Origin of the sequence: Streptomyces ruber (assembly GCF_014648075.1) — a bacterium.
Lineage (GTDB): Bacteria > Actinomycetota > Actinomycetes > Streptomycetales > Streptomycetaceae > Streptomyces > Streptomyces ruber.
Window position 1 is genome coordinate 113,456 of the sequence record NZ_BMQK01000017.1, and the last position, 52,575, is coordinate 166,030.

General features: G+C 72.3%; 54 protein-coding genes (1 of these 54 running past the window's edge). 30 read left to right on the top strand and 24 right to left on the bottom strand.

Annotated elements, in window-relative coordinates:
• Positions 1-295: the start of an inorganic phosphate transporter gene (locus IEZ04_RS28230; RefSeq protein ID WP_189219806.1), read on the bottom strand. 968 nt of this gene lie to the left of the window's left edge; only the first 295 of its 1,263 coding nucleotides appear in the window; the start codon lies at positions 293-295; its stop codon lies off the left edge, out of view.
• Positions 296-719: 424 nt separating this feature from the next.
• Positions 720-1,463, bottom strand: coding sequence for a lysozyme (locus IEZ04_RS28235; protein WP_189219807.1), 744 nt, complete (start codon positions 1,461-1,463; stop codon positions 720-722).
• 196 nt (positions 1,464-1,659) lie between these two features.
• Between IEZ04_RS28235 and IEZ04_RS28240 the strand changes: the two genes are divergently transcribed.
• From IEZ04_RS28240 to IEZ04_RS28250, 3 genes are all read left to right on the top strand, one after another.
• On the top strand, positions 1,660-2,391 hold the full coding sequence (locus IEZ04_RS28240; RefSeq protein ID WP_189219808.1) for a class II aldolase/adducin family protein: 732 nt from the start codon (positions 1,660-1,662) through the stop codon (positions 2,389-2,391).
• Between the two features lie 154 nt (positions 2,392-2,545).
• Positions 2,546-3,676 carry an alpha/beta hydrolase gene (locus IEZ04_RS28245; RefSeq protein WP_189219809.1) on the top strand — a complete coding sequence of 377 codons (1,131 nt, stop codon included), beginning with the start codon at positions 2,546-2,548 and terminating at the stop codon, positions 3,674-3,676.
• 340 nt (positions 3,677-4,016) lie between these two features.
• Positions 4,017-5,468: a hypothetical protein gene (locus IEZ04_RS28250; protein ID WP_189219810.1), complete on the top strand. Its 1,452-nt coding sequence runs from the start codon at positions 4,017-4,019 to the stop codon at positions 5,466-5,468.
• 52 nt (positions 5,469-5,520) lie between these two features.
• On the opposite strand, the gene IEZ04_RS28255 is transcribed toward IEZ04_RS28250, so the two are convergent.
• Entirely contained in the window at positions 5,521-5,934 is a 414-nt protein-coding gene (locus tag IEZ04_RS28255; protein WP_189219811.1) for a VOC family protein, read from the bottom strand.
• A 285-nt stretch (positions 5,935-6,219) separates the two neighbouring features.
• Here IEZ04_RS28255 and IEZ04_RS28260 point away from each other — a divergent pair, with 285 nt between their 5' ends.
• The 3 genes from IEZ04_RS28260 to IEZ04_RS28270 all read left to right on the top strand — a co-directional run bounded on the left by IEZ04_RS28260 (position 6,220) and on the right by IEZ04_RS28270 (position 9,382).
• Positions 6,220-7,818: an ABC-F family ATP-binding cassette domain-containing protein gene (locus IEZ04_RS28260; protein WP_189219812.1), complete on the top strand. Its 1,599-nt coding sequence runs from the start codon at positions 6,220-6,222 to the stop codon at positions 7,816-7,818.
• A gap of 367 nt (positions 7,819-8,185) precedes the next feature.
• Positions 8,186-8,407, top strand: a complete 222-nt coding sequence (locus IEZ04_RS28265) for a helix-turn-helix domain-containing protein (protein WP_030578326.1) — start codon at positions 8,186-8,188, stop codon at positions 8,405-8,407.
• A 171-nt stretch (positions 8,408-8,578) separates the two neighbouring features.
• The gene (locus IEZ04_RS28270) at positions 8,579-9,382 is read left to right on the top strand and encodes an enoyl-CoA hydratase/isomerase family protein (RefSeq protein WP_189219813.1); all 804 of its coding nucleotides are present in this window, start codon (positions 8,579-8,581) and stop codon (positions 9,380-9,382) included.
• Positions 9,383-9,418: 36 nt separating this feature from the next.
• Here IEZ04_RS28270 and IEZ04_RS28275 read toward each other — a convergent pair whose 3' ends face one another.
• Positions 9,419-10,297 carry a nucleopolyhedrovirus P10 family protein gene (locus IEZ04_RS28275; protein WP_189219814.1) on the bottom strand — a complete coding sequence of 293 codons (879 nt, stop codon included), beginning with the start codon at positions 10,295-10,297 and terminating at the stop codon, positions 9,419-9,421.
• Positions 10,298-10,446: 149 nt separating this feature from the next.
• Here IEZ04_RS28275 and IEZ04_RS28280 point away from each other — a divergent pair, with 149 nt between their 5' ends.
• From IEZ04_RS28280 to amaP, 5 genes are read left to right on the top strand one after another with little or no spacing between them, the layout of a single operon-like run.
• Positions 10,447-10,938: an Asp23/Gls24 family envelope stress response protein gene (locus IEZ04_RS28280; protein ID WP_189219815.1), complete on the top strand. Its 492-nt coding sequence runs from the start codon at positions 10,447-10,449 to the stop codon at positions 10,936-10,938.
• A 60-nt stretch (positions 10,939-10,998) separates the two neighbouring features.
• The gene (locus tag IEZ04_RS28285; protein WP_189219816.1) at positions 10,999-11,184 is read left to right on the top strand and encodes a hypothetical protein; all 186 of its coding nucleotides are present in this window, start codon (positions 10,999-11,001) and stop codon (positions 11,182-11,184) included.
• Between the two features lie 5 nt (positions 11,185-11,189).
• Positions 11,190-11,645: an Asp23/Gls24 family envelope stress response protein gene (locus IEZ04_RS28290; protein ID WP_189219817.1), complete on the top strand. Its 456-nt coding sequence runs from the start codon at positions 11,190-11,192 to the stop codon at positions 11,643-11,645.
• Complete coding sequence (locus tag IEZ04_RS28295) at positions 11,642-12,409, top strand: DUF6286 domain-containing protein (RefSeq protein ID WP_189219818.1); 768 nt, start codon at positions 11,642-11,644, stop codon at positions 12,407-12,409. Before IEZ04_RS28290 ends, IEZ04_RS28295 begins: the two co-directional genes overlap by 4 nt.
• Positions 12,406-12,993 carry an alkaline shock response membrane anchor protein AmaP gene (amaP, locus tag IEZ04_RS28300; RefSeq protein WP_189219819.1) on the top strand — a complete coding sequence of 196 codons (588 nt, stop codon included), beginning with the start codon at positions 12,406-12,408 and terminating at the stop codon, positions 12,991-12,993. Before IEZ04_RS28295 ends, amaP begins: the two co-directional genes overlap by 4 nt.
• A gap of 51 nt (positions 12,994-13,044) precedes the next feature.
• On the opposite strand, the gene IEZ04_RS28305 is transcribed toward amaP, so the two are convergent.
• From IEZ04_RS28305 to IEZ04_RS28335, 7 genes are all read right to left on the bottom strand, one after another.
• Positions 13,045-13,800 (bottom strand): SDR family oxidoreductase, encoded by a 756-nt coding sequence (locus tag IEZ04_RS28305; RefSeq protein WP_189219820.1) that lies wholly within the window; start codon positions 13,798-13,800, stop codon positions 13,045-13,047.
• 4 nt (positions 13,801-13,804) lie between these two features.
• Positions 13,805-15,661 carry a glycoside hydrolase family 15 protein gene (locus IEZ04_RS28310; RefSeq protein WP_268245691.1) on the bottom strand — a complete coding sequence of 619 codons (1,857 nt, stop codon included), beginning with the start codon at positions 15,659-15,661 and terminating at the stop codon, positions 13,805-13,807.
• Positions 15,662-15,737: 76 nt separating this feature from the next.
• Positions 15,738-16,529, bottom strand: a complete 792-nt coding sequence (locus tag IEZ04_RS28315) for an SURF1 family cytochrome oxidase biogenesis protein (RefSeq protein ID WP_189219821.1) — start codon at positions 16,527-16,529, stop codon at positions 15,738-15,740.
• Between the two features lie 87 nt (positions 16,530-16,616).
• Entirely contained in the window at positions 16,617-16,853 is a 237-nt protein-coding gene (locus tag IEZ04_RS28320; protein WP_189219822.1) for a metallothionein, read from the bottom strand.
• A 122-nt stretch (positions 16,854-16,975) separates the two neighbouring features.
• Positions 16,976-17,953: a DEDDh family exonuclease gene (locus IEZ04_RS28325; protein WP_189219823.1), complete on the bottom strand. Its 978-nt coding sequence runs from the start codon at positions 17,951-17,953 to the stop codon at positions 16,976-16,978.
• 260 nt (positions 17,954-18,213) lie between these two features.
• The gene (locus IEZ04_RS28330) at positions 18,214-19,323 is read right to left on the bottom strand and encodes a CopD family protein (protein ID WP_373296372.1); all 1,110 of its coding nucleotides are present in this window, start codon (positions 19,321-19,323) and stop codon (positions 18,214-18,216) included.
• Positions 19,324-19,490: 167 nt separating this feature from the next.
• Complete coding sequence (locus tag IEZ04_RS28335) at positions 19,491-21,029, bottom strand: S8 family serine peptidase (RefSeq protein WP_189219824.1); 1,539 nt, start codon at positions 21,027-21,029, stop codon at positions 19,491-19,493.
• A 344-nt stretch (positions 21,030-21,373) separates the two neighbouring features.
• Here IEZ04_RS28335 and IEZ04_RS28340 point away from each other — a divergent pair, with 344 nt between their 5' ends.
• The 3 genes from IEZ04_RS28340 to moaA all read left to right on the top strand — a co-directional run bounded on the left by IEZ04_RS28340 (position 21,374) and on the right by moaA (position 24,546).
• Positions 21,374-21,730 carry a DUF485 domain-containing protein gene (locus IEZ04_RS28340; RefSeq protein ID WP_189219825.1) on the top strand — a complete coding sequence of 119 codons (357 nt, stop codon included), beginning with the start codon at positions 21,374-21,376 and terminating at the stop codon, positions 21,728-21,730.
• Positions 21,727-23,361 (top strand): monocarboxylic acid transporter, encoded by a 1,635-nt coding sequence (locus tag IEZ04_RS28345; RefSeq protein WP_189219826.1) that lies wholly within the window; start codon positions 21,727-21,729, stop codon positions 23,359-23,361. Before IEZ04_RS28340 ends, IEZ04_RS28345 begins: the two co-directional genes overlap by 4 nt.
• Before the next feature lie 195 nt (positions 23,362-23,556).
• Positions 23,557-24,546 carry a GTP 3',8-cyclase MoaA gene (moaA, locus tag IEZ04_RS28350; protein WP_189219827.1) on the top strand — a complete coding sequence of 330 codons (990 nt, stop codon included), beginning with the start codon at positions 23,557-23,559 and terminating at the stop codon, positions 24,544-24,546.
• 1 nt (position 24,547) lies between these two features.
• On the opposite strand, the gene IEZ04_RS28355 is transcribed toward moaA, so the two are convergent.
• The gene (locus IEZ04_RS28355; protein WP_189219828.1) at positions 24,548-24,796 is read right to left on the bottom strand and encodes a hypothetical protein; all 249 of its coding nucleotides are present in this window, start codon (positions 24,794-24,796) and stop codon (positions 24,548-24,550) included.
• Between the two features lie 246 nt (positions 24,797-25,042).
• Positions 25,043-25,423, bottom strand: coding sequence for a DUF3099 domain-containing protein (locus tag IEZ04_RS28360; RefSeq protein ID WP_189219829.1), 381 nt, complete (start codon positions 25,421-25,423; stop codon positions 25,043-25,045).
• Positions 25,424-25,725: 302 nt separating this feature from the next.
• On the opposite strand from IEZ04_RS28360, the gene IEZ04_RS28365 reads away from it, so the two are divergent.
• Positions 25,726-26,001 carry a GlsB/YeaQ/YmgE family stress response membrane protein gene (locus tag IEZ04_RS28365; protein WP_189219864.1) on the top strand — a complete coding sequence of 92 codons (276 nt, stop codon included), beginning with the start codon at positions 25,726-25,728 and terminating at the stop codon, positions 25,999-26,001.
• A 69-nt stretch (positions 26,002-26,070) separates the two neighbouring features.
• Here the strand turns inward: IEZ04_RS28365 and tyrS are convergent, their stop codons facing one another.
• The 3 genes from tyrS to IEZ04_RS28380 form a co-directional block, all read right to left on the bottom strand.
• Positions 26,071-27,339 carry a tyrosine--tRNA ligase gene (tyrS, locus tag IEZ04_RS28370; protein WP_189219830.1) on the bottom strand — a complete coding sequence of 423 codons (1,269 nt, stop codon included), beginning with the start codon at positions 27,337-27,339 and terminating at the stop codon, positions 26,071-26,073.
• 108 nt (positions 27,340-27,447) lie between these two features.
• On the bottom strand, positions 27,448-28,842 hold the full coding sequence (locus IEZ04_RS28375) for a metallopeptidase TldD-related protein (protein WP_189219831.1): 1,395 nt from the start codon (positions 28,840-28,842) through the stop codon (positions 27,448-27,450).
• Positions 28,839-30,362, bottom strand: coding sequence for a TldD/PmbA family protein (locus tag IEZ04_RS28380; protein ID WP_189219832.1), 1,524 nt, complete (start codon positions 30,360-30,362; stop codon positions 28,839-28,841). Before IEZ04_RS28380 ends, IEZ04_RS28375 begins: the two co-directional genes overlap by 4 nt.
• 319 nt (positions 30,363-30,681) lie before the next feature.
• On the opposite strand from IEZ04_RS28380, the gene fabG reads away from it, so the two are divergent.
• The 3 genes from fabG (at position 30,682) to IEZ04_RS28395 (ending at position 32,656) form a co-directional block, all read left to right on the top strand.
• Positions 30,682-31,386 (top strand): 3-oxoacyl-[acyl-carrier-protein] reductase, encoded by a 705-nt coding sequence (fabG, locus tag IEZ04_RS28385; RefSeq protein WP_189219833.1) that lies wholly within the window; start codon positions 30,682-30,684, stop codon positions 31,384-31,386.
• A 4-nt stretch (positions 31,387-31,390) separates the two neighbouring features.
• Complete coding sequence (gene fabI / locus IEZ04_RS28390) at positions 31,391-32,158, top strand: enoyl-ACP reductase FabI (RefSeq protein ID WP_189219834.1); 768 nt, start codon at positions 31,391-31,393, stop codon at positions 32,156-32,158.
• 150 nt (positions 32,159-32,308) lie between these two features.
• Positions 32,309-32,656, top strand: a complete 348-nt coding sequence (locus IEZ04_RS28395; RefSeq protein WP_189219835.1) for a hypothetical protein — start codon at positions 32,309-32,311, stop codon at positions 32,654-32,656.
• Here the strand turns inward: IEZ04_RS28395 and IEZ04_RS28400 are convergent.
• Entirely contained in the window at positions 32,640-33,326 is a 687-nt protein-coding gene (locus IEZ04_RS28400) for a FadR/GntR family transcriptional regulator (RefSeq protein WP_189219836.1), read from the bottom strand. The genes IEZ04_RS28395 and IEZ04_RS28400 overlap by 17 nt on opposite strands.
• Positions 33,327-33,396: 70 nt before the next feature.
• On the opposite strand from IEZ04_RS28400, the gene IEZ04_RS28405 reads away from it, so the two are divergent.
• The 4 genes from IEZ04_RS28405 to IEZ04_RS28415 all read left to right on the top strand — a co-directional run bounded on the left by IEZ04_RS28405 (position 33,397) and on the right by IEZ04_RS28415 (position 36,002).
• Complete coding sequence (locus tag IEZ04_RS28405; protein WP_189219837.1) at positions 33,397-34,701, top strand: CynX/NimT family MFS transporter; 1,305 nt, start codon at positions 33,397-33,399, stop codon at positions 34,699-34,701.
• 96 nt (positions 34,702-34,797) lie between these two features.
• A complete protein-coding gene (locus tag IEZ04_RS35650) occupies positions 34,798-34,914 on the top strand; it encodes an SGM_5486 family transporter-associated protein (RefSeq protein ID WP_268245692.1) in 117 nt (38 codons plus the stop codon).
• Positions 34,915-35,123: 209 nt separating this feature from the next.
• A complete protein-coding gene (locus IEZ04_RS28410) occupies positions 35,124-35,345 on the top strand; it encodes a hypothetical protein (protein WP_189219838.1) in 222 nt (73 codons plus the stop codon).
• Positions 35,346-35,483: 138 nt separating this feature from the next.
• Positions 35,484-36,002, top strand: a complete 519-nt coding sequence (locus tag IEZ04_RS28415) for a SixA phosphatase family protein (RefSeq protein WP_189219839.1) — start codon at positions 35,484-35,486, stop codon at positions 36,000-36,002.
• A gap of 122 nt (positions 36,003-36,124) precedes the next feature.
• Here IEZ04_RS28415 and serB read toward each other — a convergent pair whose 3' ends face one another.
• On the bottom strand, positions 36,125-37,333 hold the full coding sequence (serB, locus tag IEZ04_RS28420; RefSeq protein ID WP_189219840.1) for a phosphoserine phosphatase SerB: 1,209 nt from the start codon (positions 37,331-37,333) through the stop codon (positions 36,125-36,127).
• A gap of 152 nt (positions 37,334-37,485) precedes the next feature.
• Positions 37,486-39,474, bottom strand: a complete 1,989-nt coding sequence (locus tag IEZ04_RS28425) for a streptophobe family protein (protein WP_189219841.1) — start codon at positions 39,472-39,474, stop codon at positions 37,486-37,488.
• Positions 39,475-39,750: 276 nt separating this feature from the next.
• On the opposite strand from IEZ04_RS28425, the gene IEZ04_RS28430 reads away from it, so the two are divergent.
• Positions 39,751-42,366, top strand: coding sequence for an FHA domain-containing protein (locus IEZ04_RS28430; RefSeq protein ID WP_189219842.1), 2,616 nt, complete (start codon positions 39,751-39,753; stop codon positions 42,364-42,366).
• Positions 42,367-42,441: 75 nt separating this feature from the next.
• On the opposite strand, the gene IEZ04_RS28435 is transcribed toward IEZ04_RS28430, so the two are convergent.
• Positions 42,442-43,152 carry a transglycosylase SLT domain-containing protein gene (locus IEZ04_RS28435; RefSeq protein ID WP_189219843.1) on the bottom strand — a complete coding sequence of 237 codons (711 nt, stop codon included), beginning with the start codon at positions 43,150-43,152 and terminating at the stop codon, positions 42,442-42,444.
• Positions 43,153-43,580: 428 nt separating this feature from the next.
• Here IEZ04_RS28435 and IEZ04_RS28440 point away from each other — a divergent pair, with 428 nt between their 5' ends.
• From IEZ04_RS28440 to IEZ04_RS28450, 3 genes are all read left to right on the top strand, one after another.
• Entirely contained in the window at positions 43,581-44,726 is a 1,146-nt protein-coding gene (locus IEZ04_RS28440) for a GAF domain-containing sensor histidine kinase (RefSeq protein WP_189219844.1), read from the top strand.
• Positions 44,719-45,360 (top strand): response regulator, encoded by a 642-nt coding sequence (locus tag IEZ04_RS28445; RefSeq protein WP_189219845.1) that lies wholly within the window; start codon positions 44,719-44,721, stop codon positions 45,358-45,360. Before IEZ04_RS28440 ends, IEZ04_RS28445 begins: the two co-directional genes overlap by 8 nt.
• Positions 45,361-45,529: 169 nt before the next feature.
• Positions 45,530-45,769 (top strand): chaplin, encoded by a 240-nt coding sequence (locus IEZ04_RS28450; RefSeq protein WP_189219846.1) that lies wholly within the window; start codon positions 45,530-45,532, stop codon positions 45,767-45,769.
• Positions 45,770-45,859: 90 nt separating this feature from the next.
• Here IEZ04_RS28450 and IEZ04_RS28455 read toward each other — a convergent pair whose 3' ends face one another.
• Positions 45,860-46,651, bottom strand: a complete 792-nt coding sequence (locus tag IEZ04_RS28455; RefSeq protein ID WP_189219847.1) for an Rv1486c family protein — start codon at positions 46,649-46,651, stop codon at positions 45,860-45,862.
• A 150-nt stretch (positions 46,652-46,801) separates the two neighbouring features.
• On the opposite strand from IEZ04_RS28455, the gene IEZ04_RS28460 reads away from it, so the two are divergent.
• The 3 genes from IEZ04_RS28460 to IEZ04_RS28470 all read left to right on the top strand — a co-directional run bounded on the left by IEZ04_RS28460 (position 46,802) and on the right by IEZ04_RS28470 (position 49,235).
• On the top strand, positions 46,802-47,599 hold the full coding sequence (locus IEZ04_RS28460) for an ABC transporter ATP-binding protein (protein WP_189219848.1): 798 nt from the start codon (positions 46,802-46,804) through the stop codon (positions 47,597-47,599).
• Between the two features lie 122 nt (positions 47,600-47,721).
• Positions 47,722-48,153: an NfeD family protein gene (locus IEZ04_RS28465; protein ID WP_189219849.1), complete on the top strand. Its 432-nt coding sequence runs from the start codon at positions 47,722-47,724 to the stop codon at positions 48,151-48,153.
• A 131-nt stretch (positions 48,154-48,284) separates the two neighbouring features.
• The gene (locus tag IEZ04_RS28470; RefSeq protein ID WP_189219850.1) at positions 48,285-49,235 is read left to right on the top strand and encodes an SPFH domain-containing protein; all 951 of its coding nucleotides are present in this window, start codon (positions 48,285-48,287) and stop codon (positions 49,233-49,235) included.
• Positions 49,236-49,324: 89 nt separating this feature from the next.
• On the opposite strand, the gene IEZ04_RS28475 is transcribed toward IEZ04_RS28470, so the two are convergent.
• The 3 genes from IEZ04_RS28475 to IEZ04_RS28485 form a co-directional block, all read right to left on the bottom strand.
• Positions 49,325-49,831, bottom strand: a complete 507-nt coding sequence (locus IEZ04_RS28475) for an HNH endonuclease (RefSeq protein WP_189219851.1) — start codon at positions 49,829-49,831, stop codon at positions 49,325-49,327.
• Positions 49,832-49,997: 166 nt separating this feature from the next.
• A complete protein-coding gene (locus tag IEZ04_RS28480) occupies positions 49,998-50,537 on the bottom strand; it encodes a YbhB/YbcL family Raf kinase inhibitor-like protein (protein WP_189219852.1) in 540 nt (179 codons plus the stop codon).
• 86 nt (positions 50,538-50,623) lie between these two features.
• Positions 50,624-51,406, bottom strand: a complete 783-nt coding sequence (locus IEZ04_RS28485; protein ID WP_189219853.1) for a sporulation protein — start codon at positions 51,404-51,406, stop codon at positions 50,624-50,626.
• A gap of 185 nt (positions 51,407-51,591) precedes the next feature.
• Here IEZ04_RS28485 and IEZ04_RS28490 point away from each other — a divergent pair, with 185 nt between their 5' ends.
• Positions 51,592-52,233, top strand: a complete 642-nt coding sequence (locus IEZ04_RS28490; protein WP_189219854.1) for a DNA-3-methyladenine glycosylase — start codon at positions 51,592-51,594, stop codon at positions 52,231-52,233.
• Positions 52,234-52,575 lie beyond the last annotated feature (342 nt).

Consider the following 52,575-nt stretch of genomic DNA (forward strand, 5'->3'; position numbering starts at 1 on the left):
CGAGCCAGGTGAGCAGGTTCCAGAGGATGGCGCCCACGAGCGCCGCGAATATCACCTCGGGCTGTATGCCGCTCTCGTCGACGAGGCCCTTGGAGATCGTGTTGGCGACCTCGATGGAGAGGAACGCGCCGACAAGGTTGAGAACGGCGGACATGGCCACCGCGACCTTGGGCTTCATCGCACCGGTCGAGATGGTGGTGGCCATCGCGTTGGCGGTGTCGTGGAAACCGTTCGTGAAATCGAACGCGAGCGCGGTGATGACCACGATCGCGAGGATCAGCGAGAAGCTTTCCATTTACCTGAGCTTCTGTTGGACGTCAGTGGCAAGTGGAAAGTAAGCAACCCGAGTGAACGGAAGATGAACTGGGGCGGGCCAGGGGGTGTAGTGAGGTGGGGTGTGTCTGTGTTCTCCGTGTCGGAAGCGCGGGCCAGGGCCGGGACCGAGGGCTCGGGGCGCCTCGAACGGAGGCGGAATATCGTCCTCCGTATCCGCGTCCCCCGTGCTGTCGGCGGTACCGGCCCCTCGTCCTACGGGTGACGCGCATCACCGTCTCCGCCACCCGGGCGCCGGCTCCTCCTCCCCGTGTCCACCCCTCCGGCCCCGGCCGCGCCCGGCGGGGCGCCGGCGCGCTCCCTGCCCGGTTCCGGCCGGTCCCCGCTCCGGCGGACCGCCCCGCCCCGCTCCCTCGCACGGCGGGACGAGGCGCGCATCGGGCCGGCTAACCCCTTGCGAAGCGTTTCAGCTGCTTCATCGAGCCGTTGAAGAGATTCTGGTCGCCCGGCAGCCGGCCGCTGTTGTCGTACTGCCAGAACGTCCAGTACTGCCATCCGCCCGGCAGCCTCCCCGCGCCGGAGGAGTTGTAGTGGGCCACCCACAGGGCGTGGTCGGCGGCGAACGCCTTGCTGCCGCCCGTGCACGCGTTCCACCAGTTGGCGTTCGTGTAGATCACCGGACGACGGCCGGTCAGGCGCTTGACCTCGTTACTGAAGGACTTGATCCAGCCGACCATCCTGGTCCGGCTCAGGCCGTAGCACTTCTTCTTGCTGTACGGGTTGTACTCGATGTCCAGCGCCGGCGGCAGTGTCCAGCCGTCGCCGCTCCAGCCTCCGCCGTTGCGCACGAAGAACGCGGCCTGCTTGGCGCCGGAGGACTTGTCCGGCACGGCGAAGTGGTACGCGCCGCGGATCAGCCCCGCGTCGCGGGAGCCGGTGTACTGCTGGGTGAAGTGCGGATTGCGGTAGGTGTGGGACTCCGTCGCCTTGACGTAGACGAACCTGGCGCCCCCGGACCTGGACCTGGACCAGTTGACGTCCTTCTGGTGCGAGGAGACGTCGTGCCCCTTGGGTTTGCCGGCGGCCGAGGCCGGAAGCTCGGCGAGCAGGGTCCCCCCGAGGGCGAGTGCTGTGATGGATGACGCGATGAGTCGGGAACGGTGACGGGACGGCTGGCGATCACGGGCCATGTTTCCCCCCGGAAATGGCGGCGTGCACGACAAATCGTCCAGAGATTACTGGAAGATCGTTGAATCTCGGTTGATCACCAGCCAATCCACACAAGAGGGTGACGTATACGCATATCCCACCTGCCGGAGGGCCGGGTTCCGCCCTACACTCCCCTCTTCCTCCGTACGCCCGGCCCCGGCCTGACAGGATCACGGCATGGCTGATGGGCGAGAGGCCGCGAGCGGCCCGTGGGGAACGAGTGCGGTCGACCAGGACGTGCGCGGGGGACCGGAGCGGAGCGCGCCCGGGGAAGTGGCCTCGGCGTGGGACGAACTCGTGGCCACGGCCCGCCGGACGGTGGCCGACGGTCTCGTCGTCGGTACGTCGGGCAACGTCTCCGTACGGGTGGGCGACACGGTCCTGGTCACTCCCACCGGAGTGCCGTACGAGCGGCTGACACCCGATGACGTGGTGGGCGTGGACCTCGGCGGACGCCAGGTCCTCGGCTCCCTCCGTCCGACGAGCGAGCTGCCCATGCACCTCGCGGTCTACGGCACCACCGGAGCGCGCGCGGTCGTCCATACGCACGCCGTCCACGCGACCGCCGTCTCCACGCTCGTACCGGAGCTCCCGCTGATCCACTACATGGCCGCCGCGCTCGGCGGGGCCGTGCGGGTCGCCCCTTATGCGGCTTATGGCACGCCGGAGTTGGCCGAGAACATGCTCCGCGCCCTGCACGGCCGTACCGCCTGTCTCCTGCGCAACCACGGCACGGTCGCCCACGGGTCCTCCCTCTCCGAGGCGTACGACCGCACCGCGCAGCTGGAGTGGATGTGCCGTGTCTGGCTCACGGCGTCCTCGGTCCCCGGCCTGACGCCCGCACTGCTGAGCCGGGAACAGGTGGCGGAGGTCGAGGAGCGGCTGCGGGGCTACGGGCAGCCGGAGTAACCCGGGACCGGTGGGGTAACCGGACGCCGGTGGGTGAGTGCCGGTACAGGGTCCGGGCGGTCCTCCGTACCGTCCGGACCCTGAACCGCGGCGCGGACCGACCCGGCCCGTTCTCCCGCTGGCCGCCCGTTCCGCCGGAAAGGAGACTGGGGGCGTGCGCACAGTCAAAGCCGCGGCCGCGGCCGCCACCGTCGCCCTCGCGGCCGGCGCGGCGAGTGTCGCCGCCGGCCGGTTCGCCAGCGACGCCGCGCTGAAGGCGTCGGCGGGCAGGCCGTTGCCCACGGAACCCCTGCTGACCGTCCACGCGGCGACGGGCGGGCAGATCACGCTCACCCGCGACCTCGCCTCGCTGCGGCCGGGCAGGTACGGGCTGGCGTCCGGGGACGGCTCCCACGCGGTGGTCGGCCCGGTCCTGGAGGCCGTCCAGACCTCCGTGGACACGGTCGCCCGCCGTCTGGAGCACGTCGTCCGCGGCACCTTCACGCCCGGTGACAGGGTGTGGCTGACGCCGAGCGCGTACGCCGGCGACCCGGGCTCAGCCCTGGGGCTCGACCACACCGATCTCGGGATACCCGGCGAACTCGGCACGCTGCCCGCCTGGTTCGTGCCCGCCGCCCGGACCACCTGGGTGATCGCCGCACACGGCCTGGGCGCCACCCGGGAACACGCCCTCAACCTCGTGGGATTCCTGCACCGGCACCAGTTCCCGGTGCTCGTCCCCGCCTACCGCGGCGACCCCGGCGCACCCCGCTCCCCGGACGGCCTCAACCACCTCGGCGAGGCGGAGTGGCCCGACCTGGACGCGGCCGTCCGCTACGCCGTGGACCACGGCGCCGAGGCGGTGGTCCTGCTCGGCTGGTCCACCGGCGCCACGATGGCCCTGCGCGTGGCGACCCGCTCCGCGCTCCGCGAGCGGATCTCGGGGCTCGTCCTGGACTCGCCCGTGCTCAGCTGGGAGCTCACGCTGCGCGCCCTCGCCGCCGCCCGCCGCGCCCCCCGCGCCCTGCTCCCGCTGGCCGTCCGCGCCGCCCGGGGGCGCACCGCCCTGCGGACCGACCGCGCCCTCCCGGCCGGCGGCACCGAGCGGCCCAGGATGCCGGTCCAGATCTTCCACGGCCCCGACGACGCCATCGCCCCGTGGGCCCTCTCCCGCCGCTTCGCCGAGCGCGACCCGAACCTGGTCTCCCTGCGCACGGTCCCGCACGCCCCGCACGGCGCCATGTGGAACGCCGACCCGGAGGCCTACGAGGAAGCGCTGCGCCGGTTTCTCATCCCGTTGATGTGAAGATCGTCCGTTGATGAACGGACCAGTCGACGCATGAATCAGTCGATGCACGCATCGGTTGATGCATGGGCCACGAGAGCCGGGGAAAGATCGTCCGAGTGGGCACCGGAGCACCAGGACACCGGAGCGCCGCCGCGCGCCGCGGCGGGCGCCGCGCGGTGTCGCGCGGCCGTGGCCGCAGCACGCCGTCCTGGCAGGGTGCGCACACATTCCGTTTGCGCTCCGACCGGGCCTGCTCGGGGCGTCCTGCCCCGTCGCCCGCCTGCTGTGCCGACCGTCCCGACGGTCTCCCTCGGCATTCCGTTTGGGTTTTCGGACCGTCAACCGGAAGACTGCACTTGTGACGTCCCGTAACCCGCGCGACTCCAGGCTCCGACTCGTCGGCCCCCGTACGCTGGCCGCCGCGCCGCGAACCGCGACCCAGCGCCGCCGCCCCGCCCCCCGGCCGCCGGAGGGCACGCCTCCGCCCGCGGAGCTGGCCCGCATGGCCCGCGCCCAGCTGGCGGGTGCCGCCCGGGTCGCCCGCTGGGCCGACACGGCGCTGCACCCCGGCCGCGGTGGCGCGCACGCCGACGGCGCGGCCTCCGACGCCACCGGCAACCTCTCCGACGCGAGCGCCGAACGGGCCGCGGCCGATCTCGGGCTGCACCCCGGCCAGGTGCGTGCCGACTGGGACACGGCACGCCTCGCCGGCCTCGTCGAGGTGCACGGCGGCAGCGCCCGCCCCGGCTGGCGGCTGCGGGCCTGGCACCGCGACGACAGCGCCGTGCTGCGCGGCTGGGTCGCCCTGTTCGACGCGTGGTCGCTGGCGCAGCCGGAGCCCGCCGGCCGTGAGCCCGCCGCCGTCGCCGAGGTCGTCTCCGCGATGCCCCAGGTGCTCTCCTTCCTCCAGCTCTCCGCGGGCCCGGTCCCGGTGGAGCAGCTCCTCGACCTGCTGCAGCAGCGGGTCACCGAGCTGCGCACCGAGCGCTGCGAGGTCCCGTACGGGCCGCAGCCCGCCCCCGCGCTCGTGCCCGCGCCCGAACCCGCCGCGGGCGGGGTGCCCGCCCCGGAGCCGGGCGGCGACGACACCCCGCTCGCCCCGCTCCTCGACTGGGCCCTGCACGCCCTCGCCTCCGTCGGCGCCCTCACCTACGGGGACCGGCAGGCCACGCTCACCCCGCTGGGCAGCTGGGCGGTGTGGGTGAAGCTGGAGCAGATCTGCGTCGCCGCGCAGAGCCCCGCCGGGAACATCGAGGTGTCCGCCGAGGACATGCTGCGCGGCTGCGCCCAGCTGCGCCCGAACGCCGCCCGCGCCGAGTACCGCGCCTGGCTCGCCGCCCGCCCCGTCGGCGGTGCCGTCACCGAACTCCTCGACGCCGCCCGCGGCGAGGACGCCCTGCTGCGCGGCCTCGCCTTCGAGGCGCTGCGCGTGGTGGGCGCCCCCGCCGAGCCCGAGGTGCGGGCCGTGGTCGACGAGACCCCGCTGCGCCCGTACGCCCTGCTGTGGCTCGCCGAGCACGACGGCGCCGACCCCGAGGAGGCGCACGAGGTGCTCACCCGCGAGGAGGCCACCTGGCTGTGGGTCGACACCGCGGCGGCCGTCGCCGACCACGGTGAGGCCCCGCTCCTCGTACGCCACCTGGAGTCCGCGGTGCAGCCCACGGTGCCCGCCCTGCTCGACGAGGTCCGCGCGGTCGGGCATCCGCGCACCGTGCAGGTCCTGGTGGCGCTCGCCGCCGCGCACCCCGACCCGGCCCTCGCGAAGGCCGTGCGCCGGGCCGCGTTCCAGGTCCACACCGGAGGCAGCTGACCGGACCCGGGCGACGGGCGGCCCGGATGCGTCGGCCCGGGTGCGGGGCGGCCTAGATGCTCACCTCGGGGGCGTACGTACCGAAGGTCCACACATTGCCCTCGACGTCCCGGACCAGGTAGTCCCGCGAGCCGTGGTCCTGGTCCGTCGGCGGCAGCAGGATCTCCGCGCCGTGCTCCACGGCGCGCTGGTGGTGCGCGTCGACGTCGTCCACCACGACGTACACCCCCACGGGACCCGCGCCCTCCGCGGCCGTGTCGAACAGGCTGCCGTTGCCTCTGGAGCCGAGCATCACCGCGCCGTTGCCCTGCGCCAGCTCGGCGTGCAGCACCGTGCCGTCCTCGCTCTCGTACACCGACAGCTCGGTGAAGCCCAGAGCCTCCGTGAGCTGTCTCAGCGCGGCCTTCGCGTCCGCGTACAGCAGCGTCGGACAGATGCTCGGTCGCCCGCCCTCCATGCCCGTCATGCCGATCTCCCTCCCGCCCGACGGCCGAGCCGGCGCCGGACATCACCGGAATACGACCTGCCGCCCAGTTTGGCACCCACCACCGACAACGCCGGGTCCCCGCTGTGCCCGCGACCGCGCCCCGCTCCGGTGACCGAGACCACGCACCCCCGCCCGGCAACGACGGAAAACCGCTTGCTACCCCCGGTTAGACTTGGCCCATGGCCGTTCTCCTCGCGCATTAGACGGCGTGTCCGCCCTCAGCCGCCCACCCCGCCGTCAACGACCCTGCCCGGGAGTCTGTCCGTGATCTCCGCCTCCGGTATCGAGCTGCGCGCCGGTGCCCGCATCCTCATCGAGAACGCCACCTTCCGCGTCGCCAAGGGCGACCGCATCGGCCTGGTCGGCCGCAACGGCGCCGGCAAGACGACCCTGACCAAGGTCCTCGCGGGCGAGGGCATCCCCGCCGCGGGCACCGTCACCCGCTCCGGCGAGGTCGGCTACCTGCCGCAGGACCCGCGCACCGGCGACCTCGACGTGCTCGCCCGCGACCGCATCCTCTCCGCGCGCGGCCTGGACACCCTGCTCCGCAAGATGCGCGAGAACGAGCAGCGCATCGCCAACGGCCAGGGCGCCACCCGCGAGAAGGCGCTGAAGCAGTACGAGCGCCAGGAGACCGAGTTCCTCACCAAGGGCGGGTACGCCGCCGAGGCCGAGGCCGCCACCATCGCCGCCGCGCTCAACCTGCCCGACCGGGTGCTCGGCCAGCCGCTGCACACCCTCTCCGGTGGTCAGCGCCGCCGCGTGGAGCTCGCCCGCATCCTGTTCTCCGACGCGGACACCCTGCTCCTCGACGAGCCGACGAACCACCTCGACGCCGACTCGATCGTCTGGCTGCGCGACTACCTGAAGACCTACCGCGGCGGCTTCATCGTCATCTCCCACGACGTCGACCTGGTCGAGACGGTCGTCAACAAGGTGTTCTACCTGGACGCCAACCGCTCCCGGATCGACGTCTACAACATGGGCTGGAAGCTCTACCAGCAGCAGCGCGAGGCCGACGAGAAGCGCCGCAAGCGCGAGCGGCAGAACGCCGAGAAGAAGGCCGCCGCGCTGAACGCGCAGGCCGACAAGATGCGCGCCAAGGCCACCAAGACGGTCGCCGCGCAGAACATGGCCCGCCGCGCCGAGCGCCTGCTCTCCGGCCTGGAGGAGGTCCGCCAGCAGGACAAGGTGGCCAAGCTGCGCTTCCCCGAGCCCGCGCCCTGCGGCAGGACGCCGCTGATGGCGGAGGGCCTGTCGAAGTCGTACGGCTCGCTGGAGATCTTCACCGATGTCGACCTGGCCGTCGACAAGGGCTCCCGCGTGGTCATCCTCGGCCTCAACGGCGCCGGCAAGACCACCCTGCTGCGGCTCCTCGGTGGCGTCGAGCAGCCCGACACCGGTGCCGTCGTCCCAGGTCACGGCCTCAAGCTCGGCTACTACGCGCAGGAGCACGAGACCCTCGACCCGGACCGCACGGTGCTGGAGAACATGCGCTCGGCCGCACCCGACATGGACCTGGTCGAGGTCCGCAAGGTGCTCGGCTCGTTCCTGTTCTCCGGCGACGACGTCGACAAGCCGGCCGGTGTCCTCTCCGGCGGCGAGAAGACCCGGCTCGCCCTCGCCACGCTCGTCGTGTCCTCGGCCAACGTCCTGCTCCTCGACGAGCCGACCAACAACCTCGACCCGGCCAGCCGCGAGGAGATCCTCGGCGCGCTGCGCACCTACAAGGGAGCGGTCGTCCTGGTCACGCACGACGAGGGCGCCGTCGAGGCACTCCAGCCGGAGCGGATCATCCTGCTCCCGGACGGCATCGAGGACCTCTGGGGCTCCGACTACGCGGATCTCGTCGCCCTCGCCTGAGCACCGTGATGAGCACCGTCATACGCGCTTGATCGAATGAATGATCCACTGTGTATGGATCATTCGGCCGATCCGTGATCCATCATCTGTGTGAGATCTCCTCGTACCGGGGTGTGTTCACCATCGATTTCACGGCCGGGCCCCCTCGCACCGGGGGCCCGGCCGTCGCGCGTCTCTGACCTGCTAATTCTCCGGGAAGTCCGTTCGGTCGTACGGATATCCTCGCGCGGAATCTCACGTTCCACTCGTGGGTATGCGCTCCCGTCGTCACAACCTTGTCTCACGGACCTTGCCGAATGGGTGGCCATCGGGCCCGGGAGGGGTGATCATGAGGAGACCAGAGCGCACTTCCCATGAGGAGGCACGGGTGGCCGAGACTCTGAAGAAGGGCAGCCGGGTGACCGGCGCCGCGCGCGACAAGCTCGCGGCAGACCTGAAGAAGAAGTACGACTCCGGTGCGAGCATCCGGGCACTGGCCGAGGAAACCGGCCGCTCGTATGGCTTCGTCCACCGGATGCTCAGTGAGTCGGGCGTCACGCTGCGGGGACGCGGCGGGGCGACGCGGGGCAAGAAGGCCCAGTCGGCCTGACACCGGGCGGCCCCTCGTTCTCGACGGTGGCCACCCGGTCGGCCTTCCCTCCGATCCCTTGAGGGACCCGGGGGACCAACGGGCCGACCGGGTGGTTACTGTGCAGTCACTTACGGACGTCGGCGCGTGTGACGTACGGCGTCCCTCGACCGCACCCACCGGAGGCGCCCCATGGCCACGCCCGACAAGGACCTCGCTCCCCTTCTCGACCGGAACGGCGTACGGCTCACCGTCGACGACGCGCTCGCCACGGTGACCCTGACCAACCCCGCCAAGCGCAACGCCCAGAGCCCCGCCCTGTGGCACACGCTCGTCGAGGCCGGCCGGGTGCTGCCGGGTTCCGTCCGGGTGGTCGTCCTGCGTGCCGAGGGCAAGTCGTTCTCGGCGGGGCTCGACCGGCAGATGCTCACACCGGAGGGCATCGAGGGCCAGACCTCGTTCGCCGACCTCGCGCGCGGCGGCGACGCCGAGGCCGACGCGGTCATCGCCGGGTTCCAGGAGGCGTTCACCTGGTGGCGGCGCAGCGACATAGTCTCCGTCGCGGCCGTGCAGGGGCATGCCATCGGCGCCGGCTTCCAGCTCGCGCTCGCCTGCGACCTGCGCGTCGTCGCGGACGACGTGCAGTTCGCCATGCGCGAGACCTCCCTCGGCCTCGTCCCCGACCTGACGGGTACGCACCCCCTGGTACGTCTCGTGGGGTACGCGCGAGCCCTGGAGATCTGCCTCACCGGGCGCTTCGTCCACGCGGAGGAGGCGGTGAGCTGCGGCCTAGCCAACCTCGCCGTGCCCGCCGACCGGCTCGACGACACCGTGCGGGACCTGACCGCCGCCGTGCTGGCCGCGCCGCGGAACGCCGTGATCGAGACCAAGGCCCTGCTGCTCGGCGCGCAGGAGCGGACGCACGAGGAGCAGCGTGCCGCGGAGCGGGCCGCGCAGACCCGGCGGCTGCGGGACCTGACGGGTCTCGGCGAGTAGCGGACCGCGCCCGCGACCCGGCGGCGGGGCGCGCGCTCAGCCTGCCGCCGGGTCCACCGCCGTCACCAGCACGGCCACCGACGGCCGGTCCGGCAGCGCCTCGCCCGCCGCCGTGCGCACCGCGCGTGCCACCTCCAGCGTCCGCCGGGCCGATGTGACCGCGAGCTCCACGCGGACGTGCCGGTGCGGCAGCGCGGGACCGGTCCCCGTCCCGGCGCCCGTACCGATGCGGATCGCGCGGGCGGGCATGCCCAGGACACCGGTCAGCCGGGTCACGCCCGGAACGCCCAGCACGGCGGCGGCCACACGGGCCTCCTCGTCGTCGCCGGGCACGCGCGGTGCGTTCCCCTGCGGTTCGGTCTCGTCGGCCGGAGCGGGCCCCTTCTCGGCGGAATCGGGCCCGTTCCCGGTCGACTCCGGTCCGCTTTCGACCGAATGGGGGATGCTTTCGGCCGACTGATACGCGTACCTGCTCCCGGACGGCTCGGTGCCGTCCGGATCGCCCTCGGGCACCGTGTCCAGCAGTCCTGTCACCCGCAGGTCCACCTCGGTCACCGTCAGGCCGAGGCGCTCCGCCGCGGCCTGTGCCAGCGCCGTCCGCAGCCGGGACGCCGCCGCCGGGAGCGGCTCGGCGGCCGGGGCCAGCGGGCCCGCCACCGCCCGGAACTCCGCGTCGACCCGCAGCGGCCCCGGTGGCAGCGCGCTCGGCGGCGGCGGTACGGCGGGGTCGTACGGCTGGTCCGGGCGGGCCGGCGAGAGCCGCAGCCGGCCGAGGCGCACCCCGCGCACCTGGGCGGCCGCGTCGCGCAGCACCGGGCCGGCCGCCTGCTCCGTGATCCACGCGCCGTCGCGGGGCCCGCCCAGCGGGAGCACCCTGCCCAGGGCGAGCCGGCGTCGTACCTCGTTCAGGTCCATGCGCGCCGCCCTGCCCGAATGCGCCGCGTCCCGTTCCGTCCCAGCCCGCTCGTCCGGCGTCATTCCTCCAGCCTGCCGCATACCCGGCGCGCCGACAGGCGTCCGCACTTAATGTGGGCGGAAGAGGACGACCGGAAGGGACGTGCGCCATGACGGACATGACGGAGCGGAACCGGACGGGGAAGGCCGAGGGCGATCAGACGGCGGAGCTCTCCACGGGCCGCCGGGGTGCCCGGCGGGGCGGCGGCGACCCCGGCACCCGGGGGCGCACCACCATCGCCGACGGGGTCGTCGAGAAGATCGCCGGGCTCGCCGCGCGGGACGTGGTCGGTGTGCACGCCATGGGCAGCGGGCTGTCACGGACCTTCGGCGCCGTGCGCGACCGGGTGCCCGGTGGTTCGAAGGCCGTCACACGCGGTGTGAAGGCCGAGGTCGGCGAGGTGCAGACCGCGCTCGACCTGGAGATCGTCGTCGAGTACGGCATGGCCATCGCGGACGTGGCCCGCGCCGTCCGGGAGAACGTCGTCGCCGCCGTCGAACGCATGACGGGACTGGAGGTCGTCGAGGTCAACATCGCCGTCAGCGACGTGAAGCTGCCCGACGAGGAGGAACAGGAGGAGCCGGAGCCCCGGCTGCAGTAGCCCGGTCGGGCCCTCGGACCGCCGGGACGAACGGAACCGAACCGCTGAGGAGCGCACAGCATGAACATGGCCGTGGTCGGCATGATCGCCGGAATGGTGCTGGGTTTCGCCGGGTACTTCGGCGGCTTCGGTGCCTTCCTGCTGGTGGCCGCGCTGGGCGCGGTCGGCTTCGGCGTCGGCCGGTACCTGGAGGGGGACCTGGACGTCGCCGACTTCTTCCGGACGCGTGACGACCGCCGGCGGTGACACCGATGAGCGGTGACCGCACCGACGGCGACCAGGGGGACCGTTCCGGGCTTGCCGCCGGGGACCGGCCGCAGCCGGTGCTCCCCGTCGTCGCTCCGGCCGAACGGGGTGCCACCCGGATCGCCGAGCGGGTCGTCGCGAAGATCGCCGCGCAGGCGGCGCGCGAGGCACTGGGCTCCCTGCCGCCGGAGGCCGCGCCGCCGCACGCCGGCGTGGACGTCCGCCCGCGCGCTCCCGCCCCCGCCGTCGCGGGGGAGGTCCCCTCCGCGGCCGTCCACGTCCGTGTCGGCCTCGAACTCGACTACCCCACCGACATCGGCGGCCGGTGCGCCGCCGTGCGTCGCAGGGTGACCGAGCGGGTCGAGGAGCTGGCGGGGATGACGGTGCCGGAGGTGGCCGTCCGGGTGGAGCGGCTGCACCCGGCGCACCCGACCGGCGCGGCGCACGGGAGGATCCGATGAGCGAGCCCCGGGGCCCCGAGGACACCGACGGCACACGGCCGCCACCGGTCCTGGAGAAGGAGAACGAGCGGGAGAAGGAGAACAAAGGGGAGAGGGAGGACGAAAGGGAGAGGCAGGAGACGCCGGTCGGGGGTCCCGGACGGCTCGGGCACACCGGCCGGCCGGACTCCGCCGCCGGCCAGGAGCCGCCGCCCGGCCCCGACGACGGAGGACGTCAGCGGCGCTTCTGGTCCGCGCGCCGCGTCCCCGCCGGAGCGCTCGCCCTGCTGCTCCTCGCCGGTACCGGTCTCCTGCTGTACGACGTCGTCGCCGTCCGGGCCGGCCGGCCCGCGATGTGGTGGCGCCGGTCCCTCGCCCGTGAGCTCGCCGAACGGCCTCTCGACGACATCTGGGTGCTGACCGGCGCCGGGATCGCCGTGGCGCTCGGGCTGTGGCTGCTGCTCCTCGCGCTGACGCCCGGCCTGCGGGACGTGCTGCCGATGCGCCGCGTCCACCCCGACGTCCGGGCGGGGCTGCACCGGGACGCCGCCGCCCTGAACCTGCGCGACCGGGCCATGGAGGTGCCGGGCGTGCGGTCCGTACGGGTCCGGGTGCGGCGCCGCAAGGTCGACGTGCGGGCGGTCGCGCACTTCCGGGAGCCCGACGAGGTACGCGCCGACCTCGGCACCGTGCTCACCGACGGCGTCGGCCGGCTCGGACTCTCCCGGCCGCCCGCACCGGCCGTACGGGTGCGGCGACCGGGACGGAGGAACGCGGAGGGATGAGACAGGTGATCCGGATCGTCAACCGGCTGCTGCTGGGACTCGGCGGGCTGCTGCTCGTGGCGGCCGGCGGGTCGGTGCTCGCCGTCGGCCTCGGGGTGCGGCCGCCCGCATGGTGGGTGTACGACGGACGGCACGACGTGCTGCTCGGCGACACCGCGCGGACGCGCTGGCGGGACACCGGCTGGTGGTGGCCCGCCGTCATCGCCGTGCTCGCCGCGCTGGTGCTGCTCGCGCTGTGGTGGCTGGCCGCCGTGCTGCGGCGGCGCCGGCCCGGCGAGGTCCTCGTGGACACCGGGGACGGCGCCGGCGCCCTGCTGCACGGCCGGGCCCTGGAGGACGCCCTCGCCGGCGGGGCGGAACGGACGCCCGGCGTCGACCGCGCCCACGTACGGCTGACCGGACGGCGCCGCGCTCCCGGCGCGCGGATGCGGCTCCTGCTGCGGCCGCACGCGGACCCCGGCCGGGCGCTGCGCCTGCTCGCCGGGCGGACGCTCACCCAGGCCCGGGACTCGGCCGGGCTGGCCGCCCTGCCCGCCGAGGTACGGTTCCGGACGGCCGGGCACCGGGCGGAACGGGTGAGCTGAGCACCGTACGGAAGTCGGGCCGGAAGGAGCCCGGAAGCCGGGCGGAGGGGCTCAGAACCCGCGCCGCGAGCCGCCGTCCACCGGCACCATGATGCCCGTCAGGTACGACGCGGCCGGCGACAGCAGGAAGGCGGAGGTGCGCCCGAACTCCTCCGGGGTGCCGTACCGCCGCAGGGGGATCCGGGCCTCGTTGGCCGCGCGGGCCGCCTCCGGGTCCGGGGAGAGCGCGTCCAGTTCCCGCACCCGGTCGGTGTCGATGCGCGCCGGCAGCAGGCCCACCACGCGGATGCCACGCGGACCCAGCTCGTCCGCCAGGGACTTGGCGAAGCCCGCGAGGCCGGGGCGCAGACCGTTGGAGATGGTCAGGCCGGGGATCGGCTCGTGCACGGAGCCGGAGAGCACGAACCCGATGACGCCGCCCTCGCCGAGCTCAGCGGCGGCGGCGCGCGCCAGGCGCACCGCCCCGAGGAACACCGACTCGAACGAGGTCGCCCACTGCTCGTCCGTGGTGTCCGACACGAAGCCGGGCGCGGGGCCGCCCACGCTGATCAGGATGCCGTCGAAGCCGCCGAAGTGCTCCTTCGCGGCGGCGATCAGCCGGGTGGCGGCCCCGGGGTCCGCGTTGTCCACGGCGACCCCCACGGCGTTCTCACCGAGCGCTTCCGCCGCTCTCGCCACGCCGGTCTCGTCGCGTCCCGTGACGACGACCTTCGCGCCGTCGGCGACGAGTTCCCGCGCGCTCGCGTGGCCCAGCCCGCGGCTCGCACCGGTGACGACGTACACCCGGTCCTTCAGTCCAAGATCCATGCGCTTATCCTGCCCCCTCGTCCCCGAACAGGGCGAGGGCGGTGCCCACGAGGCCGATGTGGCTGAACGCCTGCGGGAAGTTGCCGAGCTGGTGGCCGGCCGCGGGGTCGTACTCCTCCGCGAGCAGGCCCACGTCGTTGGCGAGCCCCACCAGCCGTTCGAACAGCTCGCGCGCCTCCTTCGTGCGCCCTATCAGGTGCAGGGCGTCCGCGAGCCAGAACGAGCAGACGAGGAACGTGCCCTCGTCGCCCGGCAGCCCGTCGACGGCCGACTCCTCGGCGCTGTAACGGCGCAGGAGACCGTGGTGGCCCAGCTCGTCACGGACCGCCTCTATCGTGCCGATCACGCGCGGGTCGTCCGGCGGCAGGAAGCCGACACGCGGGATCACCAGCAGCGCGGCGTCCAGCTCCCGCGAGCCGTAGAACTGCGTGAACGTGTTCCGCTCGGGGTCGTAGCCCCGCTCGCACACCTCGCGGTGGATCTCCTCCCGCATCGCCCGCCAGCCGTCGAGGTCGCCCCCCAGTTCGGGCTCGGCCTCCAGGGTGCGTACGGCACGGTCCGCGGCCACCCAGGCCATCACCTTGGAGTGCACGAACTGGCGGCGGCCCCCGCGCACCTCCCACAGGCCCTCGTCCGGCTCCCGCCAGGCCGTCCTCAGGAAGTCCATCAGGGCGCACTGCAGCCGCCACACGTGCCGCTCGGGCGGCAGCCCCGACGCGCGGGCCAGCGACAGGGAGTTCATGACCTCGCCGTACACGTCCAGCTGGAGCTGCTGCGCCGCGTCGTTGCCGATACGGACCGGGGCCGAGTCGCGGAACCCCCGCAGCCACGGCAGCTCGTACTCGGGCAGGCGCCGTTCGCCGGCCAGCCCGTACATGATCCTGAGGTCCGCCGGGTCCCCGGCGACCGCGCGCACCAGCCAGTCGCGCCAGGCCACGGCCTCCTCCTGGTAGCCGCCCGCGAGGAGCGCGCCGAGGGTGAGGGTGGAGTCGCGCAGCCAGCAGTACCGGTAGTCCCAGTTGCGCACGCCGCCGACCAGCTCGGGGAGCGAGGTGGTGGGCGCCGCGACGATGCCGCCCGTCGGCGCGTAGATGAGGGCCTTGAGCGTGATCAGGGAACGGACGACCGCGTCCCGGTACGGGCCGTCGTAGCGGCAGTGGGACACCCACGCCCGCCAGTCCTCGACGCTGTGCCGGAGCGCCTCGAACGGGTCGACCTCGGGGGGAGGCGCCTCGTGCGAGGGGTGCCAGGTGAGGACGAACGCGACCTTCTCGCCCGCCCCGACGGTGAACTCGGAGTGCGTCGCCCGGCCCTCACCCCAGGTGTGCACCTCGGGTTCGCTGCGCAGCCACGCCGAGTCCGGGCCCGCGACCGCCACCCGGTGCCCGTCCGTCCTGCGCACCCACGGCACGATCGAGCCGTAGTCGAAGCGGAGCCGGAGCGTGCTGTGCACGGTCACCCGGCCCTCGAGCCCCTCGACGATGCGGACGAGGTCGGGGGCACGGTCACGCTGGGGCATCAGGTCCGTGACGCGGACGGCGCCCTCGTCCGTCTCCCACTCGGTGTCGAGGACCAGCGTGTCGTGATGGTATGCGCGCCGGGTGCACGCGCCCGCGCCCTTCGGGGCGATCCGCCAGTGGCCGTTCTCCTCGGTGCCGAGCAGCGCCGCGAAGCACGCCGCCGAGTCGAAGCGCGGCAGGCAGAGCCAGTCCACGGAGCCGTACCGGCTCACCAGGGCGGCCGTCTGGTGGTCCCCGATCAGGGCGTAGTCCTCGATGCGGGGGTGATTCTCGGTGCGGGGTTGGTCCTCGGGCGGAGAGCGGTCTCCGTCGCGGGCAGGGTCTCCGGTAAGGGGATGCACGGCTGCCGTCTTCCCTGCGACCTGGACGGTCAATCCGTGATCCGTGGCGTCGCGGGGGGAAGCGGGGACTCCGGTCCTACACCGTGGCGGGCGCCTTCTCCTGCTCGCCCTCGGCCGCGGCCGCCTCGGCGCGGTCGCGGAGCTCGCGGCGGACCAGGATCACCCAGCCGACGGGGACACCCGCGGCGAACAGCCACCACTGGACGGCGTACGCCATGTGCGGGCCGATACTGCTGTGGTCCGGCTCGGCTACCAGCTCCGGGCTGCCGTCCGCCGGCTTCGGGGAGACCAGTTCGACGTAACCGGCGAGGACCTCCCGGCCCAGCAGTTCCGTCTGCTGCTCGCTGTTGATGAGCATGACCTGGCGGTCGGGGAGGCCCTCGAGGTCCTTGATGCCGCTGTCGGCGGTCGTCTGGTCCGGCATCAGCCGCCCGGTGACCGTGATCTCGCCCGTCGCGGGCGCGGGGATGTCGGGGAACTCCGTCTGGGAGCCGTCCGCGGGGATCCAGCCGCGGTTGACCAGGAGCACCCGGCCGTCGTCCAGCACGAACGGGGTCAGGACGTGGTAGCCGACCTTGTCGTCGGAGTTCGTGCGGCGCCGGACGACGACCTCGTGGGCGGTGTCGAACCGGCCCTCCGCCGTCACCGGGCGGTACAGGTCGTCGTCGCCGACGGACCCGCCGGGCGAGGTCAGCGAAGTGACGGGGACCGGGTCGGCGTTCAGCGAGTCGGAGATGACCTTGTTGAGGGCCACCCGGTGCTCATGGCGGTGCAGCTGCCAGAAGCCCAACTCGATCATCGTCGGGATGAGCGCGAGCGCGACGAGGGTGACGATCACCCACTGCCGGGACAACAGGAAGCGGTACACCCCATGACGGTACCTCCCCGGGTCCGGGGTGCCCTCACGCGGGTGCGGCCGAGCGGCGCGCCGTGCCCTCCGGGCGGCTCGGGCGGCTCAGACCTTGTCGACGACTTCCGTCCTCCCCGTCGCGGTACGCGCGCAGTGCGCACAGCAGTACCACCGGCCCTCCACCTCCACGCCCTGATTGACGATCGGCGCACGGCAGTGCTCGCAGACGGGGGCCATGCGGTGGATCGCGCAGGCGAAGCAGTCGAAGACGTGCACCTCGCCCTGCGCGTGCACCTCGAACGTCATGCCGTACTCGTTGCCGCAGACTTCACACGATGCCATGCGCCACAGAGTGCGGCGCGGGCGCGAGAGGGGCGAGCGGACACCGGGCGAGTCGCCCGGCAATCACTCGTACGCCCGTCACTCCGTCACCTCGGTCCCGTCACCCCGGCACTCTCCCCCCGTCACCCCTCGGACGCCGGTTCCACGTCGCGCAGCAGTTGCCCGAAGGCCGCCTCGTCGATCACGGGCGTCCCGTACTGGCGTGCCTTGACCACCTTCGACGTGCCCGAGTCGGGGTCGTTGGTGACGAGGAGGCTGGTCAGCCGGGACAGGCTCGTCGCGACGTGCAGCCCGGCCTCGGTCGCGCGGTCCTCCAGCAGTTCGCGCTCGACCGACGTGTCTCCGGAGAAGGCCACCCGCATGCCCTGTTTGAGCGGTTTGCCCTCCTCGTAGCGGCCCGGGTTGGGATACGGGCACGCGGGGCGCTTGCGGGCCGGGCGCCAGCCGCCCGGCCGGTAGCCCCCCGAGGACTGCCGGCCGATGAGCGGCGCGGCCGACCACTCGGTGAGCGGACGGCACTCCAGGAGCGGCAGTCGCACGCCCCTGCTCACCGCCGCGTGCAGGCTCGGCCGGAACGCCTCCGCCAGGACGCGCGCGTCGTCCAGCGCGTGGTGCGCCCGCTGCTGTACGACACCGAAGTGGGCCGCCAGCGACTCCAGCTTGTGGTTGGGCAGCGGCAGGGCGAGCTCCTTGGAGAGCGCGATGGTGCACAGCCGCTGCCTCACCGGGGGCTCACGGTCGGCGCGCGCGTACTCCCGGGCGATCATCGACCAGTCGAAGACCGCGTTGTGCGCGACGAGCACGCGGCCGTCCAGCCGGGCGGCGAACTCCTCGGCGATGTCGGCGAAGAGCGGCGCGCCCTCCAGCACGTCGCTCGTCAGTCCGTGGATCCACACCGGCCCCGGATCCCGCTCGGGGTTCACCAGCGTGTACCAGTGGTCCTCGACCTCGCCGCGCGCGTCCAGCCGGTAGACGGCGGCGGAGATTATCCGGTCGTCCCGGGCGAGGCCGGTGGTCTCCACGTCGACGACCGCGTACCCCTGGGGATACGCGGCCGGCCAGGAAGTGTCGGACGCCGCGGTCGTACGGTCTTCGAGCATGGTCACTGAGGATACGGGCCGGGACTGACAGCGCGGTTGCCGCCGTCCCGGACACGGGAGGCTGCTGACTGTTTGCCAGGAATGGGCGGGATCGGGGGATTCACGCGCGGGATCGGGAGATACGTACGGACGCGGGCTGCCGTGCGCGTGCTCCGCGCGGCCGAGCGGGGGGAATCCCCGCCGTCCGCCGGGAACATGACGGACCCGCAGCGCGCCCGTGGAACGGCGCTCTGGCGGCCTCACCGCCTGCGCCGATCCGCTCACCAGCGGATCGGCACCGGCACCGCCGTCAGCAGGGCCGACACCGCGACGACCACTCCCAGCACCACGACCTCCGCGCGCGCCGGCGTGCAGGCGGTGAGCGGGTCACTCGCCCGGCTCAGCCGCAGCCGCGCCACCAGCGCCAGGGCGGCGACGACGACCATGAGCAGCAGCTTGGCCAGCAGGACGCGTCCGTACGCGGTCGTCGTCGACTGCTCCAGCACCGTCTCGGGCGGCATGCGGCGCAGGGTGCTGCACACTCCCGTCGCCGTGAGGGCGGCCAGCAGAACGGCCGCCACGCGCGCGTAGAGACCCAGCAGCGCGGCGCCCGACCCCTCCGCCTGCGACAACGGTTCCGCGCGCGTGCCGCGCCAGTGGCGCAGGGTCCGCAGGACGTACAGCAGCCCGCCCACCCACAGGGCCGCGCACGCGACGTGGACCAGGGTCAGCGCGCTGCCGACCAGCGGGCCGTGCTCCGTCGTGGGATGCGCCCGCAGCGCCTCGGCCACGGCGATCGCAGCCAGCGGCCAGACCTGTGCGGCCGGACGGCCGAAGAGGGCGCACAGGCCCGCCGCCGCGAAGGCGTTGACCTCCAGGAGGGCCAGCACGCCGTCCCGGGTCTCGTACAGGCCGCCCACGTCGATGTCGCCGACACCGGCGGGCACCAGGTTGCCGGTGGCCACGACCGAGGCGAGCCCCAGGGCGGCGAGGAACCCGGCGGCGGCCGCGTGCGGGGCCCAGCTCCGGGGCGCCCCCGTGGGCGCCCCGGGCACCCGGCGCACCAGCCGGGCCACGAACAGTTCGCCCGCCGGGACGCACAGGGCGGCGAACAGGACGGTGCGCAGCAGCGCGATACCGCCCGCGCCCGGTGTCTCCGCCTCACCCGTCCCGTCCAGCGCGGCGCGCGGCCCGAACAGCGGTATCAGCGCGGCGGCGGTCACCAGGACGAGCACGGCGACGGCGCGGACGACGCCTCCGCGCGGGCGGGCGCGGAGGGCGGCGTGGCGCGCCGTGCCGGCCGGGGCGGCGACCGCGCCGTGTTCCCCGCCGCCCCGGGGAACGCCCTCGTCGCCCCCACCCGTGCCGGTTGTCGGTCGTATCAAGCTCACCCCAGCACTTCACCAGTCGCCACAGAACCGGGCAAGTCCTGGGAAACGACCGGCCTCACGGGCGTACCGTGCACGCGCGCGTGGGCCGGACGGTACGCACCGCCCGGCCCACGCGTTCCAGCGTTCCCTCTGCTTGACGGAGCTCCCTCTACCTCACGAGGCTCCCTCTACTTCACGGCCTTGAGCGCGTTGACGATGCCGAAGCCGTAGAAGCCGTTCACCCGCTTGCCGCCCTCGCAGACGGCGTCCTGCGTGCCGTTGCCGTCCTGGTCGTACGACGCGGGGCAGCCCGGGTTGTCGGCCTGCGCCTTCAGCAGCGCCTGCAGCGTGACACCGGTCGCCCACGGGTGCTTCGACTTCAGCAGGGCGGCCACACCGGCGGCGTGCGGTGACGCCATCGAGGTGCCCTGCAGATACGCGTACTCGTTGCCCGGCATCGTGGACAGGATGCGGCCGTTCTGCGACGGGGTGTCCGGGATCTGGTAGCGCCCGTCACCGCCCGGGGCGGCGACGTCGATCACGCCGTTGCCGTAGGACGAGTAGTACGCCTTGTCGGCGTCCACGCCCGTCGAGCTGACCGTGACGACACCCGGGAGCTGGGTCGGCAGGTCGTAGCAGACGCTCGGGTCGACGGTGCGGTCCACCGGGGTGGAGTCGTTCGGGCTGGAGGTGTCGAGGATCTCGTCACCGGCGAGGTCGTGGTTGGAGTTGCCCGCCGAGGCCAGGTGCAGCAGGCCCTTCTTCTGGCCGTAGAGCTGCGCCCGGTTCACCGCGTCGACGATGGCCCGCTGGTCGGGGTCGGCCTTGCAGGCGTACATCCACGGGTCGACGTAGTAGCTGTTGTTCGTGATCTCCACGCCGTGGTCGGCGGCGAACATGAACGCGCAGACGACGTTCTCCGCGTAGAACAGCCCGCTGTCCGGGTCGCTCACCTTGATGCCCGACACCTTCACGCCCGGCGCGACACCGGCGACGCCGACGCCGTTGCGGGCGGCGGCGATCTCACCGGCCACGTGGGTGCCGTGGTAGTCGGCCGCGGTGTACGGGCGCCAGGCGCCCTCGCTGGTGTCCGCGACGCCGCCGACGCAGTTGGCCGACTGCGACTTGGAGAAGTTCGGGGCGAGGTCCTCGTGGGTGTCGTCGACGCCGGTGTCGATGACAGCGACGGTGACCTTCGGACTGCCCGGGTTGATCTTCGCGGCCTTGTCGGCGCCGATCGCCCGGATGTCCCACTGGTCGGCCTCCAGCGGCTCGCTGCCCGGCGTCCTCGCCGAGGCGGCCTCCACCTTCGCGAGCTCCGCGGCCGTCAGGTAGTCGGCGGCGCCCTCGTCCGTCGTCCCGGCGGGGGTCAGCGGCGAGGTGCGGGTGGCGCCCGCGGACTGCACGCCGCGAACGGCGCGGATCTCGTCGCCGAAGCCCGGGTCGGCGGAGTGCGCCACGATCACGCCGATCTTGTCGTGCGTGGTGACGACGGTGCCGCCCGCCTTCGCTATCGCCTTCTTCACCGAGGCGATGGTGAAGCGGTCCGTCCTGGTGTTGACGACATAGGCGAGCTCCGGCCCGTCCGCGGCGGCCGCTACGGACGAGGCCGCCGAGGGGGAGGGCGCGGCCGCGGCGACGCCCGGCAGGAAGCCGAGCGAGGCGGTGAGCGACAGCACGACCGGCACGGCCAGGGCGAGACGGTGTCTGGGGCGCGAACGAGCCATGGGATCTCCCCATCATCGGAATCATCGGGAACCTGAACCCCCGGCGGCGCGGGACCGGCCGGGCAGGTACATGACGGTTGGTGCAGGCTGAAGCTATCCCTCGTTTCCCTGGCCAGCAATGATTTCCGGCAGCGAGGACCGAAGAACAGGGAAACCCCTCACTCCCACCCGTACGGGGCCATCCGGGTGAAGGACTCGCGCGACGGCCCGTGCGGACCCGCGTGGCGACTTGCGAAAGAAGCGTGGCGCGATTGAACCGGTTCCCCCGCGGCGCCGTGACGTTGAGCATGGAGCCCGAGATCGCCCGGGCGCATGGACCCGCACCAGCAACGCGAGGAGACTCCGTGGCAACCGACGCACCGCCCCCTTCGAAGTCAGAGCACCGGCTTCCCCCGACGGAGGAGTTCGTCCGCGTCCAGGGCAGCGCGGACTTCGGTGAACTGCGCCGCTCCTACCGCTCCTTCGCCTTCCCGCTGACCGTCGCCTTCGTCGCCTGGTACCTGCTGTACGTACTGCTGTCCAACTTCGCGGGCGGCTTCATGGGCACCAAGCTCTTCGGCAACATCAACGTCGCCCTGGTGTTCGGTCTCGCCCAGTTCGTCACCACGTTCCTCATCGCCTGGTGGTACTCGCGGCACGCCGCGAGGAAGCTCGACCCGCAGGCGGAGGCCATCAAGACCCGGATGGAGGGCGGCGCGTGAGCCCCGTACAGCAGGTACAGCAGACCGTGCTCGCCGCGAACGAGGCCAGCGAGCACCGGCCGCTCATCATCTCCCTGTTCGCGGCGTTCGTCCTCGCGACCCTCTTCATCACCGTCTGGGCGGGCCGGCAGACCAAGGACGAGGCGGACTTCTACGCGGGCGGCCGCCAGTTCAGCGCCTTCCAGAACGGGCTCGCGGTCTCCGGCGACTACATGTCGGCCGCGTCGTTCCTCGGCATCGCGGGCGCCATCGCCATCTTCGGCTACGACGGCTTCCTCTACTCCATCGGCTTCCTCGTCGCCTGGCTGGTCGCCCTGCTCCTGGTGGCCGAGCCGCTCAGGAACTCCGGCCGCTACACCATGGGCGACGTCCTCGCGTACCGCATGCGCCAGCGCCCGGTGCGCACCGCCGCCGGCACCTCCACCATCGTCGTCTCGATCTTCTATCTGCTGGCGCAGATGGCGGGCGCGGGTGTCCTCGTCTCGCTGCTGCTCGGCATCACCAGCGACGCCGGCAAGATCGCCATCGTCGCCCTGGTCGGCGTGCTGATGATCGTCTACGTCACCATCGGCGGCATGAAGGGCACCACCTGGGTGCAGATGGTCAAGGCCGTGCTGCTCATCGGCGGCACCCTGCTCATCACCTTCCTGGTGCTGCTGAAGTTCGACTTCAACGTCTCCGACCTGCTCGGCTCCGCCGCCGAGAACAGCGGCAAGGGCGCCGCCTTCCTGGAGCCCGGCCTCCAGTACGGCGCGACCGCCACCACCAAGCTGGACTTCATCTCCCTCGGCATCGCCCTGGTGCTCGGCACCGCGGGTCTGCCGCACATCCTGATCCGCTTCTACACGGTGCCCACGGCCAAGGCCGCCCGGAAGTCCGTGAACTGGGCCATCGGCATCATCGGCGCCTTCTACCTGATGACCATCGCCCTCGGCTTCGGCGCCGCCGCCCTGATCTCCCAGGACGAGATCATCGAGTCCAACCCGTCCGGCAACACGGCGGCCCCGCTGCTCGCCCTGCACCTCGGCGGCGTCGACTCGGCCTGGGGCGCTGCCCTGCTCGCCACCATCTCGGCGGTGGCCTTCGCGACGATCCTCGCCGTCGTCGCCGGCCTCACCCTCGCCTCGTCCTCGTCCTTCGCGCACGACATCTACGCCAACGTCATCCGCAAGGGGAAGGCCACCGGCGCCGAGGAGATCCGCGCGGCCCGCTGGGCGACGGTGTTCATCGGCATCGTCTCCATCGCGCTGGGCGCCCTCGCCCGCGACCTCAACGTGGCCGGCCTGGTCGCGCTGGCCTTCGCGGTCGCCGCCTCCGCCAACCTGCCGACCATCCTGTACAGCCTGTTCTGGAAGCGGTTCACCACCCAGGGCGCGCTGTGGTCGATCTACGGCGGGCTGATCGTGGCCGTCGGCCTGGTGCTCTTCTCACCGGTGGTCTCGGGCGCGCCCACGGCGATGTTCCCCGGCGCCGACTTCGACTGGTTCCCGCTGAAGAACCCGGGCATCATCTCGATCCCGTTCGGCTTCCTGATGGGCTGGCTCGGTACGGTCCTCTCCAAGGAGGAGCCGGACGCCGACAAGTACGCCGAGCTGGAGGTGCGCTCCCTCACGGGCACCGGCGCCCACTGATCCCGGCGCGCTGATCGCCCCCTCTCGCCGACGGCCGTGTCGCTGGCCCCCGTACGTCGCAGCCAAGCGCCGTACGCCCCCGGGACACGGCCGTCGGCGCGTTACGCGGGTCCGGGCCCCGGGAGTTGTCCGTGCCGTCACGTAGGCTCGCAGGTGCCGGACAACCGATGATCCGTTCCTAGGGAGGGGGCCGACGTGCTCATCGACACCTACGGCCGGGTGGCCACCGACCTGCGGGTCTCGCTGACCGACCGGTGCAACCTGCGCTGCACGTACTGCATGCCCGAGGAGGGCCTGCAGTGGCTGGCCAAGCCGGACCTGCTCACCGACGACGAGATCGTCCGCCTGATCGGCCTCGCGGTCACCTCCCTCGGCGTCGAGGAGGTCCGCTTCACGGGCGGTGAGCCCCTGCTCCGCCCCGGCCTGGTGGGCATCGTGGAGCGGGTCGCCGCCCTCGCGCCGCGCCCGCAGATGTCCCTCACCACCAACGGCATCGGTCTGAAGCGCACGGCGACGGCGCTGAAGGCGGCGGGCCTGGACCGGGTCAACGTCTCGCTGGACACCCTGCGCCCCGACGTCTTCAAGACCCTCACCCGCCGGGACCGCCACAAGGACGTCCTGGAGGGACTGGAGGCGGCCCGTGACGCCGGACTGACCCCCGTCAAGGTCAACGCGGTCCTGATGCCGGGCATGAACGAGGACGAGGCACCGGACCTCCTGGCCTGGGCCGTCGAGCACGGCTACGAGCTGCGGTTCATCGAGCAGATGCCGCTCGACGCCCAGCACGGCTGGAAGCGCGAGGGCATGGTCACCGCGGGGGACATCCTCGCCTCGCTGCGCACCCGCTTCGAACTCACCGAGGAGGGCGCCGACGAGCGCGGCTCCGCCCCCGCCGAGCGCTGGCTCGTGGACGGCGGCCCGCACCGCGTGGGCGTGATCGCCTCGGTCACCCGCCCGTTCTGCCGCGCCTGCGACCGCACCCGGCTCACGGCGGACGGGCAGATACGCACCTGTCTGTTCGCCCGGGAGGAGACCGATCTGAGGGCGGCCCTGCGCTCGGGCGCCCCCGACGAGGAGGTCGCCCGTATCTGGCGGCTCGCCATGTGGGGCAAGAAGGCGGGCTCGGGCCTGGACGACCCGTCGTTCCTGCAGCCGGACCGGCCGATGTCGGCGATCGGCGGCTGACCTACGCCCGGTCCTCCCCGGGCGCCCGCCACTCCGTGAGCTTCACGACGTCCTTCAGGAACCCCCGCACACCCAGGAACTCCGACAGGTGCTCGCGGTGCTCCTCGCAGGCGAGCCACGTCTTGCGGCGCTCGGGGGTGTGCAGCTTCGGGTTGTTCCACGCGAGCACCCAGACGGCGTCGGCGCGGCATCCCTTGGCGGAACAGACGGGGGAGGAGGGGCCGGAGCCGGGGACGTCGAGAAGGTTCACGCCTCGACCCTAACGCGCTCGGACTCCGGGCGATCGCCGCCCCAAAAGGCGACGCCGAGCAGCCACGGGGGGAGCTGCCCGGCGTCGGTCTTGTCGCTCCGACGGGGGATGCGGAGCGCCTACGAAGTATGTCACGCGGAACCCGCTGCCCGGGACCGGAACAGCATGATTGATCTGAAGCAATTCCCCGGACCGCCGCGCGAACGGGTTCCGCTTGCGCCTGCTCAACCGCCGGGAGGACCGAGGTCAGAGCCGGTCCCCGGGCTCGCCGCGGGGCGCTCCCGAGTCGGCCGGCGCGTCCTCCGCACCGGCTTCCGCGCGGTCGTGCGCCGGCGGCGCGATCATCGGCCGCGCCGGCGGCGTCACGAACGTGGACGGCAGCCCGGGCGCGTTCTCCCGGCCCGCGTTGGCGATCACCACGGCGATGTAGGGGAGGGTCATCCCGAGCACCAGCGCGACGATCGCGACGTGCCGTTCGACGTTCCACAGGAGCGCGGCCGCGATCACCGCCACCGTGCGGAGGGACATCGAGATGACATACCGCCGCTGCCGGCCGCGCACGTCCTCGGCAAGGCCCTGCCGGGCTCCGGTGATCCGGAAGACCTCACCGTCGCGTCGCTTCCGCATCACGCTCCACCACCCACCCGCATCGGCCACTCCCCGGCCCGTGATCCGGTACCGACCCGGTCAGTGCAACAGGCCCGCACCAACCACCACATTACGCCGCGCCCCAGCGGCCCACGAGACCGGGGCACCTCCGCCGGGGATGCGCCGTAGCGCGTACGGCCCCGCCCGGCATGCGCCGTACCGCGCACCGGCCCACACTGGGCGTGACCTTCCACGTCGAGCGCCGGTCGGAGCCGACCCAGGCGCTTTCACGCGACATCCAGGGGACACCGGGGGACAATCGAGGGCAGAAGGAGGCAGACATGGGCTGGCTATGGGCGATCATCGTCGGGTTCGTGCTGGGTCTGCTGGCCAAGGCGATCATTCCGGGCAAGCAGCACAGTCCGCTCTGGCTGACCACGATCTTCGGCATCCTCGGCGGCATCATCGGCAACGCGCTCGCCCGGGCTTTCGGCATCGCGTCGACGCCGGGCATCGACTGGGGCCGCCACGTGCTCCAGGTCGTGGCGGCCGTCGTGATCGTTTTCCTGGGCGACATGGCGTACATGGCGCTACGGGGCAACAAACAGCGCGCGTAAGCGGCGGACGGGAAGAGTCCCGCGCCCCTCGATCGAGGGGCGCGGGACCATGCCGGTGTGCGGCTCCGCCTACGCCCCGGTGACCTCGACCGCCGCCAGGTTCTTCTTGCCGCGGCGCAGCACCAGCCAGCGGCCGTGCAGCAGGTCCTCGCGGGCGGGGACGGCGTCCTCGGCGGCGACCTTCGCGTTGTTCACGTAGGCGCCGCCCTCCTTCACCGTCCGCCGCGCGGCCGACTTGCTGGCCACCAGGCCCGCCTCCGCGAACAGGTCCACCACCGGCGCGAGCTCGGCGACCCGGACGTGCGGCACCTCCGAGAGGGCCGCCGCCAGCGTCCGGTCGTCGAGCTCCGTGAGCTCGCCCTGGCCGAAGAGGGCCTTGGACGCGGCGATCACGGCGGCCGTCTGGTCGGCGCCGTGCACCAGCGTGGTCAGCTCCTCGGCGAGCGCGCGCTGCGCGGCCCGGGCCTGCGGACGCTCCTCGGTCTGCCGCTCCAGCTCCTCCAGCTCCTCGCGGGACCGGAAGGACAGGATGCGCAGGTACCGGGAGACGTCCCGGTCGTCCGTGTTCAGCCAGAACTGGTAGAACGCGTACGGCGTCGTCATCTCGGCGTCGAGCCAGACGGCGCCGCCCTCGCTCTTGCCGAACTTGGTGCCGTCCGCCTTGGTCATCAGCGGCGTCGCCAGCGCGTGCACCGTGGCGTCGGGCTCCAGCCGGTGGATCAGGTCGAGGCCGGCCGTGAGGTTGCCCCACTGGTCGCTGCCGCCCTGCTGCAGCGTGCAGCCGTAGCGCCGGTAGAGCTGGAGGAAGTCCATGGCCTGGAGGAGCTGGTAGCTGAACTCCGTGTAGCTGATGCCCTCGGAGGACTCCAGGCGCCGGGCCACCGACTCCTTCGTCAGCATCTTGTTGACGCGGAAGTGCTTGCCGATGTCGCGGAGGAACTCGATCGCGGAGAGGTTCTGCGTCCAGTCGAGGTTGTTGACCATGACGGCCGCGTTCTCGCCCTCGAAGGACAGGAACGGTTCGATCTGGCGGCGCAGCCGCTCCACCCAGCCGGCGATCGTCTCCGGCGGGTTCAGCGTGCGCTCGGCGGTCGGGCGCGGGTCGCCGATCTGGCCCGTCGCGCCGCCCACCAGTGCCAGCGGCCGGTGCCCGGCCTGCTGGAGCCGGCGCACGGTGAGCACCTGCACCAGATGGCCCACGTGCAGGGAGGCCGCGGTCGGGTCGAAGCCGCAATAGAACGTGACGGGACCGTCCGCGAGCGCCTTGCGCAAGGCGTCCTCGTCGGTGGACTGGGCGAAGAGCCCACGCCACTTCAGGTCGTCGACGATGTCCGTCACGGTTCTCGTTCTCCTCGGATGACTCGTGGGGCGGTCGGCATGACCACCGCCCTACGAGGTTATACGCCCCCGCCGACAGCGCTCACGGCGTTATCGGCGGGGCTCGCCTCACACGCCCTGGCTGACCGAGCTCATGTTGAAGTCCGGGACGCGCAGCGGCGGCATCGCGGCCCGGGTGAACCAGTCGCCCCACTCCCGCGGCAGCGTCTTCTCCGTGCGCCCGGCCTCCGTCGCCCGGCCCAGCAGGCCGACCGGCGACTCGTTGAACCGGAAGTTGTTCACCTCGCCGACGACCTCGCCGTTCTCGACCAGGTAGACGCCGTCCCGGGTCAGCCCGGTCAGCAGCAGCGTCGCGGGGTCCACCTCGCGGATGTACCACAGACAGGTGAGCAGCAGCCCGCGCTCGGTGTGGGCGACCATCTCCTCCAGTGAGCGGTCCCCGCCCCCTTCGAGGACGAGGTTGCCGAACCCGGGCGCCACCGGCAGTCCGGTCAGGGCCGCGCTGTGCCGGGTGGTCGTCAGGTGCTTGAGCACACCCCCGCCGATCCACTCGGTGGCCGGCACCGGCAGTCCGTTGTCGAACACCGAGGCGTCGTCGCCGGAGGAGTGGGCGAGCACGAAGGGGGCGGACTCCAGACCCGGTTCGTCCGGGTCGCTGCGCAGGGTCAGCGGCAGCTCGGTCAGCCTTTCGCCGACGCGCGTGCCGCCGCCCGGCGCGGAGAACACCGTCCGGCCCTCGGCCGCGTCCCGGGCCGACGCCGACCACATCTGGTAGATCAGCAGGTCCGCCACGGCGCTCGGCGGCAGCAGCGTCTCGTAGCGTCCGGCGGGCAGCTCGATCCGGCGCCCGGCCCACGCCAGCCGCCGGGCCAGCTCCTCGTCCAGCGCGCCCGGGTCGACGTCCCGGAAGTCGCGCGTCGACCGCCCGGCCCACGCGGAGCGTGTGCGGTCCGGGGACTTGGCGTTGAGCTCCAGCGTGCCCCTGGGCTGGTCGTGGCGCAGGCGCAGTCCGGTCGACGTCCCCAGGTAGCTGGAGACCATCTGGTGGTCGGCGAACCCGTAGAGCTCCCGGCCGTTCGCCCGCGCGCGGGCGAACGCCTCGCCGAGCGCGGGCGCGAAGTCCGCGTAGACGGCGGACGAGGTCTCGGCCGGGACGTCCCGGAAGCCGGGCGACTCCGGGACGTCCCGGACGAGGGGCTGCGCGTCCTCGGCGGGCCCTGCCGCGCGCGCGGCGTCCTCCGCGGCCCGTACCAGGGACTCCAGTTCGCTGGCGGTGACGGCGGACCGGGACACCACTCCGGTGGCCGTGCCCTCCGCGCCGTCGACGGTCGCGACGACCGTCAGCGTCCGCCCGCGCGTGACGCCGTTCGTGGTCAGCGCGTTGCCCGCCCAGCGCAGATTGGCCGTCGAGTGCTCGTCGGCGATGACCACGCAGCCGTCGGCCCGGGACAGTTCGAGGGCGCGCTCGACGATCTCGTGCGGCTTGTTCGTGCGCGCGGTCATCGTGCCGCCTCCTGCGTGGTGTTCAGAATGGTGACGCCCTTGAACAGGGCCGAGGGGCAGCCGTGCGACACGGCGGCGATCTGGCCCGGCTGGGCCTTGCCGCAGTTGAAGGCACCGCCCAGGACGTACGTCTGCGGACCGCCGACCGCCGCCATGGAGCCCCAGAAGTCGGTGGTGGTCGCCTGGTACGCGACGTCTCTCAACTGCCCCGCGAGCCGCCCGTTCTCGATACGGAAGAAACGTTGTCCCGTGAACTGAAAATTGTACCTTTGCTGATCGATTGACCATGAACGGTCGCCGACGACGTAGATGCCGCGGTCCACGCCCCCGATCAGGTCCTCGGTCGACAGCCCGCCCGGATCCGGCTGGAGCGACACGTTGGCCATGCGCTGCACGGGCACGTGGGCGGGGGAGTCGGCGTAGGCGCAGCCGTTGGACCGCTCGAAGCCCGTCAGCTTCGCGATGCGCCGGTCGAGCTGGTAGCCGACCAGGGTCCCGTCCCGCACCAGGTCCCAGCTCTGGCCCTCGACGCCCTCGTCGTCGTACCCGATGGTCGCGAGCCCGTGCTCGGTGGTGCGGTCGCCGGTGACGTTCATCAGCTCCGAGCCGTACTTCAGCGTGCCCAGCCGGTCGAACGTGGCGAAGGAGGTCCCCGCGTACGCGGCCTCGTAGCCGAGCGCGCGGTCCAGCTCGGTGGCGTGGCCGATGGACTCGTGGATGGTCAGCCACAGGTTGGACGGGTCGATCACCAGGTCGTACACGCCGGCCTCGACGCTCGGCGCGCGCATCTTCTCGGCGAGCAGCCCGGGGATCCGTGCCAGCTCGTCCTCCCAGTCCCAGCCGGTGCCCGTCAGGTACTCCCAGCCGCGGCCCACGGGCGGCGCGAGGGTCCGCATGGAGTCGAACTCGCCGCTCGACGCGTCGACCGCCACCGCGGTCAGCTGCGGGTGCAGCCGGACGCGCTGCTGGGTGGTCACGGTCCCGGCGGTGTCGGCGTAGAACTTGTTCTCGTGCACGGTGAGCAGCGAGGCGTCCACGTGGCTGACCCCGTCGGCGGCGAGCAGCCGCGCGCTCCACTCCGCCAGCAGCCCCGACTTCTCCTCGTCGGGCACGGTGAACGGATCGATCTCGTACGAGGACACCCACGTCCGCTCGGCGTGCACGGGCTCCTCGGCCAGCTCCACCCGCTCGTCCGAGCCCGCCGCCTTGATGACCTGCGCGGACAGCTTGGCCATGGCCACGGCCTGCGACGCGACCTTGGCGGCGGCGTCCATGGTCAGATCCACGCCGGACGCGAACCCCCACGTCCCGCCGTGCACCACCCGCACCGCGTACCCCAGGTCGGTCGTGTCCGAGGACGAGGAGGGCCTGGCGTCCCGCAGCCGCCAGGAGGCGCTGCGCACCCGCTCCAGGCGGAAGTCCGCGTGCTCGGCGCCGAGCGCACGCGCGCGGGCGAGCGCGGCGTCGGCGAGGGCGCGCAAGGGGAGTGCCGTGAAGGCTTCGTCGATGGAATGAGGCACCGCCGTCTCTTTCTGTCGGGCTGAAGGGCTGTCGCGCTGTCCGGGCGACCGTGGTCGCCGTGTCCCGTGACTGCTCCGATCATGTCGCGGCGACGGCCCGCGAACCATGGGTTCGCGGGTGACGGAAAGCCGTCGCACGCCTCCGCCGGGGCCGGCCGGGCCGGGCGGGCGGCTGTAGGAACCCCACAGGACCCCTGCGGAGCCACTGTCGGTGCCCGATTGTCCGGACGACCGGACGGACCGATAGGTTTTCGGGGAAGCCGCACGTCGGCCAGGTGGCCGTCACAGGCGTATCTTCCGCTATCGAAAGGGTGATCCGTTGAGCCGCTCGGTTCTCGTCACCGGAGGTAACCGGGGCATCGGCCTCGCCATCGCCCGCGCGTTCGCCGACGCCGGCGACAAGGTCGCCATCACGTACCGTTCGGGCGAGCCCCCGGAGGGTTTCCTGGCCGTCAAGTGCGACATCACCGACACCGAGCAGGTGGAGCAGGCCTACAAGGAGATCGAGGCCGAACACGGTCCGGTGGAGGTCCTCGTGGCCAACGCCGGCGTGACCAGGGACCAGCTCCTGATGCGCATGACCGAGGACGACTTCACCTCCGTCCTCGAGACCAACCTCACCGGCACCTTCCGGGTGGTCAAGCGCGCCAACCGCGCCATGCTGCGCGCCAAGAAGGGCCGCGTCGTCCTGATCTCCTCGGTGGTGGGGCTCCTCGGCTCGGCCGGGCAGGCCAACTACGCCGCCTCCAAGGCCGGGCTCGTCGGCTTCGCGCGCTCCCTGGCCCGTGAGCTGGGCTCGCGCAACATCACCTTCAACGTCGTCGCCCCCGGCTTCGTCGACACCGACATGACCAAGGTGCTCACCGACGAGCAGCGGTCGAAGATCGTGTCGCAGGTGCCGCTCGGCCGGTACGCGCAGCCCGAGGAGATCGCCGCGACCGTGCGGTTCCTCGCCTCGGACGACGCCTCGTACATCACTGGAGCCGTCATTCCCGTTGACGGCGGACTGGGAATGGGTCACTGATCACATGAGCGGAATTCTCGAGGGCAAGCGCGTCCTGATCACCGGTGTGCTGATGGAGTCCTCCATCGCCTTCCACACCGCCAAGCTGGCCCAGGAACAGGGCGCCGAGATCATCCTGACGGCGTTCCCGCGGCCCACGCTGACCGAGCGCATCGCCAAGAAGCTGCCGAAGCCCACCAAGGTCATCGAGCTCGACGTCACGAACGACGAGCACCTCGGCCGCCTGGCCGACGTCGTCGGCGAGGAGCTCGGCGGCCTCGACGGCGTCGTGCACTCCATCGGCTTCGCCCCGCAGGACGCCCTCGGCGGCAACTTCCTCAACACGCCGTTCGAGTCCGTCGCCACCGCCATGCACGTCTCGGCGTACTCGCTGAAGTCGCTGACCATGGCCTGCCTGCCGCTGATGCAGAACGGCGGCTCCGTCGTCGGCCTCACCTTCGATGCCCAGTACGCCTGGCCGCAGTACGACTGGATGGGCCCGGCCAAGGCCGCGCTGGAGGCCACCAGCCGTTACATGGCGCGCGACCTGGGCAAGCAGAACATCCGCTGCAACCTCGTCTCCGCCGGCCCCATCGGCTCCATGGCCGCGAAGTCCATCCCGGGCTTCGCCGAGCTGGCCTCGGTGTGGGACAGCCGCGCCCCGCTGGAGTGGGATCTGAAGGACCCCGAGCCGGCCGGCCGCGGTGTGGTCGCCCTGCTGAGCGACTGGTTCCCGAAGACCACCGGCGAGATCGTCCACGTGGACGGCGGTCTGCACGCGATCGGCGCCTGAGCGTCCGTACGCCCTCGACGCCCCGCTCCCGCGACGCGCGGAAGCGGGGCGTCACCCGTCGGGAGCAGCAGACCGGGCGCCCGGCCGCCCCGGCCGCGCAGGCTGGAGGGATGCACCGCGTCGCAGCCGTACGGCCCAGGAGGTCCCGTTGTGCGCCTGTTCCACAGCCTCGCTCCGGTCTTCGCGGCCACCGTGCTCCTGCTGACCCTGCCGTACGAGGCGGTGCCCCACGCGCGCGCGGGGGAGGACGGGCCGCAGGTCACGCGCGAGCCGTCCGGGGCGGAGTGCCGGACCGGCGTCCACGGCTCCCGCGTGGTCGCCCACTGCCACAACCCCTACCCGGACGCCGACCAGGTCCGTCTGCACGTCGAGTGCGCGCGCTGGTGGGACCTCGACACCGACGGGCCACCGGTCGTGGCGGACCCGGCCCGGACCGTACGGCTCACCGGGCGCTGCTGGCAGGAGATCGGCTCGGCGTGGGTCAGCCACGGGCGCTAGGGCGCCCCGAACGGCAGACGAGGGGATAGCCCGCGGCGCATGACGCGGCGGCCTCCGCGTCACCCGCGCGGATCGCGTCGACCAGCCGGGCGTGCTCCATGTACGTCTCCGGTGTCAGCCGCTCGCCGACGTCCTCGCGCAGCCAGTCCCGCAGCACCTCGCCCAGGTCCGCGTACACCGCCGTCATGGCCTCGTTGTGGGACGCGGCCACCACCGCCAGGTGGAAGGTCGCGTCGGCCGCCACGAAGGCCTCCGCGTCGCCCGACTCCCATGCCTCCTCGCGACGGACGAGGAGGGCGTCGAGCTGCTTGAGGTCCTTGTCCGTGCGCCGGGCCGCCGCCAGCCTCGCGGCACTCGACTCCAGGGCGGAGCGCAGCTCGGCGATGTGGTCCGGGTCGGCGCCGGCGAAGCGGCGGTGCATCACGCCGGCCAGCTCGCTGGTCGCCACGACGTACGTGCCGGAGCCCTGCCGGATGTCGAGCAGCCCGTTGTGCGCCAGCGCGCGCACGGCCTCACGGACGGTGTTGCGGGCCACGCCGAGCTGTTCGACCAGCTCCGGCTCGGTGGGGATACGGGAGCCGACCGGCCACTCGCCCGAGGTGATCTCGTTCCGCAGCGCGGCGATGACCTGCTCGGACAGCGCCGAACGGCGCGGGTGGCTCAGCGGCATGGCGACACCCTCGCACAGGTGACGGGGGAGCGGCGCGGCGGGAGTGGACGAGCATTCATCCCATGATTCTATGATGGGGCTCATGACACGTGAGGAGACACGGACGAGAACGTCCACAGCGGTGAGTCCGGCACCCGGAACCACGGCCGCCGAGACGTCCGCCACGCGCGCGTGGACGACGCGTCTGGTGATCGTCGGCATCGTTCTCACCGCCCTCAACCTCCGGCCCGCCATCACCAGCCTCGGCGCGCTCCTCGAAGAGGTGCGCGACGGGCTCGGCATGAGCGGCACCGTCGCCGGGCTGCTCACCTCCGTGCCGTCGCTGTGCTTCGCCGTCTTCGGGGTCACGGCGCCGCGTCTCGCCCGCCGCTTCGGGCCCGGCGCCGTGGTGTGCGCCGGCATGGTCGCGGTCGCAACCGGCCTGGCGGTCCGGCCCTACGCCGGGAGCACGGCGGGCTTCCTGGCCGCCAGCGCGCTCGCCCTCATGGGCATCGCCGTCAGCAACGTCCTGATGCCGGTGATCGTCAAGCGCTGGTTCCCGGACCGCGTGGGGTCCATGACCGGGCTGTACTCCATGGCCCTCGCCCTCGGCACCTCGACCGCGGCGGCGGTCACGGTTCCCGTGACCGGGGCGCTGGGCGGCGACTGGCAGTCCGGCCTCGCCGTCTGGGCCGTCCTCGGGGCGGCGGCCGTGCTGCCGTGGATACCGGTGGTGACACGCGCGCGGGGCGGCGGCGCCGCGGACGGTGCCGCGCGGAGCGAGGGAACCGCACGGCGGAGCCCCCGGAAACTGCGCGTCAGCCGGAGCCGTACGGCCTGGGCCCTCGCCGTCTTCTTCGGGCTCCAGTCCACGGCCGCGTACATCACGATGGGCTGGATGCCCCAGATCTTCCGCGACGCGGGCGTCCCGGCCGGTACGGCGGGTCTGCTGCTGGCCCTCACCATGGTGATGGGCGTGCCCCTCGCCTTCGTCATCCCGCGGCTCGCCGCACGCCTGCCCAGCCAGGGGCCGATCGCGGTGGTGCTGGGCCTCTGCGGGCTCGCCGGGTACGCGGGCCTGTACCTGGCGCCGGCGGGCGGCGCCTGGGCGTGGGCCTTCCTGCTCGGCATCGCCAACTGCGCCTTCCCGCTGGCCCTCACCATGGTCGGCATGCGGGCGCGGACCGGTGCGGGCGTCGCCCAGCTCTCCGCGTTCGCCCAGAGCACCGGCTACCTGATCTCGATCCCGGGGCCGCTCCTGGTCGGTGTCCTGTACCAGCACAGCGGCGGCTGGGAGGTGCCGCTCGCGCTCATGGCGGCCCTGATGGTCCCGCAGACCCTCATGGGCATCCTGGCGGGCCGCGACCGTACGGTGGAGGACGAGGCGACCGGGTGACCGCTCCGCCCGCGACGGCGGGCGCGGTCCACCCGCGACGGCGAGTCCGGGTCACCCCGGCGGCGGTCCGGCCGGCGGTGGTGGGACACTTGCGGCATGCCTGTGCTCGACCCGAACCCCCAGAACGGCCAGAAGAAGATGCTGCTCGTCTTCGGCTCCTTCTTCGCCATCTTCGTGATCATCGCCATCGTCGCGACGATCGCCGCCCCCTGACGGCGCACCGCCCCCGACCGTGCCGCCGACCCCGACTTCGATCGCGCCGGACGCGGCCCATGGTGGGGCCGGCCCCCGTATCCCCTAGGGGGTGAGACTCAGGGTGAAGTGGGTGGATCACCGGATGGGGCGCGGGGCCCGGGTTCCGTAGCTTCGGGATGTGGCCACGAAAGGCAGGTCACGGACCGTCCGAGGACCACGGAGGCGGCATGCCGGCCCCAGCGCACCCCCATCCCCACCCGCCCCACCCGGCGACCACCGAGGGCGCCCGCACCCGGTTGCCCTGGTGGGCGCTCGCCCTGCCCATACTCGCCTTCGTCGTCCTCCTGCTCCTGGTCCTCGACCCGTCGAACGCACGAGCGGCCGACGAGCCGGCGGCCGCGCAGATCGTCGTATGGATACGGCACGCCCTGCTGTACGCGCTGCCGTAGCCGCGGAACGCCACGGCGAGGACCGCGGCGCGTGGCGGCGGGCACCGGCGCGTCCGGTGCACACCCCCTGCGCCACCGGCCGGGTCATGACTCCAACTCCCTGCGCCCCTTGGCGTGTTTCGTGCGAAGCTGGGACGCATGAGCGTCGCAGAACCCCGCAGGATCGTCCTCTTCCGGCATGCGAAGGCCGACTGGCCACAGGTTTCCGACCATGAGCGGCCGCTCGCCGACCGGGGTCGCAAGGACGCCGCCGTCGCCGGGCGCAAGCTCGCCGACTCCGGAATCTCCCTCGACCTGGCTCTCTGCTCCACCGCGGCCCGGACCCGCGAGACGTGGAAGCTCGCCGTTCAGGAACTGCCGCAACGGCCGAAGACCGTCTACGAGGAGCGGGTCTACGAAGCCTCGCCCGGCGAGCTGATCGCCGTGCTCAACGAGCTGCCCGACGACGCGCGGAACGTCATCGTGATCGGCCACAACCCCGGCATCCAAGGGTTGGCCGACATCCTGCCCGGCCGTTCCGAGGGCGACGCGCGCGAGCGGATGGGCCGCCGTGGGTTCCCGGCCGCCGCCTTCGCGGTGCTCTCCTTCGACGGCTCCTGGAAGAGCCTGGAGCCGGGAGCGACCACCCTGATCGACTGCTGGGCGCCCACGGAGTAGGCCCGCCGGACCCGGCCCCCGGCCCGGGAAGCGCCAAGGCCCGGCACCTCACGAGTGCCGGGCCCCTCGGCCTGCCGACGGGCGATGCCCGCTGCCCACGCGTACGGTTCGCCGGCACCGGCTCACCGGTCGTCGTGCATGTCCGCCGCCTCGACCTCCTCCCGGGTCACCCCGAGCAGATAGAGGACGGTGTCGAGGAAGGGGAAGTTCACGGCCGTGTGCGCGGCCTGGCGTACGACGGGCTTGGCGTTGAAGGCGACACCCAGACCGGCCGCGTTCAGCATGTCGAGGTCGTTCGCGCCGTCGCCGATCGCCACCGTCTGGGCCAGCGGCACCCCGGCCTCGGCGGCGAACCGGCGCAGCAGCCGCGCCTTGCCCGCGCGGTCCACGATCTCGCCGACGACCCGGCCGGTGAGCTTGCCGTCGACGATCTCCAGCGTGTTGGCCTGCGCGAAGTCCAGCCCGAGCCGTTCCTTCAGGTCATCCGTGACCTGGGTGAACCCGCCCGAGACGACACCGACCTGGAAGCCGAGCCGCTTCAGCGTACGGATCAGCGTGCGCGCCCCCGGCGTCAGCCGTACCTCGCCGCGCACCTTCTCGACCACCGAGGCGTCGAGTCCCTCCAGCAGCGCCACACGCGCGTGCAGCGACTGCTCGAAGTCCAGCTCCCCGCGCATCGCGGCCGCCGTCACCTCGGCGACCTCCTTCTCGCAGCCGGCGTGCGCGGCGAAGAGCTCGATCACCTCGTCCTGGATGAGCGTCGAGTCCACGTCCATCACGACCAGCCGCTGCGCCCGCCGGTGCAGTCCCGCCGCGACCACCGCGACGTCGACACCCAGGGCCGCCGACTCGGTGACGAGCGCGGTGCGCAGCGTCTCCGGTTCCGTACCCGACACCGCGAACTCCACCGCGGTCACCGGGTACTTGGCGAGCCGGAAGATCCGGTCGATGTTGCCGCCGGTCGCCGTGATGCGGGCCGCGATCCTGGCCGTCGACTCCGCGGTCAGCGGATGGCCGAGCACGGTGACGAGCGAGCGCCCGAGGCCGCGCGGCCGGTTGTCCCCGATGCCCGAGATGATCTCCGCCTGCATCCTCATGGACTCGGCCCAGCTGTGGACGGTGGCCCGGAGATCGCCCTCACGTCCGCCGGACGGCTCGGTCACGAGCGCGCACAGGACGATCCGGCCGCGGGTGACGACCTGCTCGATGTCGACCACGTCGACGGAGTAGGCGCCGAGGGTCTCGAACAGCCCGGCGGTGATGCCCGGCCGGTCCTTGCCGAAGATCTTGACGAGAAGAGTGGGGACGTCGGAGGTCTGCGAAGCGCTCATGGTGGTCCCACCGTATCCGCCGCCCGGTACCTGGGGCCTCTGAGGTCCGCCCAGCGGACAGAGAACACTGGGCGGCGCCCCCATGACGTACGCCTTGATCACAGACGACACCCGAGCGGTCGTCCGATCCGGCAGGCGTCCGCGCCGGCCCGTCACCGTCCCGGAGGCCTCGACGGCGGACGAGGCGGAGCGGGTGGCGGTGGCGGTGGCGGTGGCGGCGGTTCGTCGTCCGGAGGCCGCGGGCGTGAAGGTGAGGGCGGCGGAGGTGAAGGCGGCGGAGGTGAGGGCGGAGGCGGCGGCGTCAGCCGGCCGTCACGCGCCCCGCCGCTCCCTCGTCCGCGTCCCGATCCATGCCCCGGCCGCCGAGACGGGGGCACGACGAACCGCCGCACGGTGGGCGCACCGTATATGCCGGCATCGTCCGCGCCTCCCGCATCCTCCCTGCCCCCGTCCACGTCCCTGTTCTCGCCCCGGCCCCCGCCTCCGCCCGGACGTGAGTCCTCCGGTTCCCTCGCCCGGCCCGGCAGCCGCAGATAGGGATTGGTGGCCGGGTCGGGCGGCCGGTACGGCGCACTCGGCGTGTACGGCCCCGGCCGCGCTCCCGGCGCTCCCGGCGTGTCCGGCGCGCCCGCTCCGGAGCGGGCGCCGGTCCGCCCCACCGCCCCCGGGCCACCGCGCGCCCACACCGTCGCCCGGCGCCCCGCGGCCCCGCTCGCGCACGCCAGCAACGCGCCGGCAGCCCCCGCCCCCGCGCCCCACAGCGCGCCCAGGAGCAGGGCCGCCCCCATGCGGCCGCGCAGTTCGATGCCCGTGTCGAACGCGTCGATACCGAACACCGACAGCGAGGCGTCCACCGACACCTCCGTCAGCAGCACCAGCAGCGGCAGCGCCAGCGCGGTCGTCACCCCGAGCCGCAGGGCGCACCGTCCCGCGAAGGCGAACGGAGTCGACTGCGGTGGCTCCGCTGCGGCCGGCTGTCCCGCGACGGCCGCCCTCCGGCCCCGTACCAGCGGCGGCGTGAACGCGGCCGGTCCCCGTACGAACGGCGTGCGCGCGGCGGTCAGCACCCCGGCGAGGAGCATCATGAGTGCGGCCGCGACGCCCAGCAGCCAGATCCGGCCGTCCAGCTCCGCGAGGCGGCCGAGCGTGACCGGGCCGCCGGCGTCGACGCGCAGCAGCTGGTCGAGCGGATCGGGCAGCGACTGCGCCAGTCCACCGGTGGCGATGCCGTCCCAGGGCACGAGGAGGCCGAGCGGGACACCGAGCCAGACCCCGTTCGGCGCGCCCAGCAGCGCAGCGCCCGCGATCCGCTGCGGCCGGTCGTCGCCGGCCGCCGCGTACGCCGCCGCCGCGAGCCCGGCCAGTACCGCCGCCAGCAACACGGTGACCAGCGCCGACGCGGCGGGCCGCACCACCCGGTGCACGACGGCCCAGCCGGACGGCAGGGGAGTGCGGCGCGAGGCGAGCAGGGCGATCAGCAGGACGCCCGCGCACCAGACGAGTCCGCCGGTCGGCGTGGCGGCCGTGTCGACGGTGAAGCCGACCTTCGCACGGACGTCGGCCAGGTCACCGAGCCGGTCCGGCAGCAGCCCGCCGAAGTCGCCCAGACCGCCGGGACCGGGCACCCCGCTGCCACCGCCGCCCGCCCCGCCCCCGCCGGGCGGACCGCCGGGAGCCAGGTCGCCGCCGTCGATGGTGACGGCGCTGTGGCCGGCCCAGGCGAGCCCGCCCATCAGAGCGGCGAACAGCGCGACCACCGTGCCCGCGCGCGCGAGCAGTTCGGCGGGCCGGATCACCGCTCCCGCCCCGCGCAGGGAACGCAGGAAGAACCAGGACAGCAGCAGCGCCCCGACCAGCCCGACGCCGAGGGGTGTGATCTGTACGGCCGTCGTGGCCCGGGCGCCTTCCAGGCCGAACGCCGAGACGTCACCGGACGGCGTGACCGAACCGCCCGCGGCCAGGGCCACGACGGCGGCGGTCAAGGGCCCGAGCGCGGCCACGGTGTCCGCCCCGAGCAGATGCAGACCGAGCGCGGCCGTCCCCGCCATGCCGATCAACGCCCAGCTCACGGCGGCGACCGCGGAGACCAGGACATCCCCCCAGGGCACGCTCCCGTTCCGCTGCGCGGTGCTGATGCCCATGGTGCGCCCCCCGGTCCGCGTCGCGGTCCTCCGCCGCGGATGTCCTCCTCGTGCGGAATCACCACTCTCCGGCCGGTTTTCCACCCCGTCAACGGCGTCGACCGGCGCACTGGTGCGCGCACCTCACGGTGCCCCCCGCACGCGTGCCGACAGCGCCCCTCACACGGTCCGACTTTCAGTCAGGAGGCCGGGCCTGGAATAGTTCCCGGAGATGTTCGACATCCCTAGACTCCCCGTGACGGGGGCAACTCGGGGGACAACTCAGTGGGGCATGGAGTGCCGGAACTCGTACTTGAATCGAATGGGCGGTCCTGGACGCTCGATGCGTCCAGGACCTACACCCTCGGACGCGATCCGCAGGGGGACATCGTGCTCGACGACGCCAGGGTGTCCTGGCGGCACGCCACGATCAGCTGGAGCGGCCGTAGCTGGTTCATCGAGGATCACGGCAGCACCAACGGCACCTTCGTGCAGGGTCATCGCATCCACCAGATGGAGATCGGCCCCGGCTCGTCCGTCCACCTCGGGAACGCCAACGACGGCCCGCGGCTGAACCTCTCGTCCGGCACCTCCACCTCGTCCTCCTCGTCCGCCGCCTCCGCCTCCGCCTCCGTCCCGCAGCAGTCGCACCAGCAGCCGTACGCGGCGCAGGGCGCGAGCCCCGGCTGGGCGGCCCAGCAGGCCGCGCCGCAGCAGTCCGTGCCGCAGCAGTCCGCGCCGCACACGGGACCGCAGCCGTCCGCGCCGCACCACACGGCCCCGCGGCAGTCCGCGCACCAGCAGGCGCCCCAGGCGGGAACGGTCCCGCAGCAGCAGCAGCAGCCGGCCGGTGGCGGGACGGCGGCGCCGCCGTCCCACGGCGACCGCAGCCCGACCACCTTCCACCGGCTGGACCTCGGCCGCGTGATGCGCATCGGCCGCGCGCTCGACAACGAGCTGGTCGTCTCCGACCTCCAGGTCTCGCGTCGGCACGCCGAGTTCCACGCCATGCCCGACGGCCGCTTCGAGATTCGCGACCTCGGCTCGCACAACGGCACGTTCGTCAACGGTGTGCCGATGGCCAAGGGCGGCTCGGCGCTGCTCGGCCCGAACGACATCGTCGGTGTCGGCCACTCCACCTTCCGCCTGGTCGGCGACCGCCTCGAGGAGTTCGTCGACACGGGTGAGGTGTCCTTCTCCGCCCGCCATCTGACCGTCACGGTCGACGGCGGCAAGCAGATCCTCAAGGACGTCTCCTTCGGCGTCCCCGAGAAGTCGCTCGTCGCGGTCATCGGCCCGTCCGGCTCCGGCAAGTCCACGCTCCTGAAGGCCCTCACCGGCTACCGCCCGGCCGACCGGGGCGAGGTGCTCTACGACAACCGGAACCTGTACAAGCAGTTCGCCGAGCTGCGCCAGCGCATCGGCCTGGTCCCACAGGACGACATCCTGCACAAGGAGCTCACGGTCAGCCGGGCCCTCAAGTACGCCGCGAAGCTCCGCTTCCCCGCCGACACCACGGCCTCCGAGCGCGACGCCCGCATCGACGAGGTGCTGCGCGAGCTCAAGCTGGACATCCACAAGGACAAGAAGGTCACCGCCCTCTCCGGCGGCCAGCGCAAGCGCGTCTCGGTGGCCCTGGAACTGCTGACCAAGCCGTCGCTGATCTTCCTGGACGAGCCGACCTCCGGCCTCGACCCGGGCATGGACCGCGACGTCATGCAGCTGCTGCGCGGCCTCGCCGACGACGGCCGCACGGTCCTGGTGGTCACCCACTCCGTGGCCGAGCTGGCCCTGTGCGACAAGCTCCTGGTGATGGCCCCCGGCGGCGCCGTCGCCTACTTCGGCCCGCCCGAGGAGGCACTCAACTTCTTCGGCTACGCGACCTGGGCCGATGTGTTCTCCGCGTTCGAGAACTACCGCGACTACGACTGGGCGGGCCGCTGGAAGGGCTCGCAGCACTACCAGCTCTACGCCGCGGACGTCGATGCGGCCGCCCCGCAGCCGGCGCCCGCGTCGGCGCCGCAGGTGATGAGGCCGTCCAAGCCGCAGAGCTGGGGTTCCCAGCTGACGACCCTGGTCCGGCGGTACTTCGCGGTCATCGCCTCCGACAAGGGCTTCCTGGCGCTGACGGTGCTCCTGCCGGCCGTCATCGGCGCGGTCAGCCTGCTCATCGACCCGGGCAAGGACCTGCTGGTCAGGGTGGACGAGCGGACCGGCAGGATCTCTCCCAACATCACCGCCACCACCGTGCTGCTGATCCTCGCGGTTGGCGCGTGCTTCGCGGGCGCCGCGAACTCCGTACGTGAGCTGATCAAGGAACGGGTCATCTACGAGCGGGAGCGCGCGACCGGACTGTCACGTTCCGCCTACCTGATGTCCAAGGTGATCGTCCTCGGCGCCCTCACGGTGCTGCAGGGCGCCCTGGTCGGCGTCATAGGCTTCTCCTCCCGCGAGACCACCGAGGAGGGCCTGCTCCTCGGCGACGGCAAGACCGCCGTCATACTCGAGCTCTCCGTTCCGCTCATGGGGCTCGGTTTCGCCTCGATGATGGTCGGCCTGGTGATCTCCTCGCTGGTGAAGACCGCCGAGCGGACCATGCCGCTGCTGGTGATGTTCACGATCGTCCAGGTCGTCTTCACCGGCTGTCTGTTCATCCTGCACGGCACCCCCGGTGTCAACGAGCTGTCGTACCTGATGCCGTCCCGCTGGGCCGTCGCGGCCGCCGGCGCCACCCTGGACCTCAACCGGATCTTCCCGAACACGGACGACCCGACCAGTACGGACCCGCTGTGGGACCACACGGCGTCGGCGTACTTCCTCGACATGGCGGCCCTGCTCGCCCTCGCCGTCGTCTGCGCCTTCCTCGTGGCACGTTTCCTGCGCCGCCACGAGCCGGAGGTCATGCGGAAGTAGTCCCGTACGGACGCGAGAAGGGCGGCACCCCGTCGGGGTGCCGCCCTTCTGCGCGCTGCTGCGCCGCTCAGGTCCTCAGTACGGACCATCGACGTTGTCGATGGACCCGTAGCGGTCGGCCGCGTAGTTCGCGGCGGCGACTATGTTGGCCACCGGGTCGTAGATGTTCGTCGAGGTGCCGGGGACGTGGTAGGCCTCGAAGGTCGGCGGGATCACCTGGAGCAGGCCCTTGGACGGGACGCCGTTGATGGCGTTGATGTCCCAGTTGTTGATCGCGTTCGGGTTGCCCGAGGACTCCCGCATGATGTTCTTGTGCAGCCAGTAGTACGAGCCCGGGATGTCGTGCTTCTTCATGATGTCGAGCGACTCACGGATCCAGCCGTCGAGGTTGTCCGGGTACGTCTTCTCGGCGACCTGCTCGACCGGGGCGCGCTCGCCGGACCGGCTGGCCGCCTGCGTCCCGCGCTCCTCCGTGGCCTTCTTCTTCGTACCGGCCTTCTCCGCGCCGTCCTCGGCCGCGGCCTTCTGCTTCGCCGCGGCGGTCTCGGCCTTCAGGCTCGCGCCGGCCAGCTGGTCGGTGACGCTGGCCTTCACGTCCTTGATCTGCTGCTCGCTGTACACCACCGGAGCGGTCGCGGAGTCCGCCGTGTCCGTGGCCTGCCCGCCGCCGAGCGCCAGGCTGGTGGCGAGAGCGGCGGCACCGAGGCCGGCGACACCGGCGAGCGAGAGCTTGTGGACCTTGGTCAGGGCTCGACCACGACCCTGTGCGGGGGTGTTCTGGGACATGACTGATGGACCTCTTCGGGTAGCGGAGATCGCTCTGGGGCCGGCGGGGACACGGTGTTTCCAGCACAAGCGCCGCGGGCAGGAGCCGCGGAACCGAGCGACGTGAGCCATTGTTAGCGGCCGCAAAAAACCGTGGCAAAGGTGTGACGTACGACCCCGGATAGTGGGACGGGGTCCGGAGAAACCGGGCCGAAGGGCACGTCTGCCCCGCTCACCGAAGCCTTCCGGTCCTCCTAGCGCCCTTCGTACGTGATGTGCGCCCTATGCGGGGCTTCACATCCCGCGCGCTGTCATCTCACCAATAGTTGCTGGAGCAATGCTGTGAGTAGGGGAGCTGGGAGGGGGCTCCTCGCCCTAGGGCCGACGGCCTGGCCGGGTCCGTCGTACGACCGATCCGGCCTGTCGTACCCCGCCGGTACCGTGAGGCCATGAGTCAAGGTCCACGGTCCGGGCTGGCCGCGGTGAGCTCCGCGCTGCTGGCCATGAGCAGGCACCTGGAGGTGCGCGACGTCCTGAAGACGATCGTGGCCTCGGCGCGCGAGCTGCTCGACGCCCGGTACGCGGCGCTCGGCGTCCCCGACGACCACGGCGGCTTCGCCCAGTTCGTCGTCGACGGCGTCGGCGAGGAGCAGTGGAAGGCCATCGGCCCGCTCCCGCGCCAGCACGGCGTCCTCGCCGCGATGCTGCACGACGCGAAGCCGGAGCGCCTGGCCGACGTCCGCGAGGACCCCCGTTTCGAGGGCTGGCCGAGCGCCCACCCCGAGCTCGTCGACTTCCTGGGCCTGCCGATCCGCGACGGCGACGAGGTCATCGGCGCGCTCTACCTCGCGAACAAGAACCGGCCGGAGCCCGCCGACGGCTGCGGCTTCACCGAGGACGACGAGGAACTGCTCGCGATCCTCGCCCAGCACGCCGCCATCGCCCTCACCAACGCCCGGCTGTACGAGCGCAGCCGCGAGCTCACCATCGCCGAGGAGCGCTCCCGGCTGGCCCACGAGCTCCATGACGCGGTCAGCCAGAAGCTGTTCTCCCTGCGACTGACCGCCCAGGCCGCCGCCGCCCTGGTCGACCGCGACCCCTCGCGTGCCAAGGGCGAGCTGCAGCAGGTCGCCGCGCTCGCCGCGGAGGCGGCCGACGAGCTCCGCGCCGCCGTCGTCGAGCTGCGCCCCGCGGCCCTCGACGAGGACGGGCTGGCCGCCACCCTGCGCACCCAGGTGCAGGTCCTGGACCGCGCCCACAGCGCGCGCGTGACCTTCGCCGCCCAGGGGGTCCGCGCCCTGCCCGCCGCCCAGGAGGAGGCCCTGCTCCGCGTCGCCCAGGAGGCGCTGCACAACGCGCTGCGGCACTCGGGGGCCGAGCGGGTCGACGTCACCCTGGAGCGGCGCGGCGGCGCGGCGGTCCTGCGCGTCACGGACGACGGCGACGGCTTCGACCCGCAGACGGTACGCCGCGCGGGACGCCACCTCGGCCTGGTCTCCATGCGCGACCGGGCGAGCGGGGTCGGCGGCCGGCTGACCGTGGAATCGGCGCCCGGGAAGGGCACCACGATCGAGATGGAGGTCCCCGGTGGCTGAGGCGATCCGGGTGCTGCTCGTCGACGACCACCAGGTGGTCCGCCGGGGCCTGCGCACCTTCCTGGAGGTGCAGGACGACATCGAGGTCGTGGGGGAGGCGTCCGACGGCGCCGGAGGGGTGGCCCGCACCGAGGAGCTCCGGCCGGACGTCGTCCTCATGGACATCAAGATGCCGGGCATGGACGGCGTCGACGCGCTGCGCCGCCTCCGGGAACTCGACAACCCCGCGCGCGTGCTGATCGTCACCAGCTTCACCGAGCGGCGCACGGTGATCCCGGCCCTGCGCGCGGGAGCCGCCGGATACGTCTACAAGGACGTGGACCCGGACGCCCTCGCCGGAGCCATCCGCTCCGTGCACGCCGGGCACATCCTGCTCCAGCCCGAGGTCGCCGGCGCACTGCTGTCCCAGGAGGACACCACGCCGGGCCAGGGGAGGGGCGGCTCGCTCACCGAACGGGAGCGCGAGGTGCTCGGCCTGATCGCGGACGGCCGCTCGAACCGCGAGATCGCCCGCGCGCTCGTCCTCTCCGAGAAGACGGTCAAGACCCACGTCTCCAACATCCTGATGAAGCTCGACCTCGCGGACCGCACCCAGGCCGCGCTGTGGGCCGTGCGCCACGGTGTGACGGAATGACCACGGGCGGTGTGACGGGATGACGGACCACCCGAAAGGCACTGTCCCGGACCGAGATACACACAGTCGTGTGGATGTCCCCCGGTTGGCGCACCTTCGCCGCTTCCGTGCCGTTCCCCAGGGTGTGCTGCGGAGATCCGCCGCAGTGATCCTGAGGGAGGACTGAGAAGTGAAGAACCTCAAGCAGGCCGCCGCCGTCACGCTGCTGGCCGGTGGCCTGGTGACCGCCGTCGCCGGCCCGGCTTCCGCGAGCTCCGGCGCGGACGGCGCGACCGTGCACTCGCCGGGCGTGCTCGCGGGCAACCTCGTGCAGGTTCCGGTTCACATCCCGGTGAACGTGGTCGGCAACGGCATCAAGGTCGTCGGCGTCATGAACCCCTCCTTCGGCGAGAAGGGCGTCACCCACTGACGCCCCCGGGCCCCCGTAGCAAGCCGGAGCCCCGCGAACGGACCGGTTCGCGGGGCTCCGCCGTGCACCGCGCCCACGGCGCCTGCACTCTCAGCGCCCGCCCCTCTCGCGCTCCTCCACGACGGAGTTGTACGCCGCCACCTGCGCCCGCCGGGCCGTCCGCTCCACGGGACGCAGCGCCGCCGCCCGCGCCGCCATCTCCGAGGCGCTCACCGCACCCCCGTGCCCGTGTCCGTACGCGAGGGAGACCAGCAGCCCCACCCGCTGGGCCAGCTCCAGCACCCGCACCGCCCGCGGCGGATATCCCGGCGCCAGCACCTCCCGCCCGCCGCCGTGGGCCCGCGCCCGGTACGCGTCGACCGCGGCCTCCGCCACCGGCCCCGAGCCCGCCACGTCCAGCCGCGACAGCACCTCGGTGGCCTCCCGCAGCGCCTCCGCCAGCTCCCGCTCGGCCTCACCGAGGGACGGCACGTCGGCGGGCGGCGCCTCCCGCACCGGCAGGCAGTGCCAGACGACCTCCACGTGCACGTCGCCGGCGGGCCCCGCCTCGTACACCTCCGGTACGAGCCCCAGGGCGGCGCCGTGACACACCACCGCCTCCTCCGCGTCGATCGCCCGCTTGTTGAACTCGGGCGGTCCGCTCAGCCCCAGCGGATGCCCGGGCCGGGGCAGCGCCACCCGCAGCCCGGTCGCGCCGAGCGTGCGCAGCCGCCCCAGGGCGAGCGAGAGACCGACCGGCCCCGGCTCCCCGGGCAGGCCTTCCACCCGGTGCACGGCGTCCTCCCCGACGATCGCGAGCACCGCGTCGTCCGGCGAGACAAGACCGGCAATAAGGGCGTTTCCATGAGCGGCCAGACGTCCTGAGCGTGGTTCCGAGAGCATGCCCACAGCCTAAGGACCGGCCGATGGAACGGTCCGCCCGGCCGGTGGCGTAGATTTCCTAGGGGGCTTTCGCCCACAGGCGAGGGTCGCGCCCACAGGCGTACGCGAAAGCCGAGACCGGCCGACACTGCAAGGGGAGACAGCGCGCTCATGAGCGATGTTCTGGAGCTGGAGGACGTATCCGTGGTCCGCGAGGGCCGCGCTCTGGTGGATCAGGTCTCCTGGTCGGTCAAGGAGGGCGAGCGCTGGGTCATCCTCGGCCCCAACGGCGCCGGCAAGACGACCCTGCTGAACCTCGCGTCGAGCTACCTCTTCCCCAGCAAGGGCACCGCCACCGTCCTCGGCGAGACCCTCGGCAGGCCCGGCACCGACGTCTTCGAGCTGCGCCCGCGCATCGGCATGGCCGGCATCGCCATGACCGAGAAGCTCCCCAAGCGGCAGACCGTCCTGCAGACCGTCCTCACCGCCGCGTACGGCATGACGGCCACCTGGAACGAGGACTACGAGGAGATCGACGAGCAGCGCGCCCGCGCCTTCCTCGACCGCCTCGGCATGAGCGAGTACCTCGAGCGGAAGTTCGGCACCCTCTCCGAGGGCGAGCGCAAGCGCACCCTCATCGCCCGTGCCCTGATGACCGACCCCGAGCTGCTGCTCCTCGACGAGCCGGCCGCCGGTCTCGACCTGGGCGGCCGTGAGGACCTCGTACGCCGTCTCGGCCGCCTGGCCCGCGACCCCATCGCCCCGTCCATGATCATGGTGACGCACCACGTGGAGGAGATCCCGCCGGGCTTCACCCACGTCCTCATGATCCGCCAGGGCAAGGTCCTCGCCGCGGGCCCGCTGGAGCTGGAGCTGACCTCCCGCAATCTCTCGCACTGCTTCGGCCTGCCGCTCGTCGTCGAACAGGTGGGCGACCGCTGGACCGCTCAGGGCCTGCCCCTGTCCTGACGGCGTCCAAGCTGCCGGGCGTCGGCCCGAGTTGAGCCGCCCGGCCGCGCAACGGGGGCCCGGCGCCCCCCACTTGATCGTGCGCCCTGTCCGTGTGGCGGTTGCGGTCCTACCATGACCATGTGGACAGCATTGACGCATGGGTGTGGTGGCTTGTCGTCGCGGTCGGACTGGGAATTCCGCTCGTTCTGACCGCGATGCCGGAGTTCGGCATGCTCGCGGTGGGTGCCGGCGCCGGAGCCCTGACAGCGGCACTCGGCGGGGGCATCGTGCTCCAGGTGGTGATCTTCGCCGCCGTCTCGGTCGCGCTCATCGCGGTCGTACGTCCCATCGTGGCCCGGCAGCGCTCCGAGCGGCCGGAGCTCAGCAGCGGTGTCGACGCGCTGAAGGGCAGGCAGGCCGTCGTCCTGGAGCGGGTCGACGGCGGAGGCGGCCGCATCAAGCTCGCCGGCGAGATCTGGTCGGCGCGCGCCCTTGACGCCGGACAGGTCTACGAAGTGGGACAGGAAGTGGACGTCGTGGAGATCGACGGCGCCACCGCGGTCGTCATGTGACCGAGCCGGGACACAACTGCGCCGAACGCCTCCCCTGGCAGTCGGCGGTCTGACAGACTCGACCAACAAGATCTTCGACAAGCATAAGATCATTCCGAAACACAGAGTGCGGAGAAGGGTACGGGGAGTCGATGGAACCGATCATCATCGTCCTGATCATTCTGGTGGTGCTGGTCTTCATCGCCCTGATCAAGACCATCCAGGTCATTCCGCAGGCCAGCGCCGCCATCGTCGAGCGCTTCGGCCGCTACACACGGACGCTGAACGCCGGGCTGAACATCGTCGTCCCGTTCATCGACACCATCCGCAACCGCATCGACCTGCGGGAACAGGTCGTCCCGTTCCCGCCCCAGCCGGTGATCACCCAGGACAACCTGGTCGTGAACATCGACACCGTCATCTATTACCAGGTGACCGACGCCCGCGCCGCCACGTACGAGGTCGCCAGCTACATCCAGGCGATCGAGCAGCTCACCGTCACCACGCTCCGCAACATCATCGGCGGCATGGACCTGGAGCGCACCCTCACCTCCCGCGAGGAGATCAACGCGGCCCTGCGCGGCGTCCTCGACGAGGCCACCGGCAAGTGGGGCATCCGCGTCAACCGCGTCGAGCTCAAGGCCATCGAGCCGCCGACCTCCATCCAGGACTCGATGGAGAAGCAGATGCGCGCCGACCGTGACAAGCGCGCCGCGATCCTCACCGCCGAAGGCATCCGCCAGTCGCAGATCCTGACCGCCGAGGGTGAGAAGCAGTCCGCCATCCTGCGCGCCGAGGGTGAGGCCAAGGCCGCCGCGCTGCGCGCCGAGGGCGAGGCCCAGGCGATCCGTACGGTCTTCGAGTCCATCCACGCCGGTGACCCGGACCAGAAGCTGCTCTCCTACCAGTACCTCCAGATGCTGCCGAAGATCGCCGAGGGGGACGCCAACAAGCTCTGGATCGTCCCCAGCGAGATCGGCGACGCCCTGAAGGGCCTCTCCGGCGCCGTCGGCAACTTCGGCGGCCTGATGGGCGGCGGCCCCGGCACCGCGGCCCCCTCCGGCGCCACGGAGCGCCGCGAGAAGCCACCGATCAGCGACTGACACATCCGTGCCCTGTCAGGGGCGCGGGGGAACTGCGTGACCAGCCACGACGAACCCGCAGAGGACGAACCGGCTCCGGCGCGGAGCGCTCACGCGGCGCTCTGCGCCAGCCAGTCCGGCAGAGCCTCGTAGTCGTCCTGCGCCAGCGCGAGCAGCATCGCGTCCGCCGGCGTCGGCTCGAACGGTTCCCGCAGCAGCGGCATGCCCGCCTGCTCCGGCGTACGGTCCGCCTTGCGGTGGTTGTCCTCGGCACACGAAGCCACCGTGTTCAGCCAGGTGTCCCCACCACCGCGCGACCGGGGCACCACGTGGTCCACGGTCGTCGCCCGCCTCCCGCAGTACGCGCACCGGTACCGGTCGCGCACCAGGACACCCCGCCTCGACCAGGGCGCGTTTCTCCGGAACGGCACCCGTACGTACCGGCAGAGCCTGATCACCCTGGGCGCCGGTATGTCCACGGCGGCCCCGCGCATGCGCAGTTCGGGGTGGGCCTGCTCGACCACGGCCTTGTCCTGCAGCACCAGCACGACGGCCCGGTTGAGCGTCACTGTCGACAGCGGCTCGAAGCTCGCGTTGAGTACCAGCGTGTCCCGCACCCCGCCCACCTCCTGTTGCGCACCGGCCCACCCCCTGGCGGGCTTGGATCACACTCTGGCCGGGCACGCCGAGATGGACAACGCAATAAAAATGCCCGCCTCCGATCACTTCCAAGACCAGAGGCGGGCAAACGTTCAATGAACGTCGGGATGAGGAAGAAGCAGGTCAGCTCTCGGCAGGAGCCGCGTACTCACCGATCAGCTGCGCACGCGCGAGCGTGTGGAAGCGAAGGTTGAAGCCGACGAAGGCGGGCGTGGCGTCCGAGTCCGGACCGAGCTTCTCCTCGTCGACCGCGTACACCGTGAACACATAGCGGTGCGCCCGGTCCCCGGGCGGCGGCGCGGCGCCCCCGAAATCCTTCGTCCCGTAGTCGTTGCGCGCCTGCACGGCTCCGTCGGGCAGGCCCTCGAAGGCGCCCGTGCCCGCACCCGCCGGCAGCTCGGTCACCGAGGCCGGGATGTCGAACACCACCCAGTGCCAGAAACCGCTCCCCGTCGGGGCGTCCGGATCGAAGCACGTCACGGCGAAACTCTTGGTCTCCGCCGGAAAGCCTTCCCAGCGCAGCTGCGGCGAGGTGTTCCCCTCCGCGTACACCTGGGCGTCCTTCAGCGTCGCGCCTTCCTGGACGTCCTCGCTCGTGACCGTGAACGACGGCACGGCCGGATGGAAGTCATGGGGAAGCGGGGGCCTCGTGGCCTCGGTCACCTCGGTACCTCCTGGATTCCTGATGAGTGGTGACTGCGAATGACTCGTTCTGGACTCTCGAGTGCTCGAGTTCTCGAGTTCCGAGCCTAGAACCAGTTACGCCTGCTGCCGACCTCGGACAGCCACTGGTTGAGGTACGCGGTCCAGTCGGTGTCCTGGTAGCCGTTCAGCCCCACCCTGAAGGCGCGGAAGGAGTCGCTGCCCTCGGTGAACAGGCCTCCCCTCTTGTCCATCTCCAGGACGACGTCCATCTCGTTGTGGTCCGCGACGAAGCTCAGCTCCACCTGGTTCAGCCCCCGGTACTGCTGCGGCGGGAAGAACTCGATCTCCTGGTAGAACGGCAGCTGCTGCCGCGTGCCCCGGATGTGACCGCGCTCCAGGTCCGCGTTCTTGAACCGGAAGCCCAGCTGGATGAAGGCGTCCAGGATGGCCTGCTGCGCGGGCAGCGGATGCACGTTGACCGGGTCGAGGTCACCGGAGTCCACCGCCCGCGCGATGGCCAGCTCGGTCGTCACGCCGACGTTCATCCCGCGCAGCGGCTGCCCCTCGATCATCGTGATCGGCGTCTCCCAGGGAATGTCCAGCCCGAACGGCACCGCGTGCACCGCCTGGGCCTCGAGCTCGAAGGCCCCGCCGAGCGACACCTTCGTGAACTCGATGTCCTGCTTGTACTCCTGGTCGCCGCTCTCCACCTCGACCTTGGCCTGCAGTCCGACGGACAGCCCCTCGATCTGCTGGTTCACCGAGCCGCCCTGGATCCGCACCTCGCCCTGGACGACGCCACCCGGGACGACGTTGACCTCGGTGAGCACAGTCTCGACCGAAGCGCCACCGGCCCCCAGGCTCGCGAGCAGTCGCTTGAACGCCATGTCTCTTCCTCCCCAGGCGGCAACGCCTGCGCTCTGTGATGAAGCCCTGTTCCGTACGGATCCTCGATCCCTACGAACGCGATCCGGCCATGACCGGTTCCGCGCCCTCGTACAAGGCGGAAGCCTCCCCGGTCACCCGAGGACGGACAAGGGACAGGCACCCGTCTGGAGTACGCTCGTACGGCATGATCGCGACCCCCGACCGTACGCCCCTGCCCCGTGAGTTCTTCGACCGCCCCGTCCTCGACGTGGCGCGCGACCTGCTGGGCCGCGTCCTCGTGCACACCACCCCGGACGGTCCGATCGAACTGCGCCTCACCGAGGTCGAGGCGTACGACGGCGCGAACGATCCGGGTTCCCACGCCTACCGCGGCCGCACCGCTCGAAACGGTGTGATGTTCGGCCCGCCCGGACACGTCTACGTCTACTTCACGTACGGCATGTGGCACTGCATGAACCTGGTGTGCGGACCGGAGGGCCGGGCGAGCGGGGTCCTGCTGAGGGCCGGCGAGATCGTGGAGGGCCTGGAGCCGGCCCGCAAGCGTCGGATCTCGGCCCGCTCCGACAAGGAACTGGCCAAAGGCCCGGCACGTCTCGCCACGGCCCTGGGGGTGGACCGGTCGCTGGACGGCGCGGACGCCTGCGCCGGCCCCGACGGCCCCTTCGCCGTCCTGCACGGCCGGCCCGCCGCCCCCGAACAGGTGCGGAGCGGCCCACGTACCGGTGTCGCGGGTGAGGGAGGAGTCGACCCGTGGCGCTTCTGGATCGCGGACGACCCGACGGTGAGCCCCTACCGGGCCCACGTCCCCCGCCGACGCCGTACTTGACGCGGCCAGCCCGGATCCGTAACGTAGCCCGAGCCGCTTGAACCGGGTACGGCGATCAGCCTGCAGCCGGAAGCGGCCAACCCACTACCTGACAGTCCCCCAGCGGGGAGCATTCCGGCGTGCCCGCACGTCTGGAATCGAATCCGCGGAGCTCGATTATGAGTTGGCGGGGATAATCAGTTAGCGTAGTGAATGTCGAAAGGCCGCCAAAGCGATTTCCGGCCCGTAGACAGCCGAAAGGCGAATCCCGCTGACTGGGAATCAGGCCCGAAAGGATCTGATAGAGTCGGAAGCGCCGGAAAGGGAAACGCGGAAGCGGGAACCTGGAAAGCACCGAGGAAA

Coding starts and splice junctions, on each gene's coding strand:
- IEZ04_RS28240 (WP_189219808.1), top strand. CDS start 1,660: ATGGCTGATGGGCGAGAGGCCGCGAGCGGCCCGTGGGGAACGAGTGCG.
- IEZ04_RS28455 (WP_189219847.1), bottom strand. CDS start 46,651: ATGCTCTCGGAACCACGCTCAGGACGTCTGGCCGCTCATGGAAACGCC.
- IEZ04_RS28335 (WP_189219824.1), bottom strand. CDS start 21,029: ATGGCTCGTTCGCGCCCCAGACACCGTCTCGCCCTGGCCGTGCCGGTC.
- IEZ04_RS28490 (WP_189219854.1), top strand. CDS start 51,592: ATGATCGCGACCCCCGACCGTACGCCCCTGCCCCGTGAGTTCTTCGAC.
- IEZ04_RS28440 (WP_189219844.1), top strand. CDS start 43,581: ATGAGTCAAGGTCCACGGTCCGGGCTGGCCGCGGTGAGCTCCGCGCTG.
- fabI (WP_189219834.1), top strand. CDS start 31,391: ATGAGCGGAATTCTCGAGGGCAAGCGCGTCCTGATCACCGGTGTGCTG.
- IEZ04_RS28235 (WP_189219807.1), bottom strand. CDS start 1,463: ATGGCCCGTGATCGCCAGCCGTCCCGTCACCGTTCCCGACTCATCGCG.
- IEZ04_RS28470 (WP_189219850.1), top strand. CDS start 48,285: ATGGAACCGATCATCATCGTCCTGATCATTCTGGTGGTGCTGGTCTTC.
- IEZ04_RS28360 (WP_189219829.1), bottom strand. CDS start 25,423: ATGCGGAAGCGACGCGACGGTGAGGTCTTCCGGATCACCGGAGCCCGG.
- IEZ04_RS28285 (WP_189219816.1), top strand. CDS start 10,999: ATGAACATGGCCGTGGTCGGCATGATCGCCGGAATGGTGCTGGGTTTC.
- IEZ04_RS28365 (WP_189219864.1), top strand. CDS start 25,726: ATGGGCTGGCTATGGGCGATCATCGTCGGGTTCGTGCTGGGTCTGCTG.
- IEZ04_RS28325 (WP_189219823.1), bottom strand. CDS start 17,953: ATGCTCGAAGACCGTACGACCGCGGCGTCCGACACTTCCTGGCCGGCC.
- IEZ04_RS28400 (WP_189219836.1), bottom strand. CDS start 33,326: ATGCCGCTGAGCCACCCGCGCCGTTCGGCGCTGTCCGAGCAGGTCATC.
- IEZ04_RS28405 (WP_189219837.1), top strand. CDS start 33,397: ATGATGGGGCTCATGACACGTGAGGAGACACGGACGAGAACGTCCACA.
- serB (WP_189219840.1), bottom strand. CDS start 37,333: ATGAGCGCTTCGCAGACCTCCGACGTCCCCACTCTTCTCGTCAAGATC.
- IEZ04_RS28305 (WP_189219820.1), bottom strand. CDS start 13,800: ATGGATCTTGGACTGAAGGACCGGGTGTACGTCGTCACCGGTGCGAGC.
- IEZ04_RS28290 (WP_189219817.1), top strand. CDS start 11,190: ATGAGCGGTGACCGCACCGACGGCGACCAGGGGGACCGTTCCGGGCTT.
- IEZ04_RS28375 (WP_189219831.1), bottom strand. CDS start 28,842: ATGACCGCGCGCACGAACAAGCCGCACGAGATCGTCGAGCGCGCCCTC.
- IEZ04_RS28425 (WP_189219841.1), bottom strand. CDS start 39,474: ATGGGCATCAGCACCGCGCAGCGGAACGGGAGCGTGCCCTGGGGGGAT.
- IEZ04_RS28460 (WP_189219848.1), top strand. CDS start 46,802: ATGAGCGATGTTCTGGAGCTGGAGGACGTATCCGTGGTCCGCGAGGGC.
- amaP (WP_189219819.1), top strand. CDS start 12,406: ATGAGACAGGTGATCCGGATCGTCAACCGGCTGCTGCTGGGACTCGGC.
- IEZ04_RS28280 (WP_189219815.1), top strand. CDS start 10,447: ATGACGGACATGACGGAGCGGAACCGGACGGGGAAGGCCGAGGGCGAT.
- IEZ04_RS28275 (WP_189219814.1), bottom strand. CDS start 10,297: ATGGACCTGAACGAGGTACGACGCCGGCTCGCCCTGGGCAGGGTGCTC.
- IEZ04_RS28415 (WP_189219839.1), top strand. CDS start 35,484: ATGAGCGTCGCAGAACCCCGCAGGATCGTCCTCTTCCGGCATGCGAAG.
- IEZ04_RS28295 (WP_189219818.1), top strand. CDS start 11,642: ATGAGCGAGCCCCGGGGCCCCGAGGACACCGACGGCACACGGCCGCCA.
- IEZ04_RS28255 (WP_189219811.1), bottom strand. CDS start 5,934: ATGACGGGCATGGAGGGCGGGCGACCGAGCATCTGTCCGACGCTGCTG.
- IEZ04_RS35650 (WP_268245692.1), top strand. CDS start 34,798: ATGCCTGTGCTCGACCCGAACCCCCAGAACGGCCAGAAGAAGATGCTG.
- IEZ04_RS28270 (WP_189219813.1), top strand. CDS start 8,579: ATGGCCACGCCCGACAAGGACCTCGCTCCCCTTCTCGACCGGAACGGC.
- IEZ04_RS28320 (WP_189219822.1), bottom strand. CDS start 16,853: ATGGCATCGTGTGAAGTCTGCGGCAACGAGTACGGCATGACGTTCGAG.
- IEZ04_RS28410 (WP_189219838.1), top strand. CDS start 35,124: ATGCCGGCCCCAGCGCACCCCCATCCCCACCCGCCCCACCCGGCGACC.
- IEZ04_RS28435 (WP_189219843.1), bottom strand. CDS start 43,152: ATGTCCCAGAACACCCCCGCACAGGGTCGTGGTCGAGCCCTGACCAAG.
- IEZ04_RS28485 (WP_189219853.1), bottom strand. CDS start 51,406: ATGGCGTTCAAGCGACTGCTCGCGAGCCTGGGGGCCGGTGGCGCTTCG.